This window comes from Streptomyces sp. NPDC102437, assembly GCF_044765565.1.
In the GTDB taxonomy this organism is placed as follows: Bacteria; Actinomycetota; Actinomycetes; order Streptomycetales; family Streptomycetaceae; genus Streptomyces.
In genome coordinates, this window is record NZ_JBIWKI010000003.1 from 113234 (window position 1) to 168296 (window position 55063).

General features: G+C 70.5%; 52 protein-coding genes, 6 pseudogenes and 2 riboswitches (3 of these 60 running past the window's edge). Of the genes and pseudogenes, 25 read left to right on the plus strand and 33 right to left on the minus strand.

Annotation, left to right across the window (positions count from 1 at the left end; all coding sequences use genetic code 11):
• From cbiE to ACIRJP_RS05500, 4 genes are all read right to left on the minus strand, one after another.
• Positions 1-387 carry the start of a precorrin-6y C5,15-methyltransferase (decarboxylating) subunit CbiE gene (gene cbiE, locus ACIRJP_RS05485; RefSeq protein ID WP_404168406.1) on the minus strand. It extends 915 nt beyond the left edge of the window, so only the first 387 of its 1302 coding nucleotides appear in the window; it begins with the start codon at positions 385-387; the stop codon falls past the left edge of the window.
• Positions 388-480: 93 nt separating this feature from the next.
• Positions 481-1503: an ABC transporter substrate-binding protein gene (locus ACIRJP_RS05490; RefSeq protein WP_404168408.1), complete on the minus strand. Its 1023-nt coding sequence runs from the start codon at positions 1501-1503 to the stop codon at positions 481-483.
• Positions 1504-1518: 15 nt separating this feature from the next.
• Positions 1519-2304: an ABC transporter ATP-binding protein gene (locus tag ACIRJP_RS05495; RefSeq protein ID WP_404168410.1), complete on the minus strand. Its 786-nt coding sequence runs from the start codon at positions 2302-2304 to the stop codon at positions 1519-1521.
• Positions 2304-3413 (minus strand): FecCD family ABC transporter permease, encoded by a 1110-nt coding sequence (locus tag ACIRJP_RS05500; protein WP_404168412.1) that lies wholly within the window; start codon positions 3411-3413, stop codon positions 2304-2306. The genes ACIRJP_RS05495 and ACIRJP_RS05500 overlap by 1 nt, the downstream gene beginning before the upstream one ends.
• A 99-nt stretch (positions 3414-3512) precedes the next feature.
• A riboswitch (cobalamin riboswitch) is annotated at positions 3513-3646 on the minus strand.
• Between the two features lie 400 nt (positions 3647-4046).
• On the opposite strand from ACIRJP_RS05500, the gene ACIRJP_RS05505 reads away from it, so the two are divergent.
• On the plus strand, positions 4047-4721 hold the full coding sequence (locus ACIRJP_RS05505; protein ID WP_404168984.1) for a hypothetical protein: 675 nt from the start codon (positions 4047-4049) through the stop codon (positions 4719-4721).
• A 79-nt stretch (positions 4722-4800) separates the two neighbouring features.
• Here ACIRJP_RS05505 and ACIRJP_RS05510 read toward each other — a convergent pair.
• From ACIRJP_RS05510 to cynR, 5 genes and pseudogenes are all read right to left on the minus strand, one after another.
• Positions 4801-5422 (minus strand): annotated as a pseudogene (locus ACIRJP_RS05510) (amidohydrolase); the annotation flags it as partial.
• A 45-nt stretch (positions 5423-5467) separates the two neighbouring features.
• A pseudogene (locus tag ACIRJP_RS05515) lies at positions 5468-6445 on the minus strand (cytosine permease); the annotation flags it as partial.
• Positions 6366-7082 (minus strand): DUF2877 domain-containing protein, encoded by a 717-nt coding sequence (locus tag ACIRJP_RS05520; RefSeq protein WP_404168957.1) that lies wholly within the window; start codon positions 7080-7082, stop codon positions 6366-6368. The pseudogene ACIRJP_RS05515 and the gene ACIRJP_RS05520, both read right to left, overlap by 80 nt.
• Positions 7083-7298: 216 nt before the next feature.
• A complete protein-coding gene (locus ACIRJP_RS05525) occupies positions 7299-7946 on the minus strand; it encodes a GntR family transcriptional regulator (protein ID WP_404168414.1) in 648 nt (215 codons plus the stop codon).
• A 61-nt stretch (positions 7947-8007) separates the two neighbouring features.
• Positions 8008-8916, minus strand: coding sequence for a transcriptional regulator CynR (gene cynR, locus ACIRJP_RS05530; protein WP_404168416.1), 909 nt, complete (start codon positions 8914-8916; stop codon positions 8008-8010).
• A gap of 210 nt (positions 8917-9126) precedes the next feature.
• Here cynR and ACIRJP_RS05535 point away from each other — a divergent pair, with 210 nt between their 5' ends.
• The 3 genes and pseudogenes from ACIRJP_RS05535 to ACIRJP_RS05545 all read left to right on the plus strand — a co-directional run bounded on the left by ACIRJP_RS05535 (position 9127) and on the right by ACIRJP_RS05545 (position 11186).
• Positions 9127-9726, plus strand: coding sequence for a carbonic anhydrase (locus ACIRJP_RS05535; RefSeq protein ID WP_404168418.1), 600 nt, complete (start codon positions 9127-9129; stop codon positions 9724-9726).
• Positions 9727-9854: 128 nt separating this feature from the next.
• Positions 9855-10510: pseudogene (locus ACIRJP_RS05540) on the plus strand (cytosine permease); the annotation flags it as partial.
• A 23-nt stretch (positions 10511-10533) separates the two neighbouring features.
• Positions 10534-11186, plus strand: a pseudogene (locus tag ACIRJP_RS05545) (aspartate/glutamate racemase family protein).
• Positions 11187-11249: 63 nt separating this feature from the next.
• Here the strand turns inward: ACIRJP_RS05545 and ACIRJP_RS05550 are convergent.
• Together ACIRJP_RS05550 and ACIRJP_RS05555 are read right to left on the minus strand one after the other, a co-directional pair.
• Complete coding sequence (locus ACIRJP_RS05550; protein WP_404168420.1) at positions 11250-11810, minus strand: hypothetical protein; 561 nt, start codon at positions 11808-11810, stop codon at positions 11250-11252.
• A gap of 175 nt (positions 11811-11985) precedes the next feature.
• Positions 11986-12403 (minus strand): annotated as a pseudogene (locus ACIRJP_RS05555) (MFS transporter); the annotation flags it as partial.
• An 84-nt stretch (positions 12404-12487) separates the two neighbouring features.
• Between ACIRJP_RS05555 and ACIRJP_RS05560 the strand changes: the two are divergent.
• On the plus strand, positions 12488-13495 hold the full coding sequence (locus ACIRJP_RS05560) for a CehA/McbA family metallohydrolase (protein WP_404168422.1): 1008 nt from the start codon (positions 12488-12490) through the stop codon (positions 13493-13495).
• Between the two features lie 17 nt (positions 13496-13512).
• On the opposite strand, the gene ACIRJP_RS05565 is transcribed toward ACIRJP_RS05560, so the two are convergent.
• The 4 genes from ACIRJP_RS05565 to ACIRJP_RS05580 all read right to left on the minus strand — a co-directional run bounded on the left by ACIRJP_RS05565 (position 13513) and on the right by ACIRJP_RS05580 (position 18269).
• A complete protein-coding gene (locus ACIRJP_RS05565; RefSeq protein ID WP_404168424.1) occupies positions 13513-15555 on the minus strand; it encodes a prolyl oligopeptidase family protein in 2043 nt (680 codons plus the stop codon).
• Between the two features lie 221 nt (positions 15556-15776).
• On the minus strand, positions 15777-16010 hold the full coding sequence (locus ACIRJP_RS05570) for an ATP-binding cassette domain-containing protein (RefSeq protein ID WP_404168426.1): 234 nt from the start codon (positions 16008-16010) through the stop codon (positions 15777-15779).
• 141 nt (positions 16011-16151) lie between these two features.
• Positions 16152-16613, minus strand: a complete 462-nt coding sequence (locus ACIRJP_RS05575; RefSeq protein WP_404168428.1) for a nuclear transport factor 2 family protein — start codon at positions 16611-16613, stop codon at positions 16152-16154.
• Positions 16614-16808: 195 nt separating this feature from the next.
• Positions 16809-18269 (minus strand): serine/threonine-protein kinase, encoded by a 1461-nt coding sequence (locus ACIRJP_RS05580; RefSeq protein WP_404168430.1) that lies wholly within the window; start codon positions 18267-18269, stop codon positions 16809-16811.
• A gap of 284 nt (positions 18270-18553) precedes the next feature.
• Between ACIRJP_RS05580 and ACIRJP_RS05585 the strand changes: the two genes are divergently transcribed.
• Both ACIRJP_RS05585 and ACIRJP_RS05590 read left to right on the plus strand, forming a co-directional pair.
• Positions 18554-18985, plus strand: coding sequence for a hypothetical protein (locus ACIRJP_RS05585; RefSeq protein WP_404168432.1), 432 nt, complete (start codon positions 18554-18556; stop codon positions 18983-18985).
• 164 nt (positions 18986-19149) lie between these two features.
• The gene (locus tag ACIRJP_RS05590; protein WP_404168434.1) at positions 19150-19566 is read left to right on the plus strand and encodes a VOC family protein; all 417 of its coding nucleotides are present in this window, start codon (positions 19150-19152) and stop codon (positions 19564-19566) included.
• Between the two features lie 85 nt (positions 19567-19651).
• On the opposite strand, the gene ACIRJP_RS05595 is transcribed toward ACIRJP_RS05590, so the two are convergent.
• Positions 19652-20824 (minus strand): hypothetical protein, encoded by a 1173-nt coding sequence (locus ACIRJP_RS05595; protein WP_404168436.1) that lies wholly within the window; start codon positions 20822-20824, stop codon positions 19652-19654.
• Positions 20825-20972: 148 nt separating this feature from the next.
• Between ACIRJP_RS05595 and ACIRJP_RS05600 the strand changes: the two genes are divergently transcribed.
• From ACIRJP_RS05600 to ACIRJP_RS05610, 3 genes are all read left to right on the plus strand, one after another.
• Positions 20973-21119, plus strand: coding sequence for a hypothetical protein (locus ACIRJP_RS05600; protein ID WP_404168438.1), 147 nt, complete (start codon positions 20973-20975; stop codon positions 21117-21119).
• A 102-nt stretch (positions 21120-21221) separates the two neighbouring features.
• Positions 21222-21752: a GNAT family N-acetyltransferase gene (locus ACIRJP_RS05605; protein ID WP_404168440.1), complete on the plus strand. Its 531-nt coding sequence runs from the start codon at positions 21222-21224 to the stop codon at positions 21750-21752.
• An 866-nt stretch (positions 21753-22618) separates the two neighbouring features.
• On the plus strand, positions 22619-22963 hold the full coding sequence (locus tag ACIRJP_RS05610) for a hypothetical protein (protein ID WP_404168442.1): 345 nt from the start codon (positions 22619-22621) through the stop codon (positions 22961-22963).
• A 182-nt stretch (positions 22964-23145) separates the two neighbouring features.
• Here the strand turns inward: ACIRJP_RS05610 and ACIRJP_RS05615 are convergent, their stop codons facing one another.
• Positions 23146-24111, minus strand: coding sequence for a pirin family protein (locus tag ACIRJP_RS05615; protein WP_404168444.1), 966 nt, complete (start codon positions 24109-24111; stop codon positions 23146-23148).
• Positions 24112-24289: 178 nt separating this feature from the next.
• On the opposite strand from ACIRJP_RS05615, the gene ACIRJP_RS05620 reads away from it, so the two are divergent.
• Positions 24290-24673 (plus strand): tetratricopeptide repeat protein, encoded by a 384-nt coding sequence (locus ACIRJP_RS05620; RefSeq protein ID WP_404168446.1) that lies wholly within the window; start codon positions 24290-24292, stop codon positions 24671-24673.
• 77 nt (positions 24674-24750) lie between these two features.
• On the plus strand, positions 24751-25257 hold the full coding sequence (locus tag ACIRJP_RS05625) for a GNAT family N-acetyltransferase (RefSeq protein WP_404168448.1): 507 nt from the start codon (positions 24751-24753) through the stop codon (positions 25255-25257).
• Positions 25258-25338: 81 nt separating this feature from the next.
• On the opposite strand, the gene ACIRJP_RS05630 is transcribed toward ACIRJP_RS05625, so the two are convergent.
• Together ACIRJP_RS05630 and ACIRJP_RS05635 are read right to left on the minus strand one after the other, a co-directional pair.
• The gene (locus ACIRJP_RS05630) at positions 25339-26112 is read right to left on the minus strand and encodes a CbtA family protein (protein WP_404168450.1); all 774 of its coding nucleotides are present in this window, start codon (positions 26110-26112) and stop codon (positions 25339-25341) included.
• 26 nt (positions 26113-26138) lie between these two features.
• A complete protein-coding gene (locus tag ACIRJP_RS05635; RefSeq protein ID WP_124720415.1) occupies positions 26139-26354 on the minus strand; it encodes a CbtB-domain containing protein in 216 nt (71 codons plus the stop codon).
• Between the two features lie 3 nt (positions 26355-26357).
• Positions 26358-26506, minus strand: a riboswitch (adenosylcobalamin (AdoCbl) riboswitch).
• A 109-nt stretch (positions 26507-26615) separates the two neighbouring features.
• On the opposite strand from ACIRJP_RS05635, the gene ACIRJP_RS05640 reads away from it, so the two are divergent.
• Positions 26616-27224, plus strand: coding sequence for a histidine phosphatase family protein (locus ACIRJP_RS05640; protein WP_404168452.1), 609 nt, complete (start codon positions 26616-26618; stop codon positions 27222-27224).
• A gap of 751 nt (positions 27225-27975) precedes the next feature.
• Here ACIRJP_RS05640 and ACIRJP_RS05645 read toward each other — a convergent pair.
• On the minus strand, positions 27976-29421 hold the full coding sequence (locus tag ACIRJP_RS05645) for a dihydrolipoyl dehydrogenase family protein (RefSeq protein WP_404168454.1): 1446 nt from the start codon (positions 29419-29421) through the stop codon (positions 27976-27978).
• 117 nt (positions 29422-29538) lie between these two features.
• Between ACIRJP_RS05645 and trxA the strand changes: the two genes are divergently transcribed.
• Entirely contained in the window at positions 29539-29910 is a 372-nt protein-coding gene (gene trxA, locus ACIRJP_RS05650) for a thioredoxin (protein WP_383716239.1), read from the plus strand.
• A 116-nt stretch (positions 29911-30026) separates the two neighbouring features.
• On the opposite strand, the gene ACIRJP_RS05655 is transcribed toward trxA, so the two are convergent.
• Positions 30027-30437, minus strand: a complete 411-nt coding sequence (locus ACIRJP_RS05655) for a hypothetical protein (RefSeq protein WP_404168456.1) — start codon at positions 30435-30437, stop codon at positions 30027-30029.
• 89 nt (positions 30438-30526) lie between these two features.
• Complete coding sequence (locus ACIRJP_RS05660; RefSeq protein WP_404168458.1) at positions 30527-31549, minus strand: LacI family DNA-binding transcriptional regulator; 1023 nt, start codon at positions 31547-31549, stop codon at positions 30527-30529.
• Between the two features lie 49 nt (positions 31550-31598).
• Between ACIRJP_RS05660 and ACIRJP_RS05665 the strand changes: the two genes are divergently transcribed.
• From ACIRJP_RS05665 to ACIRJP_RS05675, 3 genes and pseudogenes are all read left to right on the plus strand, one after another.
• Positions 31599-31817 (plus strand): hypothetical protein, encoded by a 219-nt coding sequence (locus ACIRJP_RS05665; RefSeq protein ID WP_404168460.1) that lies wholly within the window; start codon positions 31599-31601, stop codon positions 31815-31817.
• A 117-nt stretch (positions 31818-31934) separates the two neighbouring features.
• Positions 31935-32878 (plus strand): annotated as a pseudogene (locus ACIRJP_RS05670) (SPFH domain-containing protein).
• Positions 32879-32971: 93 nt separating this feature from the next.
• Positions 32972-33439, plus strand: coding sequence for a type II toxin-antitoxin system PemK/MazF family toxin (locus ACIRJP_RS05675; protein WP_404168462.1), 468 nt, complete (start codon positions 32972-32974; stop codon positions 33437-33439).
• Here the strand turns inward: ACIRJP_RS05675 and ACIRJP_RS05680 are convergent.
• The gene (locus tag ACIRJP_RS05680; RefSeq protein ID WP_404168464.1) at positions 33424-34275 is read right to left on the minus strand and encodes a TIGR02452 family protein; all 852 of its coding nucleotides are present in this window, start codon (positions 34273-34275) and stop codon (positions 33424-33426) included. The two genes, ACIRJP_RS05675 and ACIRJP_RS05680, sit on opposite strands and share 16 nt — an antisense overlap.
• Before the next feature lie 148 nt (positions 34276-34423).
• Here ACIRJP_RS05680 and egtA point away from each other — a divergent pair, with 148 nt between their 5' ends.
• From egtA to egtD, 4 genes are read left to right on the plus strand one after another with little or no spacing between them, the layout of a single operon-like run.
• Complete coding sequence (egtA, locus tag ACIRJP_RS05685; RefSeq protein ID WP_404168466.1) at positions 34424-35746, plus strand: ergothioneine biosynthesis glutamate--cysteine ligase EgtA; 1323 nt, start codon at positions 34424-34426, stop codon at positions 35744-35746.
• On the plus strand, positions 35743-37086 hold the full coding sequence (egtB, locus tag ACIRJP_RS05690) for an ergothioneine biosynthesis protein EgtB (protein WP_404168468.1): 1344 nt from the start codon (positions 35743-35745) through the stop codon (positions 37084-37086). The genes egtA and egtB overlap by 4 nt, the downstream gene beginning before the upstream one ends.
• Positions 37086-37841 (plus strand): ergothioneine biosynthesis protein EgtC, encoded by a 756-nt coding sequence (gene egtC / locus ACIRJP_RS05695; RefSeq protein WP_404168470.1) that lies wholly within the window; start codon positions 37086-37088, stop codon positions 37839-37841. Before egtB ends, egtC begins: the two co-directional genes overlap by 1 nt.
• Positions 37838-38800 (plus strand): L-histidine N(alpha)-methyltransferase, encoded by a 963-nt coding sequence (gene egtD, locus ACIRJP_RS05700; protein WP_404168472.1) that lies wholly within the window; start codon positions 37838-37840, stop codon positions 38798-38800. Before egtC ends, egtD begins: the two co-directional genes overlap by 4 nt.
• On the opposite strand, the gene ACIRJP_RS05705 is transcribed toward egtD, so the two are convergent.
• The 3 genes from ACIRJP_RS05705 to ACIRJP_RS05715 all read right to left on the minus strand — a co-directional run bounded on the left by ACIRJP_RS05705 (position 38743) and on the right by ACIRJP_RS05715 (position 41924).
• Positions 38743-39693, minus strand: coding sequence for a lysophospholipid acyltransferase family protein (locus tag ACIRJP_RS05705; protein ID WP_404168474.1), 951 nt, complete (start codon positions 39691-39693; stop codon positions 38743-38745). The genes egtD and ACIRJP_RS05705 overlap by 58 nt on opposite strands.
• Positions 39690-40499, minus strand: a complete 810-nt coding sequence (locus ACIRJP_RS05710; protein ID WP_404168476.1) for a GNAT family N-acetyltransferase — start codon at positions 40497-40499, stop codon at positions 39690-39692. The genes ACIRJP_RS05705 and ACIRJP_RS05710 overlap by 4 nt, the downstream gene beginning before the upstream one ends.
• Before the next feature lie 168 nt (positions 40500-40667).
• Complete coding sequence (locus tag ACIRJP_RS05715) at positions 40668-41924, minus strand: extracellular solute-binding protein (protein ID WP_404168478.1); 1257 nt, start codon at positions 41922-41924, stop codon at positions 40668-40670.
• Between the two features lie 201 nt (positions 41925-42125).
• Between ACIRJP_RS05715 and ACIRJP_RS05720 the strand changes: the two genes are divergently transcribed.
• Positions 42126-42341, plus strand: a complete 216-nt coding sequence (locus ACIRJP_RS05720; protein ID WP_404168480.1) for a dodecin — start codon at positions 42126-42128, stop codon at positions 42339-42341.
• An 88-nt stretch (positions 42342-42429) separates the two neighbouring features.
• Here ACIRJP_RS05720 and ACIRJP_RS05725 read toward each other — a convergent pair whose 3' ends face one another.
• Positions 42430-42918 carry a hypothetical protein gene (locus ACIRJP_RS05725; protein ID WP_404168482.1) on the minus strand — a complete coding sequence of 163 codons (489 nt, stop codon included), beginning with the start codon at positions 42916-42918 and terminating at the stop codon, positions 42430-42432.
• Positions 42919-42930: 12 nt separating this feature from the next.
• Positions 42931-44010 carry a hypothetical protein gene (locus tag ACIRJP_RS05730; RefSeq protein ID WP_404168484.1) on the minus strand — a complete coding sequence of 360 codons (1080 nt, stop codon included), beginning with the start codon at positions 44008-44010 and terminating at the stop codon, positions 42931-42933.
• 247 nt (positions 44011-44257) lie between these two features.
• On the opposite strand from ACIRJP_RS05730, the gene ACIRJP_RS05735 reads away from it, so the two are divergent.
• Both ACIRJP_RS05735 and uvrA read left to right on the plus strand, forming a co-directional pair.
• The gene (locus tag ACIRJP_RS05735; RefSeq protein WP_404168486.1) at positions 44258-45649 is read left to right on the plus strand and encodes a polysaccharide pyruvyl transferase family protein; all 1392 of its coding nucleotides are present in this window, start codon (positions 44258-44260) and stop codon (positions 45647-45649) included.
• 175 nt (positions 45650-45824) lie between these two features.
• A complete protein-coding gene (gene uvrA, locus ACIRJP_RS05740) occupies positions 45825-48245 on the plus strand; it encodes an excinuclease ABC subunit UvrA (protein WP_404168488.1) in 2421 nt (806 codons plus the stop codon).
• Positions 48246-48455: 210 nt separating this feature from the next.
• Here uvrA and ACIRJP_RS05745 read toward each other — a convergent pair whose 3' ends face one another.
• Genes ACIRJP_RS05745 through ACIRJP_RS05755 form a run of 3 tightly spaced genes read right to left on the minus strand, consistent with a single transcriptional unit; the run spans position 48456 to position 51857 of the window.
• Positions 48456-49202 (minus strand): succinate dehydrogenase/fumarate reductase iron-sulfur subunit, encoded by a 747-nt coding sequence (locus tag ACIRJP_RS05745; RefSeq protein WP_072488934.1) that lies wholly within the window; start codon positions 49200-49202, stop codon positions 48456-48458.
• Positions 49199-51148 (minus strand): fumarate reductase/succinate dehydrogenase flavoprotein subunit, encoded by a 1950-nt coding sequence (locus ACIRJP_RS05750; RefSeq protein ID WP_376635878.1) that lies wholly within the window; start codon positions 51146-51148, stop codon positions 49199-49201. The genes ACIRJP_RS05745 and ACIRJP_RS05750 overlap by 4 nt, the downstream gene beginning before the upstream one ends.
• 1 nt (position 51149) lies before the next feature.
• Complete coding sequence (locus ACIRJP_RS05755; RefSeq protein ID WP_404168491.1) at positions 51150-51857, minus strand: succinate dehydrogenase; 708 nt, start codon at positions 51855-51857, stop codon at positions 51150-51152.
• Positions 51858-51952: 95 nt separating this feature from the next.
• Here ACIRJP_RS05755 and ACIRJP_RS05760 point away from each other — a divergent pair, with 95 nt between their 5' ends.
• Positions 51953-52843, plus strand: a complete 891-nt coding sequence (locus tag ACIRJP_RS05760; RefSeq protein WP_404168493.1) for a LysR family transcriptional regulator — start codon at positions 51953-51955, stop codon at positions 52841-52843.
• 47 nt (positions 52844-52890) lie between these two features.
• Here ACIRJP_RS05760 and ACIRJP_RS05765 read toward each other — a convergent pair whose 3' ends face one another.
• Positions 52891-55063, minus strand: partial view of a putative bifunctional diguanylate cyclase/phosphodiesterase gene (locus tag ACIRJP_RS05765; protein ID WP_404168495.1) — the 3' portion only. It continues 2 nt past the right edge of the window; 2173 of the gene's 2175 nt are visible here — the last part of the coding sequence; its start codon straddles the right edge of the window (only 1 of its three bases is visible, at position 55063); it ends in the stop codon at positions 52891-52893.
• Positions 55062-55063, minus strand: partial view of an SAM-dependent methyltransferase gene (locus ACIRJP_RS05770; protein ID WP_404168497.1) — a 2-nt sliver only. It continues 817 nt past the right edge of the window; only 2 of the gene's 819 nt are visible here; the start codon falls outside the window, past its right edge — the gene reads right to left on this strand; only part of the stop codon is in view: it crosses the right edge, with 2 bases visible at positions 55062-55063. The genes ACIRJP_RS05765 and ACIRJP_RS05770 overlap by 4 nt, the downstream gene beginning before the upstream one ends.

Consider the following 55063-nt stretch of genomic DNA (forward strand, 5'->3'; position numbering starts at 1 on the left):
CTCCACCGGCCAGCCGATCCGGGCACAGGCGTAGGACACCGAGGACGGGTGGGGCAGGATCCTCAGCGCATCGGTGCCGAGCACTTCGGTGAGAGCCCGGCCGATTCCGTAGAACATGGGGTCGCCGCTGGCGAGCACGGCGATCCTGCTCCCGGCGTGCGCGGCGAGCAGGCCGGGGACGGCGGGCCGCAACGGCGAGGGCCACGGCACCCGTTGTCCCCGGCACGACGGCGGGAGCAGGCCGAGCTGCCGCTCGCCGCCGATGAGAACCTGTGCGTCGACGAGCTCCGTGCGCGCCGCGTCGGGCAGTCCCGCCCATCCGTCGGCTCCGATTCCCACGACGGTCACCGCAGGTGGGACGGGTTGTTCGGGGGGTGCGAGAGTCACGGACGGTACCTCGGTGTTCAGTGGATGACGCAGCCGAACTCTACTGTCCGGCCGTGATCGGGCAGCGGCCAGGTGGCCGCCCCGGTGCCTCGCTCAGGAGGTCACTTTCTTCAGATATGCGGCGAGTGAGCGGATGGCCGCCGGATTGCGTGGGCTTTCCACCAGGTCCGCGTAGTCGAGAACGAAGATCCGGTCGTTCTTGACGGCCGACACGTCGGCCAGTGGCGGAAAGGACTTCAGGAACCTCTTCTTCTGTTCCGCGCCGGTGTCACCGTAGTCGTTGATCACGATCACCTCGGGATCGCGGTCGACGACGGTCTCCCAGCCGACGGTGACCCAGCTGTCCTTGAGGTCCTTCATGATGTGATCACCGCCCGCCTTGGTGATGATGTCGTGCGGTCCGGCGTAGGCGCCGGAGGTCAGCGGCTTGTCCCGCCCGTCGTCGTAGAGAAAGACGCGTGGGCGGTCGGCGCCCTTCGGTGCCCCTGCCCGCGCTTGTGTCACCTGCTTCCGGAACGTCGCGACGAGGCTCTCCGCGCGGTCCTCGACATCGAAGATCCTGCCCAGGTTCCGCAGATCGGTGTACAGCGCGTCGAGTGGCGCCATCACCCCGCGGGCCTTCCCCCGGCCGTTGCGGCACGACTCGCTCAGCAGGTACGAGTCGATGCCCACCCGCCGGAGTTCGGCGGGGGTGAATCCGTCCCCTTCACTGAATCCGTAGTTCCATCCGGCGAAGACCAGATCGGCGTGGGCGTCGATGACCAGTTCCTTGCTGATCCGGTCCTTGGAGAGCCACTTGGTCTTCCCGTAGCCGTCCTTCCAGGGAACGGTGGTGAGGTCGCCCTTGTCCTCGGGCATCACATAGCCCGCCATGTGATTCTCGAGTCCGAGCGCGAACATGATCTCGGTGATGCCGACGTCATTGGTGACCACGCGCTGCGGGGCCTTGTCGTAGGTCTTGCTCTCTCCGCAGTTCTCGATGGTCACCGGGTAGTGGCCGTCCCCGTTCCGGGCAGCGGTCTTCTCTTCCTGGCGGGTGGGCACGTCCGCACCGCAGCCGGTGAGGAGCAGGGCGGCCGCGAGTGCGAATGCGGCGGGGCGTGCGAGCTCGGGCATGGTGGGAGCGGCTCCTCAGGAGTCGGATCGTGCGGGGCGGAGGCGGTCGAAGAGCAGCTGTACGGCGCCGGTCTCCGGATGCGGGACGCGGTGTGCCCGTACGCCGAAGACCTCGGCCAACAGCGCGGGGGTGAGCACATCGTGCGGGGCGCCGGACGCGACGATCCGGCCGTTGTCGATGACGTGGAGCAGGTCGCAGTGGAGTGCGGCGAGGTTGAGGTCGTGCAGCGCGGTGAGGACGGTCAGTCCGCTGCGGCGTACCAGGGCCAGCACTTCCAGCTGCTGTGCGATGTCCAGGTGGTTGGTCGGTTCGTCGAGCACCAGCAGCCGGGGCCGCTGGGCCAGTGCGCGGGCGATCAGCACCCGTTGTTTCTCGCCGCCGGAGAGTGTGAGGAAGCCGCGCTCGGCAAGGTGGCGTGCGCCGACGTCCGCCAGGGCGGTCTCGCACACGAGCCGGTCCTCGTCGGTGGTCCGGCCCATCGACCGCTGGTGCGGCATCCGGCCCATCGCCACGACCTCGGCGGCCGTGAAGTCGAATTCGGCGAACGCCTCCTGGGGCAGTGCGGCAAGCAGGCGGGCCCCTTCGCGCGCGCTCATGCCGTACAGGTCCTCGCCGCCGAGCCGCACCGTGCCCGAGGAGGGGCGCAGCGCCCGGTAGACGCAGCGCAACAGGGTTGACTTTCCACTGCCGTTGGGGCCGACCAGACCAACGAGCTGCCCCTCCCCCGCTCCCAGCGTGGCGTCCTCCACCAGCCGTGCCCCGGCGATCTCGACCGTCAGGGCATCGATGTCGATCCGCATCACGCGCCTCCGAACGTATAGGAGCGGCGGCGCATCAGCAGCACGAAGCACGGCACGCCGATGACCGCGGTGACCACGCCCACCGGCAGTTCGGCGGGCGCGAGCAGCACCCGGGAGAGGATGTCCACCCAGATCAGCAGAACGGCGCCCGCCAGTGGGGCGACGGCCAGCAGCCGGCGGTGGTCGGCGCCGACCAGCATCCGTACGGCGTGCGGCACCATCAGGCCGACGAAGCCGATCGCCCCGCTCACCGCGACGACCGCCCCGGTGACGGCCGCGGAGACCAGGAAGAGCTCCTTGCGCAGCCGTCCCGCGTCCACGCCCAGCGCGGCGGCGGTCTCGTCGCCCATGGCCAGGGCGTTCAGCCGGCGCGCCGACCAGGCGAGGTGGGCGAGGCCGCCGAGCACGGCCCCCGCCGCGATCGGCACGGAGGCCCAGGTGGCGCCGCCGAGGCTGCCGAGCATCCACATCATCGCGGAGCGGGCGGCCTCGCCGCGTTCGGCCGCGAACACCATGAAGGTGGTGACGGCCGAGAAGCCGTAGTACATCGCGGTGCCCGTCAGGACGAGCCGCAGCGGGGTCAGGCCGCGGGCGGTGCGTGCGATCGCGTACACCAGCACCATGGCGAGGAGCGCGGAGAGGAACGCCGCCGTGGAGAGCGCCCAGATGCCCAGCGTTCCGAAGGCGCCGAAGATGAGCACGGCATTGGCGCCGACGGCCGCGCCCGAGGAGATACCGAGGACGAACGGGTCGGCGAGGGCGTTGCGGACCATGGCCTGCACGGCGACGCCGATGGCCGCGAGTCCGGCCCCGACGACCGCGGCCAGCACGGCGCGCGGAAAGCGCAGTTCCCAGACGATGGTGTACGCCGGCACCTGCTCGGGGGTTATCCGGCCGCCGGTCAGCCCGGCCCACAGGCAGTGCAGCACTTCGCCCCAGGAGAGCCCCGATGCTCCGATGCCCGCCCCGCAGACGAGCGAGACCAGGAGCACGGCGCACAGGGTGGCCAGCAGCAGTGGCAGCGACACGCGCCGGGGCGGCGCGGGCCCGGCCGCGGCGCGGGAGGTGCGCGGGGGGACGGCGGGTTTGCGGTCGATGGGTGTGGCCACGGGCGGTCGCTTTCGCCTCGGGCCGTGCACCTACGTGATCAAGGAGCAGCCCGGACGCGAAGCGCCCTGCGCAGCACCACTCGCAGTCCACGGCGAATTGACAGGAGCCTTCACCGCCGCGGGTAATCGGGCTTACGGCGCCCGATGTCGGGCTCCGCCTACCGTTGCGGGTCAGCGCCGGATTTCGACCGGACTTCCCCCGCGGGGCATGTGCAGCTTATAGCTCGCGCGGACAGGTGGTGCGGGACACCCCCACAACGAAGCGGGCGCATGCCTCCGTGCGACCGGCCGGCCCGTTCCGGGGCCGATTCGTGGCGCTCCTGCCTGAGCACCCGACGGTCGCGGTACGGTGCTCAGTTCCGTGATGCGTCCGGGTGGTCGATCCGGGTCGGGAACGGGTCTCCGGTGTCCGAGTCGGCCACGAAGAGCGGTGTCGACCGGCCATGCTCAGGTACCCGTTGACACGCTGCGTGAGGCTGAATCCGTACCCGTCGGGGGTACCCGCGTTTCCCGCGAGCGGGCGCGACGTGCTGAAGGTCCGCGTCGGCCGCCGGCTTCGTACGACCGCCGAATAGGATCCCGGTGGCCGAGCGGGATGCCTGGCGATGGCACGGCAGGGTGAGGAGGGGCGTCGTGGGTCCCATACCGGGTGCGCGGGAAGAGCTGGACCGGCTGGGCCGAGCGCTGCGGGCGCAACTGGTCGAGTTGATCGACGACTTGGCTCCCGGCAGTGATCTGCGCCTGCTGTTTCTCGACGAGCCGCGCATCGTCGACTGGCATGAACCGCTCCGCCACCAGTACTCGGCCGGCTGCTTCGTCGGGAAGCGTCGCGCGAACGTCAGTGGCGCCGCCATCGCGTCTCGCGCGGTCGCCCTGCTCGACTCGGCGGGCTGGGAGTGCGCGACGTCTCAGGAGGACGCCGATGGGACGCCCCGAATCGTGGTCACCGGCCGCCACGACGGCTGCAGCATCGAGGTCCGTGCGATCGAGCACGGGCCCAACGTGTCGTTCAGCGGGCAGACGCCGGCGATGGCCCTGTACGAGCCGGAGGAGTTCCGGTGGCCGGAGCCGGTGCGCACGGCCGATACCCTCACGGCCGGATTTGTGCTGTGCTACGAGTGCGACGGTCTGGGTTGGTGTCCCGGGTGCGGGGGACGCGGCTGGGTGCACGACGAAACCCATGGACGGAAGAACTGCCCGGAATGCCGGCGGAGTCGCGCCTGCGTGATCTGCCGGGGTGCGGCACAGCTTCCCATCTCCGATCTGTCGACGTATCAACGCGGCCATTACCCCGAATTGGGCCTGTAGCGAGTCGTCGTACGTCTGCCTCGCCCGGGGGAAGCAGGCCGCAATCCTCATGTGACCGTTCGATCTCTGCCTCCGTCACACGACACGCGTCGAGCGTGGTGAGGCCCGCCGCGTGTATCAGCTCCCCCTCGCGTCCGATCGGCTTGACCGTGCCTCCGGAGGAGTCGGTGCCCGCCACCACCAGGATCCCCATCTGGTGGGCCGTTCGCACCGCTTCCTTCAGGACCGGCAGATACGCACGCCCGCGCTCGGCCAGCACCGGGTTCGACGAGTCGACGGGTCCGGCGATCGCGCTCAGCGTCGGGGTGAAGGCGGTTGCCCTGCGCCTCATGTCGTGCAGAGTGCGCTCACCCACGAAAACGCCGTGCTCCAGGGAGCGCATGCCGGCCCGGACCGCGTCGTCGCAGCCGCGCTCGCTGTAGCTGTGGCACAGCACGCCCTTGCCGCCGCGCCGTGCCGTCGCCACGACCTCGTAGAGCTGCTCGTACGAGTAGACCTGGGCCAGCGGGTCCTGTTCCGGCAGGCCCGCGCGCTCGTTGACGCGCGTCTTGATCACGTCGGCGCCGCGGGCGAGGTTCACCTCGACGACCCGGCGCAGCGCCTCGGCGGAACGGACGCCGCCCTTCGACCGCGCGAGGGGGGTGAGGTCCGGGTCGGCCAGGATTGGGTCACCCAGGGGACTGCGGGACGAACACACTGAGGACGACCAGCCAGTCGAGGAAGTGGTTCCAGACCCCGGCGAGTGCGGCGGCGGTTCCGATGATGCCCAGGACCAGGGTCATCAGACGCATCCGGGTGTTGGTCAGGTGCGACCAGCTCAGGGCGCCGTTGTAGAGGCAGTGGCTGCAGACCGAGCCGAGATTGACGAAGACGAACACCGCGGCGAGGGTGCTCAGGAGGGCTCCGTGGCCGCTGGTGAGGATGGGCAGGAAGTTCCCGCCGACGGTCGGGGCCGAGGCGATCGCTCCGGCCGCCACGACCAGGCCGCCGGTGATCTGGGCGACGAGGCTGGCTATGGGGAACGCGGTCGCGGTGGCGAGGACTGCTTCCCTGCCGTTCCTGGACCATCGGGTGAAGCCGGCGGTCATGGTGCCGGAGTCGGCGAAGGTGGCCATGATGAGCGAGACGGCGGCGCCGAAGGTCAGTGTGCTGTTTCCCGGGGCGCCCTGGTAGTCGAAGACCGCGCCGAGGTCGTGGTCCCTGGCGACGATGACGAGGGCGATCACACCGACGACGATGAACAGGGGTGCGGCCACGGCGCCCAGCCATGACAGGGCGCGGATGCCCAGATACGTGATCGCGATGAAAGCGGCCCCGGCAGTACGGCGACCAGTTGCTCGTGCCGGCCGAAGGCATGGTGGAGGGTGGCGCCGGTGTTGGGCGATCTCCTCCTCGACGGGGACGTTGTCACTGAAGAGCATCACGTGCAGGTTGTTCTCCAGGGCCTCGCGTCCGGCGTAGGCGCCGTTGACCGCGATCACCGCGAGGTTGGCGTCCGGGTTGTGCGCCGCGGCCGCCGCGACAGTCCGGTGGGTGACCGCGTGGGCCCCGCCGGCCGGCTTTTTGTGCACGAGGAGGGCTTCGACCTCGGTCAGCGCCTGCTCGGTGTCGGTGTCCTCACGGGTTACGAGGACGATCACGAGGTCACCGTTGGTGGCGGCCGCGAGCTCGGTCGTGAGGAGACCGAGGTTGTTCAGCACGCCTTTGTTCGTCTCGGTGCCCATGGCCACGAAGGCATGGTCCACCCCGTCCAGGGTGTTGGCCTTGGTGGAGATGGACATCAGCTACACCGAGTCGAAATAGGTGTTCTTCTTGATGACTGCTGTGATGCTCACAGCGAACCTCGCAGTTCCTTTCCAGGTGGAGTCCGGTCAGCAGGCCGGACAGGGTGTCGGTGCCGGAGGTGTGGCCGATGGCCAGCGCGCGGCGGACCGGGTTGCGGAGGGTTTCGGTGACCTGCGCCTCGCTGCGTCCGGCGGTCGCGGCGAGGGCGTGCAGTACCGCCGGCCAGGGGTCGCGTACGCGCCCGGCCAGGGCTTCGCGCAGGGTCGTCAGGCTCAGCAGCGTCGTCCGCCCGGGGCGGTCGCCGAGCACTGCGGCAAGGGTGCGGGCGAAGGGGCGCAGGCGGGTGCCGGTCAGCGCGGACAGCAGGGCAGGTCCGGTGAGGAAGTCGTCGCCGGACATGCTGGTGATGCTGACGGACGGTGACTTCGTCAGCGAGAACTGGGGGACGGCCGAGCAGCGGGACATTCTCACGGCCTCACCGGAGGCGATCTCCCGACTGGCCTTCGCCGAGGGGCCGATGAAGCCGAAGGTCGACGCCGTCGTACGGGTCGCCCAGGCCGGCGGGCGGGCTCTCATCGGTCCCTCGAACGGCTCGACGACCTCCTCGACCGGAACATCGGCACGGAGATCCGCCCGGATGTCCCGGACGGCATCGTCTACGCCTGAGGGCCAGAATCCTTCGTCTGGATCAGGCAAGGGCAGGGACCGGGGCACGCGAGCCCGGCATGATCCGGACGAAAGGCCCTGGGGGCGGCCCACCGACGGGCGCGCCGCCCCGGCCCGCCGCTCCGGTCAGTCCCTGGACCTGCGTCGCGCGGCGGCCGCGTTGCGGCCTGTCACCAGGTGTGCGCCGGCCAGCCGTTCGACGGTCGCGACATCCCGCTCCGCGATCGCCTGGTACAGCCCTTCGTGCTCCTGCGCGACGCCCGTCAGGTCGTCGTGCTGCCCAAGCAGCCAGCGCATCCTGCTTTTAAGGGTGCTCTGGAGCTCGTTCAGGAGTTCGTTGTCGGCGAGCTCGGTCACCGTCTCGTGGAAGTCGGCGGCGGCACGGTGGGCCCGTACGGCGTCGCCCTTCTCCGCCGCCTTCAGCTCGGTGTCGAGATCGGAACGGAGCTTTTCCAGTCCCGCGCGGGTGCGCCGCTGGGCGGCGAGCCGGAAGGTCAGCGTCTCTAGCGCCGCTCGTACCTCGTCCAGGTCCTCGACGTCCGCCGGTGTGAACTCCCGTACAACGGCCCAGGTCCGCGGCCTCGGCGTGACCAGCCCCTCGGTGACCAGTGCCTTCAGGGCCTCTCGGATGGGCAGCCTGCTCACACCGAGCTCCGCGGCGAGCTCACGCTCTACGAGTTTGCTGCCCGGCTCACGCACACCGTCGATGATCTCGTCACGCAGCAGGCGCGTGACCCGCTCCGACTCGGGCTCGAACTCCCCAGACCCTGTCATGTCCTCGATTCTCTCATCACTCGAAGTCGTTGTTCGGTTCGCCGTCCACGGGACGGGTTTCTCAGGCCGGTGCGTAGCCGCGCGCGCGGACCAGATCGTGGGCGATCCGGGTGAAGGCGCGCGCGGCAGCGCTCTCGTAGGCACTCTCCCGGTGCAGCAGGGTGGCCACGCGGGCGGGCAGCGGAGGGTCGATGGGAATCGGCCTGAGATGCGGGTGGTCGTCCGTCACCGCGTCGGGCAGCACGGTGGCCAGCAGGCCGGTGCGCCGGACGATCTCCGTCAGGGCCTGAATGGTGTTGGCCTCCACAGCGATCGGCGGGCTGACACGATGCTGCGCGAAGTAGCCGTCGATGTGGATCCGGGTGGCGAAGTCGGTGCTGAGCAGCGCGAGTTGCTGGTCCACCAGGTCACGTACCGGCAGCGGCCGGTCGCCTCGGTCCTGGGCGCGGTCCGTGGTGACGACGAGGCTGAGGGTCTCGGTGAACAGCGCGGTCGCGGTGATGCCGGGCAGATGGGTTCCGGCGAAGGCGATGCCGAGATCGAGGTCGTCGGCCAGCAGGCTCGCCTCGATGCGGTCCTGGGTCATTTCCCGCAGGTCCAGCGTGATACCGGGATGGTGCGTGTGCAACGCCTCCACCAGCGGGCCGATCAGGTACGCGGTGAACGTCGGCGTCACCGCGAGGCGCAGATGCCCCCGGGAGAGGTCGGCGACATCGAGTACGGCACGGTCGGCGGCGGCCAGCTCGCGCAGCGCCCGCTGCGCGTAGTGCACATAGGCCTCGCCCGCGTCGGTGGGGCGGACGCTGCGGCCACTGCGGTCGAGCAACTGGACACCGACGAGGCGCTCCAGCTGCTTGATCTGCTGCGACAGCGTCGGCTGGGAGATGCGCAGCTCTTCGGCGGCGCGCGTGAAGTTGCCGTGCTCGGCCACCGCGATCAGATAGCGGAGGTGACGTAGTTCCGGACCCATGCTCCAAGTATAGAGAAACCCAATCGATATCCCCACGAGTGCGTCTCGCCGCCTATGACCGCTGCCGGCAGGGGTGCCTGCTCACACCCTTAAGCCATTGATGTGATCTATGAAGATTATGGATAGCAAGACTTGGACACTATAGGTGGAGCTCATGCATGGTGGATCTCGTCAGCCCGCCTGGCCGACATTCACCGAAGGGACTGACCGATGCACGACCTCACGGACGGCCTCGCGCGTTTCCGCCGCGAAGTCTTTCCGGCAAAGGCGGAGCTCTTCGCCGACCTGGCCACCACTCACCGGCCGAAGACACTGTTCATCGGCTGCTCCGACGCCCGAGTGGTCCCCGAACTGATCACACAGAGCGACCCGGGCGAGCTGTTCGTCATCCGCACGGCCGGCAATCTGGTCCCGGCCCACTCCGCCGGCCCGGACGGCATCGCGGCCAGCATCGAGTACGCCGTCACCGTGCTGCGCGTGACCGACATCGTCATCTGCGGCCACTCCTCCTGCGGCGCGATGACCGCCCTTGCGGAGGGCCACGACCTGAGCCCGGCGCCAGGCGTCGCCGGCTGGCTGCGGCACGCGGACGCCGCGATGGCCCGTGCCGCCGCCACACCGGCCGAGTCCGGACCGGCCAAGGTGGCCACCCTGGTGCGGGCCAACGTGGCCGCACAACTGCAGAACCTCACCACGCAGCCCTCCGTGGCCCGCGCCCTGACCCACCGCACACTCACACTGCACGGCTGGGTCTTCGACATCGCCACCGGGACCATCGATCCGGTCGACGCCGCCCTGGTAGCGGCCTGACGACCCCCACAACCACCCGTCGCCCCCCACCCCCACACGCGAACCCGCCCGGCCGCCGCCCGAGGCCGGTGCACCGAACCGAAAAGGAACCCCCTCATGGTGCACGCCCAGTTCGACCCCACCGCCCGCCGGTGAACATGCTGTTCTTCGCCGTGATCGTCGCGGTGCTCAGCGGAGCGCAGTTCGAGCTGGACGGGCACGTCATCACCAGCCCCACGGACATCGTGCGAACGATTCCGAACATGTTCCTGCTGGCCATCGCCTCACTCGCGCTCATCGCCCTGACCGTCGCGGTGAACCTGATGGCCAACTTCGTGGCACCCATCTACGCCCTCGTCAACCTCTTCCCGCAGCGGCTGAACTTCCGCCGGGCCGGCATGGTGAGCGCCGTCGTGGGCCTGGTGATCCTGCCGTGGAACCTCTACAACAGCCCGGTCGTGGTGAACTACTTCCTCGGCGGGCTCGGGGCCCTGCTCGGGCCGCTCTTCGGTGTGATCATGGCCGACTACTGGCTGCTGCGGAAGGCCCGGGTGAACGTGCCCGACCTCTACAGCGACGCCGCGCAGGGCGACTACCACTACCGCCACGGTTTCAACCCTGGGCCTTCGTCCTCAGCGCCGCGATCGCCGTCGTCGTCACGCTGGTGCCGTTCTTCAGCGCCGTGGCCGGATTCTCGTGGTTCGTCGGCGCGATCCTTGCCGCCGTGCTGTACGCGGCGATCGCCGACCGCAGCATGCAGACCCGCGACGTGGACGGCGAGTCCATCGCCGTCGCCGCCGAATAAACCGTCCAGCAGAGAGCCGAACCATGCGCATCCTCGTTGTGAACGTCAACACCACGCAGTCCATCACCGACTCGATCGGTCGGTCGAGGGCAACTACGAGAGCTACCTCGCCGCCGTCGCCGTGATGGAGGCCGTCCGCGCCCATCCGGAGCCGTTCGACGCCGTGATCCAGGCCGGGTACGGCGAACACGGCCGGGAAGGGCTGCAGGAGCTGCTCGACGTACCGGTCGTCGACATCACCGAGGCGGCGGCCAGCACCGCCCAGTTCCTGGGCCGCACCTACTCCGTGGTCACGAGCCTGGACCGTACGGTCCCACTGATCGAGGAGCGCCTCCACGCCGCCGGCCTGAACGCCCGGTGTGCCTCCGTGCGCGCCAGCGGAATGGCCGTACTCGACCTGGAGCGGGACGAGAAGACCGCCGTGGACGCCATCGTCGAGCAGGCCGCCCGTGCGGTGGAGGAGGACCGCGCCGAGGTGATCTGTCTGGGGTGCGGCGGCATGTCCGGTCTCACCGAGCGCGTCATCGAGCGCACCGGGGTTCCCGTCGTCGACGGGGTGACCGCCGCCGTGACGATCGCCGAGTCCCTCGTCCGCCTCGGCCTGAGCACCTCCAAGGTGCGCACGTACGCGACGCCTCGTCCCAAGAAGATCCTCAACTGGCCGCCGCGGGTGTGACGCCGCCGTCCAACGCGCGGCGTGACGACGCGAGCGGAGTCCCGGGCGAGCGGGGCCCGCGCGCTACCCAGGAAACGGGGAGACCGCCTGTCCGTCGGTCAGCGCGTTGAGCCGTGCGGCCGCGTTGTCGTCGAGGAAGAAGAGCGTCATGGCTTGGCCGTTGTGCCGGACATGGAAGCGCCGGTCCCCGTGTTCCAGTTCGTCGATGAGATAGCCGACGACCATCAGGTCGGCCCAGTCGTCCCTGACTTCGATGGACCAGTTGACCCGCCGGCCGTCGGCCGAGTACTCGATCCACGCCTCTTCCGTGCCGAGGTCGACGTGGTCCCGCAGGCCGGACAGGGCATCTGGCAGGCCGGTCATCCGGCACAGCTGGCGGGCGATCGCCACGTACGAACCCGGCCCTCGGACGCACTCGGTGTCGAAGTGCCAAGCCCGGTCGCAGAACCAACGTTCCCACGGCTCGTCCTCGACCGCGCAGCCCAGTGCGAACAGCACCAGGTCGAAGGGCTTGCCTTCATAGGCCTCCCGCGGCCACGAGTACAGCAACTCGTCCACGGTCCGGCCGGCCGCGAGCGGCAGCCCCAGCTCCGCCAGCCTGTCCAGCTGATCTTCAAGACGCATGACCGGGATCGTATCCGCCACTTGGGACAACGCGCTTGAGTGTGATCAATCGGCCTTACGTTCCTCGGACGAGATGGCGGAGCCATTCGTAGGGTCGGATACCGGTGCTGGTTCACGCGGTCCAGGCAGTTTCGCTTGGATCACTACCGCGCGGCCGGTGACACACTCGCCATTTGAAGGTGGTCGCGACGAGTGCGAGGGCGGAGGCGGCGAGCAGTGCGGCAAAAAAAGGCGCGCTGCACGGCACGGGCGGCGAAGAGGGCCTGCGCGGTGGGTGCCGCGCCCGCCGCGGCAGAGGCGACCGCGAACCCGAGCAGGCCGGCGGTGAACACCCTCTTGCGTCCGAGGTGGTCGGCGAGCCTCCCGGCGAGCAGCAGCCCGCCGAACGCGACGGTGTAGGCGGTGACCACCCAGGGGCGGTCGCCGTCGCTCATGTCCAGTTCGCTCTGCAGTGACGGCAGGGCCACGTTCACGATCGTGCTGTCCAGCAGAATCATCAGCTGGGCCAGCCCCAGAACGCCCAGGGCCCACCAGCGCTTGGGGTGCGGGGGCGGCGACGGCGGGGAGCTGTGGGTGGACGCGGAACCAGACATGGCTTTTTTGTATACCAAATGACGGTCCTCGGACAAAGAAGCCCCAGGCACAGACTCGACATGGACGGCGGAGGTCACACACCGATGGACAATGGGATACGAAACCTTCCACCGGAAGCTCCGCCGGAACGGGTGGCCGGCCGGGGGCGCGGTTGGTACCGCGGGGACTGCCATGTGCATTCGGTGCACTCCGACGGGGAGCTGACACCGCAGGAACTCACGGCCGCCGCCCGGTCGGCGGGGCTCGATTTCCTGGCAACCACCGAACACAACACCGCCGAGGCGCACGGCGTCTGGCGCCGGCCCGCCGGTGACGATCTACTGGTGATCCTCGGCGAAGAGGTCACCACCCGGACGGGGCACTGGCTCGCGCTGGGGATCCGCCCCGGACAGGTCGTCGACTGGCGGTACGGGGTGCGGGACGGGCGAATCGACGGGCATCTGGACGAGGTGCACCGGGCCGGTGGGCTGTGCGTGGCCGCCCATCCGCACGCACCGTACGCCCCGGGCACTTTCATGTATCCCTACCAGGGCTTCGACGTGGTCGAGGTCTGGAACGGGGCGTGGAGCTCGGACGTCCCGTGGAACGCCGACAACGAGGCGGCTCTGGCCGAGTGGGGGCGCGGCCTGGCCGCGGACATCCACCGGGGGCGCTGGCGGCCGGCCATGGGCAACAGCGATACGCATCTGGCGGGCCAGATAGGGGTCCCGCACACCGTCGTGCTGGCCGAGGAGCTGAGCGCCGAAGCGGTCCTCGCCGGGATCCGGGCCGGCCGGAGCTGGATCGCCGGATCGGCCGCCGTCGAGCTGTCGTGCATGGCCTCGGCCGGCGGGCGCAGCGCCGGAATCGGTGAGCGACTGATGGCGGGCGACGCACCGGCCGAGGTGCGGGTGGACGTACGGGGTGTGCCCTCGGGCACGGTCGCCTTCCACACCGAGCGGGGCGTGGCGCATCGCGCGTCGTTGCCCGGATCGGGAGCCGGCACCGTGGAGTGGCGCACCCGTACGGCGGACTCCGCGTTCGTCCGTATCGAGGTGCGCCATCCCGACGGGCGGATGGCGGCACTCTGCAACCCGCTCGTCCTGGCCTGAACGAGCCGGGACGCAGGCTATGCCGGTGGCGCCAGGTGCTGCCACAGGAAGGTGTGCGTCAGGGCCTCGTTGTGGGCGGACTGTTCGTTGTCGCTGGCGCCCGCGTGCCCGCCGCCGGTGTTCTCGTGGAACAGGACCGGGTGGCCGAGTTCGCGAAGCCGTGCCGCCGTCTTTCGGGCATGGCCGGGGTGGACCCGGTCGTCACGGGTGGAGGTGGTCAGGAGTACCGGCGGGTAGACCTGGTCCGCGGTGAGCCGGTGGTACGGGGAGAGCTCGCGTAGGTGCGGGAGGTCGGCCTCGTTGTCCGGGTTGCCGTACTCGGCGGTCCAGGAAGCGCCGGCCAGGAGCTTGTGGAAGCGGAGCATGTCCAGCAGCGGTACCTGGGCGACGATCGCGCCGAACAGGTGCGGGTAGCGGGTGAGCATCGCGCCCATGAGCAGGCCGCCGTTGCTTCCTCCCGCGGCACCCAGCATGGCCGGGGTGGTGATGCCGCGTGCGACGAGGTCCGCCGCGACGGCCGCGAAGTCCTCGAAGGCCCGCGGCCGGTCCGCGCCCAGCGCGGCCTGGTGCCAGTCCGGCCCGTACTCGCCGCCGCCCCGGATGTTGGCGATCACGTAGGTGCCACCGCGCTCCAGCCACGCGCGGCCCGTGACCGCGTCGTAGGAGGGGACGAGCGGTACCTCGAAGCCGCCGTAGCCGTAGAGCAGTGTGGGTCCGGGGGTCGCGGGAGAGTGTCCGGGGCCGATCACGAAGTAGGGCACCCGGGTGCCGTCATGGGAGGGCGCGAAGAACTGCTCCACCGTCAGGCCGGCCGTGTCGAAGCGGGCCGGGGCCTGCTTGAGGATCTCGGATTCGGCGCCGATCCTCCCGTGGTGGAGGGCGGACGGCTGGAGGAACCCGGACACGTCCAGGAAGTACTCGTCGGAGACGTCGGGGTCCGTGTCCACGACCGTGACGCGGGAGAGTGCCGGGACGTCCGCGAGGGGCTTGCGCTCCCATCCGCTCCCGGGGGTGGGGGTGAGGACCTCGATGTGGGTGCTGACGTCGTGCATCGTCTCCAGGATCAGATGGTGGCGGGTCCAGGAGTGCCCGGCCAGAGCCGTCCGCTCGTCCGGGGTGAACAGCACCTGTGCGGTGCGGTCACCGGCCAGGAAGGCGTCGAAGTCGAACGCCAGCAGGGAGCCCGCCGGCTGTCCGAGCCAGTCGGACTTCAGGGTGACGATCAGATGGTGGCGGTGGGCGTAGGCGTTGGCGTCGTCGGGGACGTCGATCCTGACGAGCGAGGCGTCGGGAGTCAGGAGGTAGGTCTCGCTGCGGAAGAAGTCCAGCCACCGGGAGACGAAGTCCCGCTCGAAGCCGGGTGTACTGTCGTGCCGTCCCCATGCCGCCACGTCTCCCGTCCCGGCCTCGAAGACCAGCGCGCCATCTTCCAGGGGTGTGCCGCGGCGCCATCTGCGTACCGTGCGCGGATAGCCGGCCTCGGTCAGCGAGTCGGGACCGAGGTCCGCGCCGATGAAGACGGTGTCGGCGTCGATCCATCCGATCCGCGTCTTCGCCTCCCCCACGCGGAACCCGTCCTCGACGAAGGTCCGGGTGGCGAGGTCGAACTCGCGGACCACCACGGCGTCACCGCCGTCGCGCGACAGACACACCAGTGCCCGGTCGTGGTCGGGGCGGCGCACCTGCGCGCCCGCCCAGACCCACTTCTCGCCCTCCGCCGCGGCGAGCGCGTCGACGTCGAGGAGGACCTCCCAGTCAGGCGATTCCTTGCGGTACTGGTCCGGCGTCGTGCGCCGCCACACTCCACGCACCTGCCCGGCGTCCTGCCAGAAGTTGTAGAGGAACGCGCCGCGCCGGACGGTGTAGGGAATCCGGTCCGAGGCGTCCAGCACCTCTCTCAGGCGCTCCTTCAGTGCGGCGAACCCGGCGTCGGCGGACAGTGCCGCCGCCGTCTCGGCGTTCCGCTCGGCCACCCATGCGAGCGCGGCCTCGCCGTCGATGTCTTCCAGCCACAGGTACGGATCGTCATCAGTCCACAGGTACGGATCGTCATCAGTCACGAGTCGAATTGTGCAGGCACGGCCCGCGTACCGGGAACATCCACTCGTCCCGCGCCCGGTCGGCGCCGCTGGGCGCAGCCGACCGGGCAGGGACTTCAGCGGCGGGTCCGCTGCGACTTCCAGCCCGGGCACCGCGGCCAGCAGGGCCTCGGTGCAGTCCGTCTCCGGCGCGCGCAGCAGCTGTGGTGTAGGACCGCGTTCCACCACCCGGCCACCGCGCATCACGATCGCGGTGTCACTGATCTGATGGACGACGGCCAGGTCGTGGGAGATGAAAACATAACTGATCCGCTCCGCTCACGGATGTCGGCGAGGAGGTTGAGGATCTGCGCCTGCATGGACACATCGAGGGCCGCCACCGCCTCGTCCAGGACGAGCACCTGGGGTTCGACGGCGATCGCACGTGCGATGGCGACGCGCTGGCGCTGGCCGCCCGAGAGCTGGCGGGGCAGCATCCCGGTAAGAACGGTTGGCCATGGTCGTGACCTTAGCCTCACCCACTGACAACCCGATTTCGGGCGAAGTCCTACTGTGCCGTCCCTGTACGACGCCATGCCCAGTACGGCAACCGGAGGAATTGGTCCCGAGTCGGAGCCTCAGCCGCGGTCACCGAGGCCGGCGACCACGGCGTCCAGTCGGTCCATGGCGTGAGCCACGCCGAGCCCGTCCATGTAGTCGCGGACATGCACGATCCGACCGCTTCGGACCCGGATCATCAGGAGGCCGGGAATTCTGAAGGACTTGCCGGTCGTGGCCACGGTCCCGGTGACGACCTGCTCGACGGTGATCACCTCGGGGTCGGTGCTCTCGTGCACACCGACTTCGCGGATCTCCTGCGGCTGCACCGGACTTGCGCCCCAGGCCGCTCGATAGCCCGCACGGATCTCTTCGCGCCCCTCGTAACGCGCGGGCATACCGGGAGCGAGGAAGGGGAACTCATGGACGGCATCGACCGCGTACAGATCGGCCAGGTCGTCCGCGGACTTGTCGAGCATCGCCTGCTGGAAGCGGGCCAGGACCTCACGACGGCCGAGGTGGGCGGAGGTTGTGTCCGGCATGACGGTGGGGGCTCCGTTCAGACGACGCATGGCGAGCTCGATCGGGCGATGAGCCCGGACATCGGGTGTGCGGGCCAGACGGAGAAAACAAGTCTCCGTTGTGACAAAGCACTTGGGGACCTTTTTCCCGATCGCACTCTATGTGGAGATCGACGACGGGTTCGCAGGAACGCTGTGGATGGGACGACCGTCCTCCTATCTGGACTCGCCCGTCCAGGAGCCGTCGTGGTTCTCGGTGACGGGTACCTCATGGCGGGTGGCGAAGGAGCGGACCGTTTCGGCAAGGGGCGCCGTGCCGGGGCTCGGAGTCAGCCATGCGGTCCGGATGCGGATGGTTCCGTCCTTGCGCCTGCGTACCCATCGGGGTCTCAGGAATGCCTCGGGCAGCCGGTGGCCCCGGGGCATCCGCACCATCAGCACGGTTTCTCCGGCCTCCTGCCCGAGCTCGACCGCATAGGCGTCGGCCCAGCGCAGCACCGCCAGGCTCATGGCGGAGCCGACTCCGATGCCGAGGTCGTTCACCACGAGTCCGTCGTTCTGGCCCAGCAGGCCGAAGAGCCGCAGCAGCATCAGGAACGCGACGAACCCGGCCAATGCCCTCGCCCCGTCGCCGATGCGGAGCAGATCACCGATCGCCGAGATTCCGACGAAGGCGAGCATCATCAGCGCGTTCCGCAGGATCAGTACCCTCCGGCTCCGCCTGCTGCGAAGGTAGGAGGCGATGGGCTCGGCCCCGGAGCGGGCGGCGGAGCGGCGCCGGAGCGCTGCCTGCCCCGGTGGCCGGAGCGGAGTCGCCGCGCGGGGCCGGGCCGGCGCCGGGGGCGTGGGCCGTGGTGGCGTCGGTGCGGGTTCGCCGGGCGCCACCACGGTCAGGTCGATCCGGTCGGCACACGCGACCACCAACTTCTCTGGCGTGGGCCGCAGTTCGGGCTCCTTCCGCAGACAGGCGGCAACGAGCGGCCGCAGGTCCGCTGGGACGGCGGAGACATCCGCCTCCTCGTGGACCGCGCGGTACAGCAGTCCGAAGACCTGCCCCTCCCCGAACGCACTGCCGCCCGCCGCCGCGACCAGCACAGCCCCCAGCGCGAACATGTCGCAGGCGCCGGTGACTTCGAGCCCCTGGGCCTGCTCGGGGGCGATGAACCCGGGCGTTCCGATGGCCGCCCGGTCGGCGGTCAGCCGGGTGCCCTCCACGGCACGGGCGATGCCGAAGTCCAGTACCCGGGGGCCGTCCGCGGCGAGGACGATGTTGCCAGGCTTGAGATCACGGTGGACCAGACCGCAGGCGTGGATGGCCTGAAGCGCCTCCGCGAGTGCGGCGGCCAGCGCCCAGAGTCTCCGCTCGTCCAGCGGGCCGCGCCGGGCGACCTCCTCGGCCAGCGTCGGGCCTTCGATGTAGGCGCTGGCCATCCACGGCTGCGGAGCGTCCGCGTCGGCGTCGACGACCGCCGCCGTATGGAAGCCGCCCACCTTGGCGGCGGCCTCGACCTCTTTGCGGAAGCGTTTCCTGAACTCCGGGTCCGCCGCGTACTCCGCCCTGACCACCTTGATGGCGACGGCCCGCCCGGCACGCGAGCGGCCCAGGTAGACCGAACCCATGCCCCCGCTGCCCAGCTCGCGCACGATCACGTACGTACCGATGCGTCCCCCGACCACAGTCCCCCACCCCCCTCGGTATCGACGAAGTATGCGGACTCCCCACGCGTCACGTTGGCCGGACGCGCACTCGACGGCCGGTCCGCGCAACCGCAGTATGTCGTGGGCGCGTCACGCTTGTCATGGAGGGAGCCGAGATGGAACCTGATGACCCGAACAGGCCCGGGAACGGGCGGCACGGACAGCGCAGCCGGGCAAGCGGCAATCCCGGTCCGGGCGGCGGTGGCCCTGGGCAGGGACGGCCTAGGGGGCCCGGAAGTCCCCCCGCTCCCTCCGGGGTCCCCATGCCCGACCCGGTACGGAAGTTGCGGGTCCTGATGATGGTCCTCGGCGGCATGCAGGCCGTGCTGGGGCTCGCTCTGGTGAGCAACAGCGTGGCGATCGCCACGTCGATCTGGGGCGAGGGCGAGCCGAATCCGTGGGGCCGGACGCAGGGCGAGGCTCATTCGGGGCAGGTCGTCTTCGCGGGAATCCTCGTGCTGGCCATCGCGGCCTGGGGCATCATCACCGCCCTCAAGTTCCCCACCCGCAACCCCGGCCTGCGGACCTCGGCCTTCGCGTACGGCTGGACCGCTCTGCCTTTCACCGTGGTGTTCTTCCAGGTGATGCCCATCCTCGGGATCGCTTGGCTGGTGCCCGCGATCCTTGCCCTCGTCCGACCCAACCAGCCAGAAACCCGGGCATGGTTCGGCGGACACAACAGCTCGCCACTCTGAACATCCGCACATGCCGGCACGGCCCCGCGGCCCGACCGATGGCCCGTTCTCCCGTGGAATCGATGCCGGCCGGGGTGTCGCCCATCGGAGCGGCTGCCCATCCAGGCGCGGGGCCGAGTGGCCGGCACCGGATACTTCTTTGTGACCGCAGACCGTTTCGCGAAATGGAGCCGATCCCGACCATGCCGGTCCATCGGCTGAACCACACCGTGCTGTTCGTGTCCGATGTGGCGCGCAGTACGGCCGTCTACTGTGACGTCCTCGGCTTCAGGGCGCTGCCCCAGGCGTTCCCCGGGGCCGCCTTCCTGCAGGCGGCGGACTCCGCCAACGACCATGACCTGGGACTGTTCCAGTCCCGGGACACGGCACCCGGCGGCCACGGTGCCGGGGCGGTGGGGCTGTATCACCTGGCCTGGGAGGTCGACACCCTGGCCGAGCTGCGCCGTGTGCAGGCCCGTCTCACGGAGGCGGGTGCGCTGACCGGGCCTGACAGGACCTGCCTGAGCCGGGGAACAGGTACGGCCTGCACGCGGGCAGGAGGAGAGCGTCCCTGCACGCGTGCAGGCCATGAGAGCCCGTGACGCGATCATGTTCTGGCGTTCTCGAGTCGCCGCCGAGGCCGGCCGGGCCGCCCGGCAGCGGGAAGGCGCCCGGCCCGGAGCGGGACTACCGGATGTCGAGGAGGGCGACGGCCTCGGCGAAGTCGGCATGAGCGGGCTCAAAGGTCCGCGCGGCGACGAGGAACATCGAACGGTCCGTCAAGGCCCGGGCGAGGCGTGCAGGATCGTCGGGCAGGCGGCGCGCGAGCTCCACGCTCTGGTCGAAGTACGGCTTGAACCCCTCCTCGAACCGGTAGGGGTGATTGCCTTCGCGGAGGGCCGCGCGGATGCTGATTCTGCGCTGGAGGTCGACCAGTTCGGGCAGTCGGCCGGCCTCGCGCAGTCCCGCCGCCTCCGTTTCGAGGTCTGGCAGAGTACCGAGAAAGGCATCCCGCGTGTCGCTCGACCATCCGAGGTCGGTGCCGAACGGCGGCATCGGGGAATCGGCGCTCGCAGCCGGCTCGTCGCCCCGCCCCGACAGGGCGAACAGGGTGACCCACCACGCGAGGATGCAGCTCCAGTCCTTCGGCTCGCCCGTCGTCGCCAGCTCGTCAAGGACGGTCAGGGCCTCCCGCCGGGTGGCCGCGGCGTCCGCCCTGTCCCCGGCGGCCTCGCGCATCCGGGAGAGGTGGACCAGCTCCCAGGTGAGTACGGCCAGAGCCGTCCGCCGGCCGGCGACCTTGCGCCGGGTCTCGTCAAGGAGCTCGCGGAAGACGGCCGTTGCCGCGTCGTGCAGGCCGGCGCCCTCCAGGTTCGCCGCCCACTCGACCATGTTCCAGAAGGAGGGTTCCGATATGCCGTTACGGACTGCCTTCTCGTTGAGGTCTGCGGCCTCCCGGAAGCGCCCCTCCTCGGCCAGGATTTTCGCCAGCCTCCCGTTCTTTCCGGCCTCGGCCATTTCCTCGCAGACCGCGCGTCCCTCCGCCCGGCGCCCAAGGGCGAACAGGGCCGACTGGTAGACGTTCAGCGCCCTGCACAGCCTTTCTTCCCGGGCCGGCGTCCCGGCCTCGATCCTCCGGCCCGCCTCGACCGCCTCGGCGGCCAGCACCAGGTCCACCTCCGGGTCCCGGCTGCGATAGCTCATCGAGAGGAGCGCATCGACCAGCTTCGGGAGATACGCCTTCGGGCTCACCTCCGCCAGAACCCGGTACGCATGGACCTGTTCGAGCAGGCCCGGTCGGCCGGAACCCAGCAGCAGCACTCGGGCCCGCAGTACCGCGTCGTGATCGATCTTCCCCATGTTCCCCCTGTCTCCGGGTGATGCACGAAGGAGATTCTGGGAGTCAGGGAGCGGACCGGACAAGGCTCGCGAACTGTGCGTTCCGTCCTACGAAATGCGCCGCTGAACTGTCATGATGGACATGCTCTTGCAGTAGTCCACCGGATGCGTGGCCGACAGGGCGGGGAACTCCATCACCGGCGGGTCGAGAATCTCTGAAGCGATCGACAGCCACGACATCCTGATCGTGCACGTCGACCAGCAGGTGCTCTTCGACCGGCGCCGGCAGGAGTCGGCGGTCCGGCCAGGGGGTTGAGAAGTCGAGCGGGCCCCTCGGTGGTCGGGCTTGCCGACCATGAAACAGGCGGCCCTCCCGCGAATCTTGATCCCTGCCGAGCCTGCTGATTGGCTGACCGGCATGACCGAGCTCGGACCCATCGCCTGGCCGCCTGCCCCGATCAAGACCGAGAGACTTGTGCTCCGTGAGCCCGAGGCCCGGGACCGCGCCGCGGTCATCGAGCTGCTGGCCTCGCCGGAGGTGGGCACCTACCTCGGTGGCCCTCGCCCCCGTGACGAGCTCGAGCACGCGATGCCCAGGACACCCAGCCGGCGCCCCGGCCTTTTCATAGTCGATCTCGACGGAGCGATGATCGGCCGGATCACGCTCGCCAAAGACACGGGACATCTCCGTCAGGCTGCCGGGAGAGCGGAACTCGGCTACCTGTTCCTGCCGCAGGCGTGGGGACACGGGTACGCCGCCGAGGCGTGCGCAGCGGTACTCGACTGGTTCACCGAAGCGCTTCCCGGCGAACCGGTGGTGCTCGCCACCCAGACCGCCAACCTCCGCTCGATGCGCCTCGCGGCGAAGCTGGGGTTCATCGAGGTGGAGCGGTACGAGGCCCATGGCGCCGAACAGTGGTTCGGCGTTCGTTGCTCATGTGGTCGGTGAAGGCCCGTTCCTGCGACTCGTTGTTCAGACGAGCGCCGGTGAGGGAGCGGGCAGGTATCGGGTGATGTTGCGCCAGGCGCGCTCCACCTATTCCTTCGAGGACGCCTGCGCTTGAACTCCCCTCGATCGGCCGATTCCTGCCCGCACCGGCGTCAGCGTGCGAAAGATTGTCGGCGCTGGGGGCCAGGGGAAAACCGGTCGGCATGCGACCGGGCCGCGACTGCCCTCGTTGCCCTGCGCAGCCGGTGCCGACGTGTGCAGATGTCGCGGGGCGGTGACAGCGGTTGTCTCCCCCCTTGGCCTGTCGCCCGTGAACGCGCCGACACCGCGGCTCGCCGCCGGCCTCGACCGTGCATACGCCCCGTCGGCACGCCCAGGCCCTGCCCATGGCAATTTCGCTTCGCGACGCCGTCATACCTGAGAGCCAGACGGGAAGACGGCTCCGCAGCGTGAGGAAGACGACCAAGTACGCTCCATAGCCTCGTCTCCAGATGAACGTCTGGAGTGGAAGTGCCGTGAGTATCCGAACCCGAGGTACCCGGCTGCGTCGAGGTGTGATGAAAGCGGTGGTCGTCGCCGCACCATGTGGTCCGGGTTCGGCAGCTGCCAGGCCCCGCACTCCCGCACCTCCCTGAGGCGGGTCAACAACGGCGCACGGATCTCACTGCTGTGCCACCGCTACGGAATCCTTGACCCGGTGGGGCACCGCGGCACGGGTCCGGGACACAGCGACTGCCTCGCACCGCGCTCGGTGTCCCTGAAGAACCTGGCCCGCATTGTTTGTGAAGCTGCCCGGGAGGTGACTGATGTCCGACTTGCCGGCCTGCCCCCGTCCGCCCACAGCAACTTCGGCAGGGAGCCGGCCCATGAACGAACTGGACGATACTGATCGCATGGACAGGGCGGAGAAGGGGACAGTGCGCGGAGCGCTCCATGCCGTACTGAAGGATCTGTTCACGCCGGCTCCGCAGCCGATGCCGCCTATGGGCGGGCCGAGGCCGCTGAGGTGGCTGCCGCATTTCGCGGTCGCCGCGGCGGCAAGCGGGCTGCGGAGATCACCCGTGACTATGAGCGCCTTCTTCGACAAGCAACTGCGCAGCGAGGATGCCCCACTGCTCGACGGCCAGGGCAAGGACAACCCCGAGGTCCCCTTCCAACACTCCGCCACCCGGAACGTCGAGGTCGGCTCGGGCACCTCATCCCGAACCTGACCACAGGTCCGGCCGCACCGGGGCTCCGCCCCGCCCCACCGGCCAAATCGGGTCAGGCCAGGGTCGTCTCGGGGATGCCTGCATGCCACCAGCGGCCAGCACATTCGATGCCGCTCGACGAAATTCCGCGAGCAGCACCAGCTCCCTGACCCGAAAGTCGGCGCAGGCCACAAAAGGCCACGTCAACGTACCCGACCACGCGGTTTGAGCGGTCCGGGCGGGAGTTCGGGGGCGGGCAGGCGGTCGCCGTCGTAGCCCGTCACCTCGCCGAAGCGGGAGCCCTCCGCCCACGCCAGCCTGGCCTCCTCGATCTCCTCGTGGGACCGGCCGATGAAGTTCCACCACATGACGACCTCCTCCTCGAAGGGCTCGCCGCCGAGGAGCATGAGGCCCGCGTCGCTGTCCGCACGCAACGGGAGTTCGGTGCGGCCGCAGCCGAGGTAGAGCATGGAGCCGGCGGGCACTGGCACGCCGTCGACCTCGGCGTGCCCGGACATGGAGAGCACCGCGTACTCGAAGTCGGGGTCGAGCGGCAGTCGGGCCTCGGCACCGGCGGCCAGGGAGACGTCCGCGCCGACGATCGGGGTGTACGTGGTGCCGGGCGAGGTGGTGCCGTCGAGTTCGCCCAGGATCAGGGTGGCGACAAGGCCCGGGGCGGAGACGGTCGGCAGGTCGGTGTGGTGCTGGAAATGGGGCTCGACCTGGCGGTGGGCGGCCGGCAGCGCCACCCAGAGCTGGGCGCCGTGCAGAAACCTCGCGTGGGCCTTCGGGCTCTCCTCGGAGTGGCTGATGGCCCGGCCGGAGGTCATCAGCCCCAGTTCGCGTGGCCGGATCGTGCGCAGGCTGCCGAGACTGTCCCGGTGCAGGACCTCGCCGGCGTGCAGCCAGCTGACCGTCTGCAGGCCCATGTGGGGGTGCGGCGGCACCTGCATCCCGGGTTCGTCCGCGATGTCGTCGGGGCCGTAGTGATCGACGAAGGCCCAGGCACCGACCATCCGGCGGCCCAGGTTGGGCAGCAGCCTGCGGACCTCGGTGGACTCGCCCAGCCGGACGTGGCGGGGGGCGAGGAGTTCCCGTACGGGCTCGGCGACGACGAAGCCCCGTCCTCCGCAGACGGAGAGTGTGGCCTGGCGATCGAGATTGCTCATGGCGCTCAACCTATTCCCGAGCAGCCGCGGGAGCGCCGGTACCCACGCCGAGAATTTAGTGGAATATTCAATCACCAGGTGGGGTTCAGGCAATCACAGGGTGGCCGGGCAGCGGCTCGGCCGGCGGTTGGACGAGACGGGGCACCACCCCTGAACGGTCTGTGACCAAGGAGGTCAAGTGAGCGACACCTACTACGAGTTCGGCACGGCTGCCGACCGCTGGGACCGTGCGCAGATGTTCTTCGAGGCAAAGGAGTACATGACTGCGGCCCGTATTCTGGAGGGGCTCGTCGAGGAGGTCCCGGAGCAGGTGTCGCCGCGACTGCTGCTGGCCCGGACCTACTACCACTCGGCGCGGCTGGGAAAGGCCGAGGCGGAGCTGCGGGCGGTGCTGGAGCTCGACCCGGTGGAGCACTACGCGCGGCTGATGCTGGGCCGCACCCTTGAGCGGCAGGGGCGGGCCGCGGAGGCGGCCGGTCATCTGCGGATGGCTGCGGCGTTCTCCGGTGACTTCGACTCCGGCCCGGGGCGGACCAGCACCGGGGGGCCCGCCGGCATGTGAGCGGGCATCGGCGTCACGGCGGCATCCGGCAAAACAGGGATGCCGCCTGCCCGCCCCGCGTGATAGTTCACTCCCTCATGACCCACATCGAGACTCCGCGCCTCCTGCTCCGCCTGATGAACGGCTCCGACGCCCTGCGCGTGATTTCGGGCACGCCGGGCGAAGGGGACAGCTGGGCACCCGGCTACCCGTCCCCCGGCGAGATGGCCGCGGCCGAGCGCTTCCTCAACACCTGTGCGACGACCGGCGATCCCAGCCCCTTCGGTTCGTACGAGATACGGCGCCGCACCGACGGGCTGGTGATCGGCGGGATGGGATTCCACGGTTCGCCGGACGAGAACGGGGAGGTCACGATCGGCTACGGCCTCGTCCCCTCGGCACGAGGGATGGGATACGCCTCCGAGGCGTTGCGCGCCCTGCTGCTGTTCGCCCGTGAGCAGGGCGTGAGTTGCGTGCACGGTGACAGCGACCTGGACAACACCGCGTCCCAGCGCGTCATGGAAGCCGTCGGCATGCGCCTGGTGAAGCAGGACGAGCGGCTGAAGTACTACCGGATCGACTGTGGCCCGCGGCCCGAGCGGTGAGCCGGTGCGGGGCGGGACGCCGGAACCCCGCCGGGAGGTCCCGGCGGGGTTCCGGTCGTCGGCCCGCGTGGGCGGTGCCGGTCAGTCGGCCGCGGTGGCCACCCGTCCGGCGCCGCCGTTCGCGGTGGTGCCTGCGCCGGTGCCCGGTGCGAGCAGCCGGTCCGTCAGACAGCCGAAGAAAAGCCCGAAGGCCACCCAGAGGGTGGTCTGCACCGCGAGGGTGCTCAGGCGGAACTCCCACAGCAGAGCGGCCGGGAAGTCCTTGCCGACCTCGTTGTACGAGGGCAGGAACGCGTAGGCGAGCCCGATCACCAGGACGTACGCGGCGGATGCCGTGATCGTCGCGTTCCAGTTGTCCAGGCGGGAAGCCAGCCGTTTGCCGAGGATGACCGCGGCGACGGCCAGCAGCACGCTCAGGACGACCATCAGGAAGAACAGGGCGGTACGCCGGCCGATGGTGTCGGGGTTGCCGACGGCCGGCGGGTTGGCCGGGTACTTCAGGAACGGGACGACGTACACCGTCAGCAGGGCCGCACCCGCGATCAGCGCGGCCGTGGCCCGCGGGCCGAATCTGCCGATCCGGCCGAGGGCGTAACAGAAGACGAGGGCGGCGATGCCGCCGATCGCGGCGCCGAAGACCAGTACACCCGTGGCGAGGCCGGCGGTGGACTGCACGGTGCGGCTGACCAGTTCCTCGCCGCCGCCATGGTGGTGGCTGTGCGATTCCTCCAGGGCGATGGCCGCGTCCACACGCGACTCACCGAGGAAGTAGGCGACCAGCAGGGCGAGCGCGCCCGCGGCGAGGCCGGCCAGCATGCCGCGGACGAGCAGGGCTCTGACAGATATGGAGTTCATGAGTTTCCCCGGGATCGGACGGTACGTCAGTGGCAGGGGAAACCGAGGAGGTGGCGGCCGTCGTGGACCCACTCGTGGACACCTTCGCCGGAGATGACCGCGGTGGCGCCCTGTTCGGCGCCGACGAAGTACAGCAGTACGAGCATGAGAATGCCGAAGAAGACCGCCCAAGGGGCGATGGCCTTCAGGGAAATGGGGGTGATCGCCGGTACGGCGGTGGCGGGGGCAGCAGTCTGTGCCATGGCAGAACCTCCTGAGGGAACACGCGTCCCGATCGTGGTGCCTGAGACGTAGGTGCTGGGTCTGACTTCCCGCACGGAGACGGGTTCACAGTGGCGCGACCGTGCCGGATTCTCACCGGACTTCCGTCACACCTACGTCATGCTCGTCGTGACGATACTCCTTGGGGGCAGCCCCCTGCCATGGTGCCGACGGCGGCCGGACCGCCCTGATGCCATGGTGGGCACACCCATGGGGCCAGAGTTCAGGGAGTTGACCGGGTCATGACCGTACAGGTGATGTTGATCTCACCGGCGCTCAACGCCGCGCTGCGGGAGGCCCGTTTCGACGGTGACGCCCCGCTCGACGCGGCCGGGGCCCGCCGGGCGCGGGCCGTCGCCGCGGCAGTGCCCACCGCCGACCGGTATCTGCGTGGGCCGTCCGAGCGGTGCGCCGGGACCGCCGACGCGTTGGGGCTCCGTGCCGAGCCCGAACAGGCGGTCCGTGGCTGGGACATGGGCCGGTGGAGCGGTCGGAGGCTGGCAGCGGTGAGCACGGCCGAGCCGGAGGAGGTGTCGGCCTGGCTGACCGATCCGTCGGCGGTTCCCCACGGCGGCGAGTCCCTGCTGGATCTCTGCCTCCGGGCCGAACACTGGCTGGATACGGTGGGGACGACGGAGTCCACCGAGAGCGCCGGGGCGCGCCGCGTGCTGGGCGTCGTCGAACCCGCGGTGGTGCGGGCGATGATGGTGGCGGCACTCGCTCTGCCGGTGGAGGCGTTCTGGCGGCTGGACGTCGCCCCGCTGACCCTGACCGCGCTCAGCGGGCGTTCCGCCCGGTGGAACCTGCGGTGCGGACAGCCGTTGTCCCCCACGCCCGACCCCGCCCGGTAGTAATCCGTTTGCGTCGCAGTCGGGTGGAAGCACAGGCCTACAGGGTGGTTGTCGAGCCGGCACCCGCTTTCCGACCTGGGACGATGTGGACCCCGCCCGTCACCCCTTCGACAGCGCGTCGGCGCCGCAGGTGGTGCGGTCCCTCGGGCCGGGCCGGTCGGACACCCGGCCGCCCCGGCATTCCCGGCGGGGCCCCGGCGACGAGTGACCGGAGCTGGAGAAAGGGCAGGCTCTGGGCGGATGCCATGGCATCCGCCCTTGCCGAGCACTACGGCCGCTGGTCCGTGGGCCGGCGCTGAGCGCACGACGAAGCCACCCGTCGCCGACGGGGCACCGCCGCCCAGTCGCCGTCGCGCAATCCGAGATCCGCGACCGACAGCAGTCCGTACAGCCATGAACGCCGTCCGCTGGGGCGTCAACCGGCCTCTGCCCGTCCATGCCCTGGCCGGCCACCGTCGCACCATCGAGGCGCTCCCCGTCGCCGACGTGTGGACCGCGAATGCAGCCATGTGCACAGAAGGAACGCAGTCCCGGGTAGGTCTCGGGCCGGGCCCTCGCACGGATCGCGAACAGCACCGCGGTGCTGCGGAACAGTCCGGCCGTGGCGACGGGACCGACGTCCGAACCGCTCACCGCACCCCGACACCCTTACAACCGGGCCGCGTTGGAGGCATCCGCGTCCCGCTCACCGCCCCGCGGTGCACCGAGTCACCGCTGGCCGCCGTCCTCACCGCCGGCCCGCCCCGGGCGGCTACGCGTCCCGGTACGCCTCCAGCAGCCGCAGCCAGACCTCGCTGATCGTCGGGTACGCGGGAACGGCGTGCCAGAGCCGGTCGATGGGGACCTCGCCCGCGACCGCGATCGTCGCCGAGTGCAGCAGCTCGCCGATGCCCGGCCCGACGAACGTGACGCCGAGCAGGATCTCCCGGTCGAGGTCCACGACCATGCGGGCACGGCCCCGGTATCCGTCCGCGTACAGGCCGGAACCGGCCACCGCGGCGAGGTCGTGGTCGACGGCCCGGACCCGGTGGCCGGCCCGCTCGGCCGCGGCGAGGGTGAGGCCGACCGAGGCCGCCTCCGGGTCGGTGAAGACGACCTGGGGGACGGCCGCGTGGTCGGCGGTTGCCGCGTGGGCGCCCCAGTCGGACTCCAGCAGCGGTGCGCCGGCGGCTCGGGCGGCGATCGCGGCGCCCGCGATGCGTGCCTGGTACTTGCCCTGGTGGGTGAGGAGCGCCCGGTGGTTGACGTCGCCGACCGCGTAGAGCCAGGTGGTGCCGTCGACGCGGCAGCTGTCGTCGACGGTGAGCCAGCTGCCGGGCTCCAGGCCCACCGTTTCGAGTCCGAGGTCATCAGTGCGCGGGGACCGGCCGGTGGCGAAGAGGATCTCGTCGGCCTCGATGTGATCACCACCGTCCAGCTCCACGGTGACCGGGCCGTCCGGGACCGCGCGCCGTACGGCGGCGACCGAGACCCCGGTACGGATGCCGGCGCCCGCCTCGGTGAGTGCCTGCCCGACCAGCTCACCGGCGAAGGGCTCCATCTTCGGCAGGAGCCCCTTGCCGCGGATCAGCATCGTCACCCGGGCCCCGAGGGCCTGCCAGACGGTGGCCATCTCCACGCCGACCACTCCGCCGCCGACGATCACGAGGCGGCCGGGCACCTTCTTGGCGCTCGTCGCCTCCCGACTGGTCCAGGGGCGGGCCGCGTCGAGGCCGGGGAGGTCGGGGACGACGGCGCTGCTGCCGGTGCAGACGGCGACGGCGTGGCGGGCGGTGAGCCGGTTTTCGGTGCCGTCGGGCGCGGTGACGCAGACCGTCTTCTCGCCGGTGAGCCTGCCTTGGCCCCGGTAGATGTCCGCGCCGACGCCTTCCAGCCAGGCGACCTGCCCGTCGTCCTTCCAGTTGGATGCGTACGCGTCACGGTGAGCGAGGACCGCCGCGGTGTCCAGCGGCCCCTGCACGGCGTCGCTGAGGCCCGGGACGCGGCGGGCGTCGGCGCGGGCGACCACCGGGCGCAGCAGGGCCTTGCTGGGCATGCACGCCCAGTAGGAGCATTCGCCGCCGATGAGCTCCGCCTCGACGACCGCGGTGCTCAGCCCGGCGGCACGGGCCCGGTCGGCGACGTTCTCGCCCACCGGACCCGCACCGATCACCACGACGTCGTACTCGGCGTTCACGTTCGCTGAAGGATCTGTCATGGGGACAGTCTGGTCGGGGGTGTGCGCGGCGGCCACATGGGCAGGCGGAATAGCGCAGGTACAGACACCGTTGTTGGGACAGGTCCCAGCGGGCAGCACAGGAAGAGGTACCAGAAAATGAGCACCGTTGAGCTCACCAAGGAAAACTTCGATCAGGTCGTCAGTGACAATGACTTCGTCCTGATCGACTTCTGGGCTTCCTGGTGCGGCCCGTGCCGACAGTTCGCGCCGGTCTATGACGCGGCGTCGGAGCGCCACGACGACCTGGTCTTCGCCAAGGTCGACACGGAGGCCCAGCAGGAGCTGGCGGCGGCCTTCGAGATCCGTTCCATTCCCACGCTGATGATCGTCCGGGAGAACGTGGCGGTGTTCGCGCAGCCCGGAGCGCTGCCTGAGGCGACGTTGGAGGATGTGATCGGGCAGGCACGGAAGCTGGACATGGACGAGGTCCGCAAGTCCATCGAGGAGCAGCAGAAGGGCCAGAAGTAGGCTCGCACGATCCTGGCGCTTCGTGCGCGCCCCGCGTTCTGCGCGCGAGTGACGGGCCCGGCCGACCCGGCCGGGCCCTTCGTCATGCCCGGCCGGGTCGGGGCCGGGGCGCGGTCTCAGCGGTCGGCGCCGCTCCCCGCGTCCGTCTCCTTGACCCGGGCCGAGAGGCCGTAGGACAGCTCGGCGCCGTCGACCAGCAGCGCCTCGACCGCGTGTGTCTCGGGGTCGATGTCGGCAACGATACCCTCGCCGGAATACCGGGGGTAACCCGACGCGCCCGTCTCACCGGTCGCCGACACGACCGCCGAGCGGATGGCCCCGCCGGGCTCGGGGACCTCGGCCTCGGACCCTGCGGCGTCGGGCGCGGTGGCGTCGGATTCCGTGGCAGCGGATTCGGCGGCGTCGGGTTCCGCGGCCTCCGATTCGGCGGCCTCTGATTCCGCTGCGCCCGATTTCGCCGCGCCGGTGGTGGTCTCCTCGGCGAATCGCGGGACCAGCAGGATCTCGTAACTCTGCGGATGGCTCATGGTCATGACGCTAGGCATGCGGGGGGTGGTGCGCACGTTGCCGCGCTGGGGCACGGTGCGGTCCGGCCGCCGCGCCCGGCCCCGGCGGCTCAGGCCGACTCGCGCCCCACCGCCCTGACCCGCAACAGGTCGTGGTGCTCGGGTGTCCCGCCGGGGTTTCGTACCAGCCTGTCGACGAGGTCCGCCAGTGGCTGGGCCGTGGCCAGCTCCATCCGTACGGTGCTGAGCCGGGGCCGCAGCAGCCTGCCCAGCATCAGGTCGTCGGCACCGACCACGGCGGCCTCGCGGGGCACGTCGATGCCCGCGTCCTGAAGCGCCCGCATCAGGAGCATCGCGTATTCGTCGTTGTAGGCGAACACGGCGTCGAGGTCCAGGCTGCGCCAGCGGGCGGCGAGCCGGGCGGCCGACTCCTCGTCGTACCGCAGCGGCAGTGGTTCGGCCCGCGCCCCGTGGAGCTGCGCGGCCTGCCGGGCCCCGGTCAGCCGGGGCTCGGCGAACAGGGCGAGGCCGCTCTCCTCGGGCATGACCACGCCGATGCGGCGCCGGCCGCGTTCCAGCAGATGGCCGACCGCGCAGCTGCCCACCTCCCGCTGGTCCATCACCAGTGCGTGGGCGCCGGGCACGGGCCGGGGGCCGAGGGTGATCACGGCCTTGGCCCCGGATCGCCTGAGCACGGATATCCCCTGCTGACCGAGGGGGATCGTGCCGGGGGCGATCACGGCGACGGGGCGGAGTTCGGCCCAGGCACGGGGTGCGTCGTCGGGGTCCAGGCCGGTGCTGCCGTACTGGACGACGGTGTAGTCGAGGCGGCGCAGCCCCGATTCCAGGTCGTGGAAGAACCGTTGGTGCAGCGGACCGGTCGGGAAGGCCACGGTGGGCAGGAGCACCATGCGGGTGTGTCCGGCGCGCAGGCTCCGTGCCGCCGCGTGCGGTACGTAACCCAGTTCGGTGGCCGCTTCCCTGACCCTGCGGCGGGTGGATTCGCTGATCCGTACGGTGGAGCTGTTGTTCAGCACATACGAGACGGTGGCCCGGGAGACCCCGGCGAGCCGTGCGACGTCGGCGCTGGTGGGGACGGGGCGCTGGGTGGGCTGGTTCGGTAACTGGCTCATGGCGTCCGGCAGTCTTCCAGACCCGTTGTGCGTGGGTACGCTCCGGGGCATGGATGATTCCTCGATGGGGGGGCTGCTCGGCCGGGTGACCGGGGCGGTGGGGCCGGAACCGGTCGGCGAGGTGATGGTACAGATCCGGGGCGGCGCCGAGCACTTTCTCGCGCATCCGGCCCCCGGGCAGGAGCGCATCGAGGTGGGCACGGTGGTGACGGTGGTGGATCACCTGCCGCCGCGTACGGGAGTTGAGGCCCGAGCGAGGGGTTCTTGACGGATTTCTTCGACAAGGATTCGGCAAGGATCCGCACGCGTCTTCTGTACCGCCGCGAGCAGGAGAAGACTCCCCCGTGTTCAGCGGTACCGACGGGGTGCCGCGACAAGGGGGCGCATGCCGGTGGTCATCGGCGTCACGGCGGGCCTCGTACTCGCCGCCATCATGGTGTTGTTCGGCCTGTTCAAGCTGATGTGGCGGGTGGCCGAACCGAACGAAGCACTGGTCATCTCGGGTTCCAAGCACAAGACCGAGGGCCTCGTGCGGGGCATGGGGTTCCGGATCGTCACCGGTCACGGCACCCTCGTCCTGCCCGGGGACCATGCCGTGCGGAAGATGTCCCTGGATCTCGACGAGACCGAACTCTCCGTCGATTGCGTCACGCATCAGGGGATTCCGCTGCGGGTGCGGGCGTCGTCATCTTCAAGGTGGGCGACGACTTCGTGTCGATCGCCAACGCGGCCCGGCGCTTCCTCGATCAGCAGAAGCTGATGTCGGAGCGGGTCCACAACGTCTTCGCCGGTCATCTGCGTACCATCGTGGGCGGGTTGACGGTCGAGGACATGATCCGGGACCGGGAGAAACTCACCGGGCAGACCCGGGCCGCGACCAGGGCCACGGGTGAGGCCGAGGCCGCCGCGGCTCAGGCCAAGGGGCTGGCGGAGGCGGAGGCGGAGGCGGCCCGAGCCAAGGGCCTCGCCGAGGCCGAGGCGATCAAGGCCAGGGCCGCCGCCCTGACGGAAAACCAGGAGACGGTCGACTCCCAGCAGTTGGCCGAGAAGTGGCCCGAGATCGTCCAGGCGGGCGCGGGTGCCTTCGGCAGGGTCGACCACATGGTGCTGCTTAACGGGGCCGACGGCATGTCGGACATGTTCGCGAAGGCACTGACGATGGGTGGCACGGGACTGGGGCTTGTCCGACAGTTGCTGGCCACGATGAGCCAGAACGACCCGGCGCGGCCGGCGCCGCGGGCGAACGGGGTGGCCCCGGCCGCCCCGCCCTCGCCGCGGAAGCAGCGGATCGCGGTGACGGATGATCAGGAGGGGGGCTTGCCCTCCTGATCGGTCCGGGCGGCGGTTGCCGGTGCGTTCCCGGTCCGGGCGCGCACCGGCCCCGCTCCACGGAACCGGCCGTACAGGTCCTACGGTGTGGGGATGACCATCCAGCACCGTGACGACAGCATCGACACCTCGGCGGACTTCCCCGGCCGCACCGGCACGACCGCCACCTCTCAGGCCGACCCGCGCGACGTGGGGCCGGTCCGCACCTCGTACGCCCCCGACCGGGACGGCGACCCCGACCCCGGCGAGATCGTCTGGACGTGGGTGCCGTTCGAGGAGATGGACGGGCGCGGCAAGGACCGCCCGGTCCTGGTGGTGGCCCGCGAGGCGGCGGGCACACTGCTCGCCGTACAACTCTCCAGCAAGCAGCACGACCGGGACCGCGAGTGGGTGGCGCTCGGGGCAGGTCCCTGGGACAGCTCCGGCCGCCCGTCGTGGGTCGATCTGGACCGGGTCCTGCGGGTGCACGAGGACGGGATGCGGCGTGAGGCCTGTGCGCTGGACCGGAACAGGTTCGACCTGGTCGCGGGTCGGCTGCGGGAGCTCTACGGCTGGCAGTAGGGCCCCGGAGGGTCCTGGTCGAACGTCCGGCCGAAGGCGGTCCGCGTGGCTGATTCGGGGCTGCGGTCGAGGATGCCGAAGACGACCTGCTCGAAGTGCCCGGCGAATCTGCCGCCGTCCAGGAGCAGCGCCCGGAACGCCCCAGCCACCTGCGCCGGATCGTTGCGGAACACCCCGCAGCCCCAGGCGCCCAGCACCAGTCTGCGGTACCCGCGCACCGCCGCGACCTCCAGCACCCGCTCCGCCCGGGACGCGAGCGCGGCGGGGATGCGGTGGGCCTCCTCGGGGGTGCGGCTGCGGATGACTCCGGCGTTGGGCGCCGGGGAGGTGAGGAAGCCCGCGGTGTACGGGGTGTCGAGCAGCCGTCCGCGGTCGTCGCGGAACACCGGCACGCCCGGTGAGTGAATCACCCGGTCGGTGTAGAAGGCGCTGCTTTCGGCGCGGTGGCGGGCGTAGTACTCCGGGGCGCGCAGCAGGGTGGCGTACAGGGCGGAGCCGCGGCACAGCGCCTCCTCCTGTGCCTGTGCGCCGTTGAGGTATCCGCCGCCGGGATTGCGGGCGGAGGCGTAGTTCAGGACGGCGACCTTGCCGGGGCCTTCGCCGGTCATCCGGCGCGCCGCCCGGAGGCTGCTCTCGTCGGTGACCTCGACGGCCGTGGTGCGGTCGGAGTCGAGTGCCGCGACCGGAACCGGCTCCGGGCCGTACAGCCTGGTTCCCGAGAGTGCGGTGGTCAGGGCCCGTTCGATGCTCACCTCGCGCCCGTCCGGCGTGCGGTAGCGGCCCGCCTCGACGATGGCCTCGGTCTCACGCGCGATGCCGCGCAGTCGTGCGCTCATCAGTACTCCCCCGTGTGGTGCATACGGGGCATGCTCGGCGCTCCGGCGGCATGGACGCAACCGGATTTCCGTTCCGAAGGGGCACCCTTGTGCGATCCATCCACAGGGGTTTGGGTGGTGGGGAGGCACCGACAGAAGGAGGCCCGGCATGTCGTCCGACACCCCCGGGGACCACGGTCCGCCCGGCCAGTCCCCGCCCCTCGGCGAGGGTGAGGCGGAGGATTTACTGCGCTGCATCTGCTTCAAGACGGGACCGCCCCGAAGGGTCGGCGTGGAACTCGAATGGCTCATCCACGACCGGGAAAACCCCCGCGTCCCGGTCCCGCACCACCGCCTCGAGGCGGCCGCCGACGTCCTCCGGGCACTGCCCCTGGGCGCGGCCCTCACCTTCGAGCCCGGCGGCCAGCTGGAGCTCAGCTCGCGCCCCGCCGAATCCCTGATGGCGTGTATCGATGCCACCGCCGCCGATCTCACCGCCGTGCGTGACGCACTGGACCGGATGGACCTCGTGCCGGTGGGTCTCGGCGTCGACCCGTGGCACCCGCCGCGCCGTCTGCTGCACGAGTCCCGCTACGACGCCATGGAGGTCGCGTTCGACCGGTCGGGACCGGCCGGTCGCGCCATGATGTGCACCACCGCGTCCGTCCAGGTGTGTCTGGACGCCGGGGAGGAGGAGCCCGGTCCGCTCGGCTACGGGCGGCGCTGGCAGATGTCCCATCTGCTGGGCGCCGTCCTGGTGGCGGCGTTCGCGAACTCGTCCTTCCGGCTCGGCCGCCCGACGGTATGGCGGTCCGCCCGGCAGTCGCTCTGGACCGACCTCGATCCCTGGCGTTCCCTGGCGCCGCCCGGCCTGCTGCCGCCGCGCGACGCCTGGGCGGCGCATGTGATGGACACCCCGGTGATGTGCATCCGCAGCGACGGGGGCCCCTGGCCCGTGCCCGAGGGGCTGTCGTTCCGCGAATGGATCCGGACGGGCGCGCCGAGACCACCGGTGCGCGCCGATCTCGACTACCACATCAGCACCCTCTTCCCGCCCGTCCGCCCGCGCGGTCACCTGGAGCTGCGCATGATCGACGCACAGCACGGTGCGGACGGGTGGCTGGTGCCGCTCGCCGTCACCACCGCCCTGTTCGACGACCCGGAGGCCGCCGAGACCGTGTACCGCACCGTGAAACCGCTGGCCGAGACGGCCGGGGCGGAGCCGGCGCCGCGCAATCCGCTCTGGGTCGGCGCGGCCCGCGACGGCCTGGCCGATCCCGAACTGCGGGCCGCGGCGGTCACCTGCTTCGGGGCCGCGCTGGAGGCGCTGCCCCGGATGGGGGCCACGAAGGCCGTGCAGGACGCCGTGGCCGGCTTCAACGACCGTTTCGTCGCCCGGGGCCGATGTCCCGCCGACGATCTTCCCGAACTGCTGGCGCCGGGCTCGCCCGGCGGTGGTCCGGGCCGCCCCTGGGAGGGGTCCCGCTCATGAACGATGCCGCCACGCCCACCGGATCCGCACCCCGGTGGGCCGACCCCGAGGCGCTCCGCCAGCGCGCTCTTGCCGCGCTGCTCACCGCCCGCGACCGCACCGCACTGCTCACCGACAGTGTGGACGACCACGAACTGACCGCCCAGCACTCTCCGTTGATGTCGCCGCTGGTCTGGGACCTCGCGCACATCGGCAATCAGGAGGAGCTGTGGCTGCTGCGCGCGGTGGGCGGGCGGGAGGCGATGCGTCCGGAGATCGACGGACTGTACGACGCCTTCGAGCATCCCCGGGCGACCCGCCCCTCGCTGCCGCTGCTGGCCCCGGCCGAGGCGCGCTCGTACGCCGCGGAGGTACGCGGCCGGGCTCTGGACGTCCTGGACGGCACCGCACTGGACGGTGCCCGGCCACTGGTGCGGTCCGGTTTCGCCTTCGGGATGATCGCCCAGCACGAGCAACAGCACGACGAAACGATGCTGATCACCCATCAGCTCCGGTCGGGTCCGGCCGTGCTGACCGCGCCCCTACCCCCCACCCCCACCGACGCGGCTGGCCTTCCGGCCGAAGTCCTGGTCCCCGGAGGCCCGTTCACCATGGGTTCGTCCACCGAACCCTGGGCCCTGGACAACGAACGCCCGGCTCACGTGCGTGACGTACCGGGCTTCTTCATCGACACGACCCCGGTCACCTGCGGTGCGTACCAGGCGTTCATCGAGGACGGCGGCTACGCGGAGCGGCGCTGGTGGGCGCCCGAGGGGTGGGCGATGGTCCGTGAGCACGAACTGGCCGCTCCCCTCTTCTGGCACCGGGACGCCGGTCAGTGGCTGCGCCGTCGTTTCGGGGTCACCGAGGCGGTGCCCGGCAATGAACCGGTACTACATGTCAGCTGGTACGAGGCCGACGCGTATGCCCGCTGGGCCGGGCGCCGGCTGCCCACGGAGGCCGAGTGGGAGAAGGCGGCGCGCCACGACCCGGCGTCCGGGCGTTCGCGGCGCTATCCCTGGGGCGACGAGGACCCGTCCCCGGAGCTGGCGAACCTGGGTCAGCGCCATCTGCGGCCCGCACCGGCCGGGGCATATGCACAGGGACAATCTCCTTGTGGTGCACGGCAGTTGATCGGCGATGTGTGGGAGTGGACGTCGAGCGACTTCCTCCCCTACCCCGGTTTCGCGCCGTTCCCGTACCGCGAGTACTCCGAGGTGTTCTTCGGGCCGGCCCACAAGGTGCTGCGCGGCGGTTCGTTCGCCGTGGACCCGGTGGTGTGCCGGGGGACGTTCCGCAACTGGGACCTGCCGGTGCGCCGGCAGATCTTCTCCGGTTTCCGTACCGCGAGGGATATCTGATGTGTCGTCATATCGCTTACCTGGGACCGCTCGTTCCCCTGGGTGAGCTGCTGACGCGACCGCCGCACTCGCTGGTGCGCCAGTCCTGGGAACCGAGGCACCAGCGGTACGGGACCGTCAACGCGGACGGCTTCGGCGTGGGCTGGTACGCGGACGGCGATCCGGTGCCCGGACGCTACCGGCGCCGGGGCCCGGTCTGGGGCGACGAGACCTTCGCCGATCTGGCCAGGGTGGTGCGCAGCACGGCGCTGCTCGCCGCCGTCCGTGACGCCACCGAGGCGGGCGCCGACGGCGAGGCGGCGGCCGCGCCGTTCGCCGCCGGGCCGCTGCTGTTCAGCCACAACGGTGCGGTGACGGGCTGGCCGCACTCCGTGGCCCCGCTCGCCGCGACGCTGCCACCGGCCGAACTGCTCACCCTCACCGCGCGCTGCGACTCGGCCCTCGTCTGGGCCCTCGTACGGCACCGGTTGGCCGATGGCGACGAACTGCCGCAGGCGGTCTCCGACACCGTGCTCGACGTGGCCGCCGCGGCACCGGAATCCCGGCTGAACCTGCTGCTCACCGACGGCACGAAGATCGTGGCGACGGCCTGGGGCGACACCCTGTCGTATCTCACCGGTCCGGGCCTGCGCACGGTCGTGGCCTCGGAGCCGTACGACGACGATCCGCGCTGGCGCGCGGTCCCCGACCGCACGTTGCTGACGGCCACCCGCGCCGAAGTTCTGCTGACCCCGCTCAAGGAGCCCACCGCGTGAGTCCCTTTCTGCTGACCCGCACCCTGCCGGTGGACGCGACGGACGCGGCGCTGCGCGCCGACGTGCTGCACGGTCTGACCCGGCACCCGAAGACACTGCCGCCCAAGTGGTTCTACGACGCGCACGGCAGTGAACTGTTCGAGGAGATCACCCGACTGCCCGAGTACTATCCGACCCGCGCCGAGCGGGAGATCCTGATCGACCGCGCCGACGAGATCGCGCAGGCCTCCGGGGCACGGACCCTGATCGAGCTGGGGTCCGGATCGTCCGAGAAGACCCGGCACCTGCTGGACGCGCTGCCCGCGCTGCGCAGTTACGTGCCGGTCGATGTGAGCGAGAGCGCGCTGCGGGGGGCCTCCGAGGCGCTGCTCGCGCAGCGGCCCGAGCTGTCCGTGCACGCCCTGATCGCCGATTTCACCGGCGGTCTGGCGCTGCCGGACACCCCGGGGCCCAGGCTGATCGCGTTCCTGGGCGGCACGGTCGGCAACCTGCTGCCCGCCGAGCGCGCCGTGTTCCTGAAGTCCGTACGGTCGCTGCTCTCCCCCGGCGACGCGCTGCTGCTCGGCACGGACCTGGTGAAGGAGGAGAAGGTGCTGGTCGCCGCGTACGACGATGCGGCGGGGGTGACCGCGGAGTTCAACAGGAACGTGTTGCGGGTCGTGAACCGGGAGCTGGGGGCGAACTTCGACCCCGCCGGTTTCGATCACGTGGCGTTCTGGGATCCGGGGCATGAGTGGATCGAAATGCGGCTGCGGGCCCGTCGGGCACACACCGTGAAGATCCCGGAGCTGGATCTGGTGGTGCCCTTCGAGGCCGGCGAGGAGCTGCGTACCGAGGTGTCGGCCAAGTTCCGCGAGGAGGGTGTCCGGGCGGAACTGGACACCTCCGGGCTGCGGCTGGATCAGTGGTGGACGGATTCCGGCGGCCGGTTCGCGCTCTCGCTGGCGACGGCGGTCTGAGCGCGGCGGGCCAGTTCACGGCGGTCCGGCCGGCCGGCCGCCGAGATCTGCGGCAGTACGCGGATCTCGGCGGTCAGGCCTGCCGCCGTCACCACCCGCCACAGCGAGGCAACGAGCGGATCGTCGCCGACGAACGCGGCCGCACCGGCCGGTACGTTGCGTTCCGCCTGGGCGTTGTGTTCCGCCTGGGCGTTGTGTCCCACCGGGGCGTTGTGTCCCACCGGGGCGTTGTGCCCCGTCCGGCCGGTCCCGGTGCGCCGGGGCGGCGTGGTGCGGTAGGCGATGCGTACCGGCCGGACCTCGGCGTCCGCGTCGATCGCGGCCTGGAAGGCGGCGGGTGCGAACCGGCCTCCGGGGCCGCGCCCGCACCAGGTGGTGCCTTCCGGGAAGACGACCACCCGTGAACCGCCGCGCAGCGCCGCCCCGATGGTACGCACGGTCGTGGGCAGTGCGCGCAGTCGGTCGCGCTCGACGAAGAGCGTGCCGCCGCGTGCGGCGAGCGGGCCGAGCAGCGGCCAGCCGCGGATCTCGCTCTTGGCGAGCATCCGGCCGGGGAGAACGGCGGCGACGAGCGGGATGTCCAGCCATGAGATGTGGTTCGCGACGACGAGCATGCCCGTCGTGCCGAGGGCCCCGGCGGGTTCGACAGGAGCACCGACGATTCTTACCCGCACCCCGAAGGCACGCACGACGCCGTATGCCCAGCGCCGGATCAGCCGTTCCCGTCGTGCCGCGCCGAGCAGCGCCACGAACGGGGCGCCCAGCGCCCCGGCCATGATGCACAGGCATCCGGCGAGCAGCAGGGCCACGGCGGCCGGGCGGCACCGCACGCGGCCGTCATGAGCGGCGCAGGCGCCCGGGGTACAGGGAGCGGTGGGCAGCCAGGGGTTCATCGCAGCGGGGCGAGGGCGAGGAAGTGGCGCAGGTAGCGGGGGTCGGTGCGGCGCAGCGACAGCAGTATGTACAGGTCGGCGACGTTGAAGTCGGGATCGTGGGCGGGCGCCCCGCACACCCAGGCACCGAGGCGCAGATAGCCCCGGAGCAGCGGGGGCAACGTCGCGAGCCCGGTGGGCGGGGCCGTCTGGGCGGCCGTGGTGGGCTGCCAGAGGCGGTGCGGGGTGACCCAGTGGTCCTCGGGGGCCAGGTGCTTCGTCCGTACGGTCTCCCACGCACCGGCCGCCGCGGTGCCTCCGTCGGCGAGGGGAATGGAGCAGCAGCCGGCCAGCCAGTTGTGGCCGGTGCGTTCCATGTAGCGGGCGAGTCCGGCCCAGATCAGCGCTATGACGGCGCCGTCGCGGTGGGCCGGGTGGACGCAGGAGCGTCCGACCTCGACCAGATCGTCGCGGATCGGGCCGAGCCGGCCGAGGTCGAACTCGCCCTCCGCGTAGAGGCGTCCGGCGATCCGGGCCCGGTCGGGCGGCAGCACGCGGTAGGTGGCGACGACGTCGCCTGTGGTCTCCTCCCGGACCAGCAGATGGTCGCAGTACGCGTCGAACGCATCGCTGTCCAGGCCGGGTTCGGGTCCGTCGAGCCTGGCGCCCAGCTCACCGGCGAAGACCAGGTGGCGCAGCCGTTGGGCGGCGCGGACCTCGTCCTGGTCGGCGGCGAGGGACACCCGGTAGCGCGGCGGGGCGGGGGCGACGGGCTGCGCGGGAACGACGGGCGCGGTGGGAAGAGCGGTGACGGGCAGCGCGTTCATGACGGTCTCCGGGGACGGATCGGCAAGGTCGGCCGCCGGGCCGCCGCACTGGGTGCGAAGGCCCGGCCCCTTACTTCTTCCGTGATCGGCTGGATTCGACATGACCGCTCGGGAGAGCCGAAATGTGCGAAGGCTGAATCCCGGGGGCGGCCGGGTGTGGGGTGCGGGTCAGCTCGCGGTGAGCTTGGAGGTGATCTTCGCCGAGGCGGTCCTCGCCGCACGCTGCGGGTCGCTGCCCTCCAGCACCGCCGTCATGTACGGCTTGATCGGGTTGTCGGCCTCCACGTCCGCCCACTGCGGCGAGTTGGGGGTCGCGCGGCCCTTCGTGGCGCCGCGGGCCATCGCCGCGGTGCCTTCCTGGCCCAGGATGACGCGGGCGAGGTCGGGCTTGTTGGGCACGTAGCTCATCGTTCTGGCGAGTTCCTCCTGCCACTTCCGGCCCGCCAGCGCCTTGACCACTTCGATGCCTTCGGCGCGCTGGTCCGCCTTGTCCGGGACGATCAGGTCGGACCCGCCGGTGAAGACGGAGCCGGGCTCCTTCGCTGTCTTGCCCGGGATCGGGAAGTAGCCGAGTTTTCCCTTGAGTTCGGGATTCTTCTTCTCGATCTGCGCGACGGTGCCGGGCACCGAGATGATCTGTGCGACATTCCCTTCGGCGAACACATCGGCCTGCGGCGGCTTTTCCTCGTCGGCGTCCTTCGGACCGTCACCGAGCGCCTGTAGTTCCTTGTAGAAGCTCATGCCCCGCAGCGCGGCGGGAGTGTCCAGGGCGCCTTCCCACTGGCCGCCCTTCTCCTCGGCGAGTTCGCCGCCCTCGTCCCAGATGAATCCGGCGAGGACATACCAGTTCTGGCCCGCGAGGTAGATCCCCTGATTTCCGTTCCGGTTCAGCCGCTGACTGGCCGCGATCCACTCGTCCCGGGTCTTCGGCGGGTTCTTTATGCCTGCCTGCTCGAAGAGTTCCTTGTTGTAGATCACCACTCGGTTGGCCGCGTACCACGGAATGCCGTACTGCATGCCGCCGATGCTGCCGGGGTCGGCGAGGCCGGGCAGCCAGTCCTCGCTGCCGAGGTCACGTACGGACTCCAGGGTGAGATCGCGCAGGCCGCCGCTCTCCGCGTACTGGGCGACCTGGGTGTTCCCGACCTCGATGACGTCGGGTGTGTCCTCGCCCTTGAGTGCGCCGGTGACCTTCGGTCCGATTCCGCTCCAGCTCTGGAACTTGAACTCCAGCTCGACGGACGGGTGCTCGTCCTTGTACGCCTTGGTGAACCGCTTCAGGAAATCGGCGGAGACGCTGTCCTTCATCAGCCAGATCGTGACCTTCTTGCTGCCGGACGCCTCCGATCCGGAGAGCAGGCCACATCCCCCCAGGGCAAAAGTGGAGACGAGCGCGACGGCTCCGACGAGTATGCGGTTCTTCACCAGGTTCACCTTCTGCGAAACGGCACGGCTCAATTCAGGACCCGGTGTGGGGGACTGCGGGCGGCGCTCGCACGGGCGTGGCTGGATTTTGGTATGGACCATTGATTTGGTCAAGCGCCGTTCACAGCACATTCGCCGCTTCGACCTCTCGCGGACTCGGGCCGGTTGGGGCACCGTAGTAGGGACGAGAGGAGACATAAGATGTCAAATCACACCTACCGGGTCACCGAAATCGTCGGGACCTCGCACGAGGGCGTGGACGACGCCATCCGCAGAGGCGTCGCGAGAGCTTCTGAAACGTTGCACAATCTCGACTGGTTCGAGATCACTCAGGTGCGTGGCGAGATCAAGGAGGGCCGGGTGGAGCACTACCAGGTTGGCTTGAAAGTGGGCTTCCGGCTCGACGAGACGAGCTGATAGCCGCCGCCTGGTACCCACCAGCCCGCACCGCCGCCGCGGCGCGACCGGACCGCGGCCCTGTCCGGCCGGTCGCACGCCGCCGGGTTCAGGTACGGCCCTCCCGCTCCTGCGCGTCCTGGAGAGCCGCCGACGCCTTCGCCCAGCGGGCCCGTACCACGGTGAAACCGGCCTGCTCGGCCGCGTCACAGACGAGTTCGTCGTCATCGACCAGCATCCGGATCTCACGCTCCCGGCCCAGCCGCTTCAGGATCTCCAGCTTGGTGTGCCGGGCCGGCCTGCGGTCGCCGTCGCGGCGCATGTACACGCGCCCCTCGGGCAGTCCCTGTTCCGCCAGCCAGGCAACGGTGTCCCGGCGGCACCTCTCGGGCCGACCGGTGAGGTACCTGACCTCACAGCTCCCGGCGCTGTCGAGTGCCAGCCGTACGCCTTCGGCGAGCGGCGGGTCGTCGACGGCCGCGGCGAAGAAGCCGTCCCAGTCGCGCCGGCGCCCCTCCAGGTAGTGCTGCCGGTGGCCGCTGTCCGCGAGCGTGCCGTCCAAGTCGAATACGGCCAGGGGCCGGTGGTCGCTTCTCACACCCCCAGCAAATCAGACCAGCACGGCCACCAGCAGCAGTACGACGACGACCCCGGCCACCACCGCGGCCACCCGCAGGGACCTGCGTCTCGACCAGACCGGAAGCACCTGGGGACCGTCGGGTCCGGGAAAGACATGGAAGACGCGGTCTGGATGGTCCGGGATCGTGACCGCCACCAGCTGCAGCCACCTGATCTCGGCCCGTCTGGCCACCTCGTCCGGCCGGGGCGCGAGTGCCGATTCGACGGCCTCGACATGGGCGGGGTCCAGCGTCTCGGGCATCGACTCGCCGGCCGAGGTCAGTGTGGCGCGCTGCCACGCACCGGTGCGTCCGGTCTGCCGGCGGACCCGCAGCGGCGGCGCCGGGTCCGGCAGTTTCACCGTGCTCCACTGCGGCGCGTGCCCGACCGAGGCGCCCGTCCACAGGGTGATCAGGCCCGTGCCGTCGCACGGGGTGTGTTCCGTCGACCTCTCACCCTCGCAGACCGGGCAGTCCCGGAATCCGGTGTCGTCGCACTTCGGGCACTTCCTGGTGCCCCACCCCTGACATTGCGGGCAGGCGGTGCGGGGCTTGCGGCACTTCACGCAGGTGGTCCGTCCGGCCGCGCCCCGTTCCCGCGACGATCCGGCCGGCGCCCGGTCCTTGCGGCGTTCGCCCGTGCCGTCGCACCAGGTGCACGGCTCCACACCCTTGCAGGCCGGGCACAACGGTCCGGTCTCGCAGCGCAGTTTCCCCTTGGCCCGGCAGCGCGAACAGGGCTGCCGCCCTTCGTCGCAGCCGCAGGCCACCGTCCGCACGGAACCGTGGAGCACGAGCTCCACCTTCCGCGACCGGGCCGGATCCTTCGGCGGTTCGACCGGATGGTCGCGGAGCTCTCCTTCGTACGTCCCCAGTCCTGATATGTCGTACTTGCCGGGTCTGGACTCCGACTGCGTGCTGCGGGTCTCCACGGAGCGGACGATGCTCAGGTCGAGCATCGGAAGCCGGGTGATGTCGGCGCCGGTCCGCCGCAACTGCGGCCCCTGCCCCGGGCGGCCGATGTGCCGGGCGACCGCTTCCAGAATGTCGTCCTCGGACAGCGAGTCGGCCATGACGCCGCTTCCCCCTCCTCGCCGGCAGGCGCGCCTGCGCGCACGACGCAGCGTACGGTCGGCGCTGCCGGGGGCTCAAGAGGGCCGCAGGAGCAAGCCCATGAACGCCGCGGCACCCGTTGCTCACCGCGCGCACCCGCTCGCGCGCACGGATGGGTGATCACGCCCTCACGTTCCGCACGGATCGCAAAAGGTTGTACAGGATCCGCATGGATGCACCAGCGTTTGTAAAGCTATATTCAGGTTTGTGGCATCCAACGTTAACGATGTGAAGCGAATACTCCTGCGATCAGGGAAGAGCCCCTACGACGTCGTACCCGTCGAGCGCGCTCTGCACGAGGACGTGTTCGCCACCAACTCGGGCAACCTGATCTTCAGCGATGCCGCACACAAGATCCTTGAGACACCGCGTTCGCAGGTGGTGTCGAACGGGATCACCACCCGGGTCGCCGACGCCGACCGGATCAACAGCGAGTACGACGTCTTCGTCATCCCGCTCGCCAACGCCTTCCGACCCTCCTTCGAACCGCAGCTGGAGCGGCTGACCCAGCTCATCTCGAAGCTGAAGATCCCCGTCGTGGTCCCCGGTGTCGGAGCCCAGACCGGCGTCAACTACTCCGCGGACCGGCTGAAGCCGATGCAGTCCACGGTCTACGCGTTCGTCTCCGCCGTACTCGACCACAGCGCCTCCATCGGCGTGCGCGGCGAGTTCACCGAGCGATATCTGCGGGACATGGGATTCCGCGACGTCGATGTCATCGGCTGCCCCTCGATGTTCCTCAACGGCAACAGGCTCACCATCCGGGAGGACGGCCGGGCGCTCGGGCCCGAGTCCCGCGTCGCCGTCAACGGATCGCACGACGCGGTGCGCAAGCACAAGCTCGGGCAGATCATCGACCGCACCCACGCGCGCTACCCGCACCTGCGGTTCATCGGCCAGAACCTCTCCGACGCCCGTCAGCTGCACTGGCGCGACCTGTCCCACCCGAACGCCGCGGTGACCGCCATCCCCACCCACCCCGACCACCCCATGTTCGAGGAGGGCAAGGTCCGGGTCTACATCGACCCGGTCACCTGGATGGACGACCTGAGGGGCTTCGATTTCTCCTTCGGGTCCCGGATCCACGGCAACATCGCGGCGCTGCTGGCCGGAACGCCGGCCACGGTGCTCTGCGGCGACTCCCGGACGCTGGAGCTGTGCCGCTACTTCGACATCCCGCACCGGATGCTCTCCAAGGTCCCGGCCGACCTCGACCCCGCCGACCTCCACGCCGCGGCGGACTTCGGGCCGCTGATGCGCGGTCACCAGGAGCGGTTCGACCGGTTCATGAACTTCCTCGACAAGAACGGTCTGGAGAACACCTTCACCCACGGCGACGGCGGTGCGGCCTTCGAGAAGCGGATGAGCGGGCTGTCCTTCCCGCCGGGCGTCCGCCCCTGGGTCGGCTCCGACCCCGCCACGATGGCGGCACGGCTGAACTGGCTGCAGACCCAGCTGACCGAACTCACCGCCGAGAACACCCGGCTCAAGCGCAAGGTCCAGAAGAACGCCTCGCTGCCCGCCCAGCGGTCCACGTACCAGCGCGCCCGCAGCGTCGTGGGAAGGCCCATCAAGCGCGCACTGCGTCCCTCCCGGTAGGGCCAGGGGCTTCCGCACCGATCCGCAGGGCCGGCCCCGCAGGGGCACCGGAGTCACGGACCGCCTCGCGATGTCTAGAATCAGACTGTTTGTCCCTAGGGTCTGTCCGACCGTGATCCGCCGGACAGGCCCAGGCCGTCGGCCCTGCCCCGATCTGTACGGAGTGCCCGCGCACATGTCCACCCCCCACGATCCGTACGTCCGGGTGCGCGGCGCCCGTGAGCACAACCTCCAGGACGTCTCGGTCGACATCCCGCGCGACACCCTCACCGTCTTCACCGGTGTCTCCGGCTCCGGGAAGTCCTCCCTCGCGTTCGGGACGATCTACGCCGAGGCCCAGCGCCGCTACTTCGAGTCGGTCGCCCCGTACGCGCGCCGGCTGATCCATCAGGTCGGCGCGCCCGCGGTCGGCGAGGTCACCGGACTGCCGCCCGCGGTCTCCCTGGAGCAGCGCCGCTCGGCGCCCGGCGCCCGTTCGTCCGTCGGTACGGTCACCACGCTCTCCAACTTCCTGCGCATGCTGTTCTCCCGGGCCGGGGACTACCCGGCCGGTGCCGAGCGGCTCGACTCCGACGCCTTCTCGCCCAACACCGCCGCCGGGGCGTGCCCGCAGTGCCACGGGCTCGGCCTGATCCACCGCACCACCGAGGAGCTGCTGGTACCCGACCCCTCGCTGTCGATCCGGGACGGTGCGATCGCCGCCTGGCCCGGGGCGTGGCAGGGCAAGAACCTGCGCGATGTACTGGACGCGCTGGGGTACGACATCGACCGGCCGTGGGGCGAGCTGGGCGCCGAGGAGCGGGAGTGGATCCTGTTCACCCACGAGCAGCCGGTGGTGACGGTCCATCCGGTACGGGAGGCGGGGCGCATCCAACGCCCCTACCAGGGCACGTACATGAGTGCCCGGCGCTATGTGATGCACACCTTCGCGGAGTCCAAGAGCCGCACGTTGCGGGCGAAGGCGGAGCGGTTCCTGGCCAGTGCCCCGTGTCCGGCCTGCGGCGGCAGCCGGCTGCGCCCCCAGGCGATGGCCGTCACCTTCGCCGGCCGTACGATCGCGGAGCTGGCCGCCTTGCCGCTGACCTCGCTCGCCGAGCTGCTGCGCGCGGCGGGCGGCAGCGAGACGGCCCGGGTGCTGACGGCGGATCTGCTCGCCCGGATCGAGACGGTCACCGAGCTAGGCCTCGGCTATCTCAGCCTCGACCGCACCGCCCCGACCCTGTCCTCCGGCGAGCTGCAACGGCTGCGCCTGGCCACCCAGTTGCGCTCGGGGCTCTTCGGGGTCGTCTACGTGCTGGACGAGCCGTCGGCCGGCCTCCATCCGGCGGACACCGAGTCGCTGCTCGGGGTGCTGGGCCGGCTGAAGGAGGCCGGGAACTCGGTCTTCGTCGTGGAGCACCAGATGGATGTGGTGCGCCGGGCCGACTGGCTGGTCGACGTGGGGCCGCTGGCCGGTGAGCACGGGGGCCGGGTGCTGCACAGCGGGCCACCGGCCGAGCTCGCGGAGGTGACGGAGTCGGCCACCCGGCGCTTCCTCTTCGACGACGGGCCCGCACCGCAGCGGAAGGTTCGTACGCCGTCGGGCCTGCTGAGGCTGAACGGGGTCGACCGGCACAATGTCCGGGGCGTGGACGCCGAGTTCCCGCTCGGCGTCTTCACGGCCGTCACCGGGGTATCGGGATCGGGTAAGTCGACGCTGGTCGGCCAGGTCCTGGCCGGTGCGTTCGCCGACCGGCAGGCCGACGCCGCGGAACCGGCCGGGGAGCGCCCCGCCCCCTGGTGCGCCTCGGCGCAGGGGCTGGAGGCGGTGGACCGTCTCGTACAGGTCGACCAGCGGCCGATCGGCCGTACCCCCCGGTCCAATCTGGCCACGTACACCGGGCTCTTCGACGTCGTACGAAAGCTGTTCGCCGCGACGGAGACGGCGCGGGAGCGCGGCTACCGGGCCGGGCGGTTCTCCTTCAACGTGGCGGGCGGGCGGTGCGAGACCTGTCAGGGTGAGGGCTTCGTCTCCGTGGAGCTGCTCTTCCTGCCCAGTACGTACGCGCCCTGCCCGGACTGCCACGGTGCGCGGTACAACCCGCAGACCCTGGAGGTCACCCTGCGCGGTCTGGACATCGCTCAGGTTCTGGACCTGACGGTGGAGTCGGCGGCCGGGTTCTTCGCGGATACGCCGGCCGCCGAGCGCAGTCTGCGGACCCTGCTCGACGTCGGGCTCGGCTATCTGCGGCTCGGTCAGCCCGCGACGGAGCTGTCCGGCGGCGAGGCCCAGCGCATCAAGCTCGCCACCGAGCTCCAGCGGACCCGCCGGGGCCACACCCTGTATCTGCTGGACGAGCCGACGACGGGACTGCACCCCGCCGATGTCGAGGTGCTGATGCGGCAGTTGCACGGTCTCGTCGACGCGGGCGACACGGTGGTGGTCGTGGAGCACGACATGACGGTGGTCGCGGCTGCCGACCGGGTGATCGATCTGGGCCCCGGCGGCGGCGACCGGGGCGGCCGGATCGTGGCGGCGGGGACGCCGATGGACGTGGCCCGGTCCCCGGAGAGCCGTACGGCTCCTTACCTCCGGACCGCACTCCGTCTCGACTGACACCTGGGGTTCGTCGAGCGGCTACGCGAAGCAGTCGGTGACGTTCACCACCGGTTCGTCCGGCGCGGTGAGCGTCTATCTGCACGGCTGGTACGGACAGGGCACGGTCTACGGCGACGACATCTCCGTGACGTCCTGATCCGCCGGAGCGGCTGAGACTTCCCGGCCCCGGAGGCGGGCGGCCTCCGGGGCCGGGAACTCGCGCTCCGCTCAGCGGCGGACCTTGCGGGTCGCCCGCAGCCACTCCTTGTTCATGGCCGAGATCGACGGCAGCGGGATGCCCTTGGGGCAGGCGGTGGCGCACTCGCCGGTGAGGGTGCAGCCGCCGAAGCCCTCGCTGTCCATCTGGCCGACCATGTCCAGGACCCGGGTCTCGCGCTCCGGGGCACCCTGCGGCAGCACGTTGAGGTGGTTGATCTTCGCCGAGGTGAAGAGCATCGCCGAGCCGTTGGGGCAGGCCGCGACGCAGGCGCCGCAGCCGATGCACTCGGCGTGCTCGAAGGCGAAGTCCGCGTCCGGCTTGGGCACCGGGGTGGCATGCGCCTCGGGGGCGGTGCCGGTCGGGGCGGAGATGTAGCCGCCCGCCTGGATGATCCGGTCGAAAGCCGAGCGGTCCACGACCAGGTCCTTGACGACGGGGAAGGCGGAGGCACGCCACGGTTCGATGTCGATCGTGTCGCCGTCCTCGAAGGACCGCATGTGGAGCTGGCAGGTGGTGGTGCGCTCGGGGCCGTGGGCATCGCCGTTGATGACGAGGCTGCACGCGCCGCAGATGCCCTCGCGGCAGTCGTGGTCGAAGGCGACGGGGTCGTCGCCGGCGAGGATCAGTTCCTCGTTGAGGGTGTCGAGCATCTCCAGGAACGACATGTCCTGCGAGATGCCGTCCACCTCGTAGGTGGACATGGCGCCGGGTGCGTCGGCGTTCTTCTGGCGCCAGACGCGCAGGGTGAGCTTCATGCGTAGCTCCGCTGAGTGGGGTGGACGTACTCGAAGACGAGGTCTTCCTTGTGCAGGACGGGGGCCTCGCCGGTGCCGGAGAACTCCCAGGCGGCGGCGTAGGAGAACTCCTCGTCCCGGCGGGCGGCTTCGCCGTCCGGGGTCTGCGACTCCTCGCGGAAGTGGCCTCCGCAGGATTCGGCGCGGTGCAGTGCGTCGAGGCACATGAGCTCGGCGAGCTCCAGGTAGTCGACGATACGGTTGGCCTTCTCCAGCGACTGGTTGAACTCCTCACCGGTGCCGGGCACCTTGATGCGGCGCCAGAATTCCTCGCGGATCTGCGGGATGCGTTCGAGCGCGGTCCGCAGCCCGTCCTCGGTGCGGGCCATTCCGCAGTACTCCCACATGAGTTCACCGATCTCCCGGTGGAAGGAGTCGGGGGTGCGGTCGCCGTCGACGGAGAGCAGCAGATTGAGCCGGTCCTCGGTGTCGGCGACGGCCTCCTCCACCGCGGGGTGCGAGGCGTCGACCGCCTCGTGGTGCGGATTGCGGGCCAGGTAGTCGTTGATCGTCGACGGGAGGACGAAGTAGCCGTCGGCGAGGCCCTGCATCAGCGCGGACGCGCCGAGCCGGTTGGCGCCGTGGTCGGAGAAGTTGGCCTCACCGATGGCGAAGAGGCCGGGGATGGTGGTCTGGAGGTCGTAGTCGACCCAGAGGCCGCCCATCGTGTAGTGCACGGCGGGGTAGATCCGCATCGGGGTCTCGTACGGGTTCTCCGCCGTGATCCGGGCGTACATGTCGAAGAGGTTGCCGTACTTCTCCTCGACCTTGTCCCGGCCCATCCGCTGGATGGCCTCGGCGAAGTCCAGGTAGACGCCCTGGCCGCCGGGGCCGACGCCGCGCCCCTCGTCGCAGACGTTCTTCGCGGCGCGGGAGGCGATGTCCCTGGGGACGAGGTTGCCGAAGGCGGGGTAGATGCGCTCCAGGTAGTAGTCGCGCTCGTCCTCGGGGATCTCATTGGCGGGACGGTCGTCGCCCTTGGCCTTCGGGACCCAGATCCGGCCGTCGTTGCGCAGCGACTCGCTCATCAGCGTCAGCTTGGACTGGTGGTCGCCGGTGCGCGGGATGCAGGTGGGGTGGATCTGGGTGAAGCAGGGGTTGGCGAAGTAGGCGCCGCGGCGGTGGGCGCGCCAGACGGCGGTGGCGTTGGAGTTCATGGCGTTCGTCGACAGGTAGAAGACGTTGCCGTAGCCGCCGCTGGCCAGGACGACCGCGTCGGCGAAGTAGGTGTCGATCTTCCCGGTGACGAGGTCGCGGGCGACGATCCCACGGGCCTTGCCGTCGACGACGACCAGGTCGAGCATCTCGGTACGGGCATGCAGTTCGACGTTGCCCGCGGCGATCTGCCGGGACAGCGCCTGGTAGGCGCCGAGCAGGAGCTGCTGTCCGGTCTGGCCCCGGGCGTAGAAGGTGCGGGAGACCTGGACGCCGCCGAAGGAGCGGTTGTCGAGGAGGCCGCCGTACTCGCGGGCGAAGGGTACGCCCTGGGCGACGCACTGGTCGATGATCTCGACGGAGATCTGGGCGAGCCGGTGGACATTGGACTCGCGGGCCCGGAAGTCGCCGCCCTTGACGGTGTCGTAGAAGAGGCGGTGGATCGAGTCGCCGTCGTTGCGATAGTTCTTCGCGGCGTTGATTCCGCCCTGGGCGGCGACGGAGTGGGCACGGCGGGGCGAGTCCTGGAAGCAGAACTGGACGACGTGGTAGCCCTGTTCGGCCAGCGTCGCGCCGGCCGAGCCGCCGGCCAGGCCGGTGCCGACGACGATGACGGTGTGCTTGCGGCGGTTGGCCGGGTTGACCAGCTTGGCCTGGAAGCGGCGGGTGTCCCAGCGTTCGGCGACGGGGCCCTCGGGGGCCTTCGTGTCGACGACGGGCGCGCCGGTCTCGTAGTGCGAGTAGTCGGTCATGTCAGCTCACGACTCCGGTCATGACGGCGACGGGTACGGAGATGAAGCCCAGCGTCAGCACCGCGGCGAGGGCGTTGGCGATGGTCTTGAGGACGCGGTCACGGGTCGCGTTCCCCGCGCCGAGGGTCTGGGCGGCGCTCCAGAAGCCGTGCTGGACGTGGAGTCCGAGGGCGAGCATGGCGACGATGTAGATCGTGTTGCCGTACCAGGTGGAGAAGGTGTCGATGACGTTCTGGTACGGGTGGCCTGACTGGAATCCGCCGGAGTGCACGGTGCCCGTCGTCAGGTCGAGGATGTGCCAGACGATGAACAGGGCGAGGATGATCCCGCCCCAGCGCATGGTGCGGGTGGCATAGGTGGCACGCGGCTTCCGGTGCACGTACTTGGCGGGGCGCGCCTTGATGTCGCGGCGGCTGAGCTGGTACGCGGAAACGGCGTGCAGCACCACCGCCGCGACGAGCACGACGCGGACGATCCACAGGGCCCACTCGTAGTGCAGGAAGGGCTCGCCCATGGTCCGCAGCCAGTGCGCGTAGTGGTTGAACTCGCCGGACCCGAAGAAGATCTTCAGGTTGCCGATCATGTGGACGACCAAGTAGAGGAGCATGATCAGGCCACTCACGGCCATGACCGTCTTCTTGCCGAGGGACGAGTCCCAGAGCGTACGCGTCATGGACGGCCGTCGGTCCGTCCGGGTTGCCAATGCCATGGACACGACGCTAGAACCGATCCACCTCATCAGTCCAAGACATGGAACAGCTCATGTTCATAGGCTGAGGCTATCGACCTCGGTAGGGTGGGTGTATGCAGTTCCAGCAGCTGATGTATTTCGTGGCCGTGGCCGAGACCCGGCACTTCACCCGGGCCGCCGAGGAGGTCCATGTTTCGCAGCCCTCGCTCTCCCAGCAGATCCGGGCGCTGGAGAGCGAGCTGGGGGCGGAGCTGTTCAGCCGGGCGCGCGGAAACATCACGCTGACCGACGCGGGCGAGGCCCTGCTGCCGCTGGCCCGCCGGATCCTCGCGGACGCGGACACCGCACGCCACGAGGTGCAGGAGCTGGCGCAGCTGCGCCGGGGCCGGGTCCGGCTGGGCGCCACGCCCAGCCTCTGCACCGGCCTGCTCCCCGACGTGCTGCGCGCCTTCCACGACCGGCACCCGGGGATCCAGCTGCTGCTGGAGGAGGGCGGCTCGCTCGACCTGGTGCGGGAGCTGGCGCGGGGCGCGCTCGATCTCGCGCTGGTGGTGCTGCCACTGCCCGCCGCGTCGCCCGCGCTGACCACGGTGGAGCTGCTCCGCGAGGACCTGGTCGTGGTGTCCTCGGCGCGGGAGCCGAGGCCCGGCCGGGGCGGGAGCGTACGGATCGCCGACCTCCAGGGCGAGCCCCTGGTGATGTTCCGGCACGGCTACGACCTGCGGGAGCTGACGGTGGCCGCCTGCCGGGCGGAGGGTTTCGAGCCGTCGTTCACGGTGGAGGGCGGCGAGATGGACGCCGTGCTCGGCTTCGTACGGGCGGGGCTCGGGGTCGCCGTGGTGCCGAGCATGGTCGCCGTCCGCTCCGGCCACGACCTGCGGACCACACCGCTGGCCCGCCCCGGGCTGCGGCGCACGATCGCGCTCGCGCACCGCAGCGACGTGGCTCCACCGCGCGCGGCACGCGAGCTCCAGGAGGTGCTGCTCGCCGCCGGACGTGCCTGAGCGCCAAGGCGGGTACGGGGCCGGCCGGTGGCCTCGTACCCGCCACCTCACACGGCGTCGGCCAGCAGCAGGGAGTGGATCCGGTCGGGCGCACCCGGCCGGGCGTAGTACCAGCCCTGTGCCGTGTCGCAGCCCAGCTTGCGCAGCTGCTCCGCCTGGGCGCCGGTCTCCACGCCCTCCACCGTGACCGCGAGATCCAGGCTGTGCGCCAGCGAGACGATCCCCTCGACGATCTTCAGATCGACCGGGTCCGCCGGGTGTTGCTGCATGCCCATGGTGAAGGAACGGTCCAGCTTGAGCACGCTCACCGGCAGCCGGCGCAGATTCGCCAGGTTCGAGTACCCGGTGCCGAAGTCGTCGAGCGCTATGTCCACACCCATTTCGGCCAGTTGCCGCAGCGGCTTGAGCAGGTCGTCGTCCGCGCCGATGAGCGCGGACTCGGTGACCTCCAGGCAGAGCGCCCCGGGTTCGAGCCCCGAGCGTTCCAGCACGTCGACCGTCTCGGCGACCAGCCGCGGATGGTGCAGCTGGGTCGGTGAGAGGTTGACGTTGATCCGCAGCGGACCGCCGTCGGTGTGCCGCTCCTGCCAGAAGTTGGCCTGTCGTACGGACTCCTCCAGCACCCAGCGGCCCAGTGGCACGATCAGCCCGGTGTGCTCGGCGAGCGGGATGAAGCGGTCCGGGCCGAGCACCCCGTGCTGCGGGTGGCACCAGCGCACCAGCGCTTCCGCCCCGTGCACCGTGCCGTCGTCGAGGTGCACCAGCGGCTGGTACTCGATGAAGAACTCGCCACGTTCCAGGGCGGCGGGCAGCGCGGTGGTCAGCCCGTGACGGGTGATGGCACGGGCGTCCGCCTCGTCGTCGGCGAGCTCGAAGCGGTTGCCGCCCGCCGACTTGGCCCGGTACATCGTGATGTCGGCGCTGCGCAGCACCTCGGCGGCGTTGCGCTCGCGGGCCGGTCCTTCGACGACCCCGATGGATCCGCGTACGGTCAGCTCGCGGCCCTCCAGGCGGATCGGGGTCCCGAGCACACCGAGGATGCGGCAGGCGAGTTCGGCGACCTCCGTCTCGGTGTCGGGTCCGGTGGTCAGGGCCACGAACTCGTCGCCGCCGAGCCGGGCGACCATCTCGCCGGGCGCGGTCGCACAGCTCTGCAGCCGGTCGGCCACCTCGACCAGCAGCCGGTCCCCCGACGCGTGGCCGAGGCTGTCGTTGATCGCCTTGAAGCCGTCCAGGTCGAGGTAGCACAGGCCGAACCGGCTGCTGTCGGCGGCGGACAGCGCCTTCTCCAGCCGTTCGAAGAACAGGGTCCGGTTGGGCAGGCCGGTGAGCGCGTCATGGGTGGCCTCGTACCTCAGCCGGAGGTTGAGCAGCCGGCGCTCGGTGGTGTCCTCCATCAGCGCGAGCTGGTACTGCGGCTTGCCGTCGGCGTCGCGCAGCAGCGAGACCGTCAGGTTGGTCCACAGCACGGTCCCGTCGTTGCGGTAGTACGGCTTCTCGACCCGGTAGTGCTCGCGTTCGCCGCGCACCAGCTCGTCGTAGTACTTCCACACGTGCGGCGAGTCCTCCGGGTGGACCCACTCGTTGAGCCTGTGGCTGCGCACATGGTGATCGAGCCCGCCGAACATCCGGGTGAGGGTGTCGTTGACCTCCAGCACCTTGCCGTCCAGGTCGGCGATGCCGATGCCGATGGCCGCGTCCTTGAAGACGGCGCGGAAGCGCGCCTCGGTCGCGTGCAGCGCGTGTTCGGCGTCGGAGCGGGCGGTCAGCGCCGACCTGGCGATGGCTTCCTGCTCGGCGAGGGTGCGCTCGCGCAGCGCCTGGGTGAAGCCGCCCGCGAGGGTGTGCTGGATCCGCGCGCAACGGGCCCTGCTGTCCTCGGTCGACAACGCCGTGGCGCCGTTGTTCCCGCAGTAGAGCACCAGGTACGAGTCGATGACGCCGAGCGTGCTGCTCAGCGCGTCCGGATCTGTGCAGTGCGCGGTGACCAGGGCGGCCCCCACCTCGACCGCGGGCGCCGCGTCGAAGGGCCGGGCGTGCAGGATGTCGCTGAGCTCGCGGGCCAGCGGCAGCAGATGCTGTTCGAACTCGGTGCGTGTCAAGGAGGTGGCCGTCGAGGGGAAGATGGCCCGGCTCCAGATCGTGGCGAATCGCCGGAGCCGATCCTCGGGGCCGTCGGGATCCGTGTCCGGCGCACCGGACGACTGGGCGGGGATGCTC

Bases quoted from the DNA above. Each gene is read 5' to 3' on its own strand.
- ACIRJP_RS05490 (WP_404168408.1), bottom strand. From the start codon at position 1,503: ATGCCCGAGCTCGCACGCCCCGCCGCATTCGCACTCGCGGCCGCCCTG.
- ACIRJP_RS05495 (WP_404168410.1), bottom strand. From the start codon at position 2,304: ATGCGGATCGACATCGATGCCCTGACGGTCGAGATCGCCGGGGCACGG.
- ACIRJP_RS05520 (WP_404168957.1), bottom strand. From the start codon at position 7,082: ATGAGAGCCCGCCCGCCGGCCTGGGCGACCCGTACGACGGCGTCGACC.
- ACIRJP_RS05525 (WP_404168414.1), bottom strand. From the start codon at position 7,946: ATGACAGGGTCTGGGGAGTTCGAGCCCGAGTCGGAGCGGGTCACGCGC.
- cynR (WP_404168416.1), bottom strand. From the start codon at position 8,916: ATGGGTCCGGAACTACGTCACCTCCGCTATCTGATCGCGGTGGCCGAG.
- ACIRJP_RS05535 (WP_404168418.1), top strand. From the start codon at position 9,127: ATGCACGACCTCACGGACGGCCTCGCGCGTTTCCGCCGCGAAGTCTTT.
- ACIRJP_RS05550 (WP_404168420.1), bottom strand. From the start codon at position 11,810: ATGCGTCTTGAAGATCAGCTGGACAGGCTGGCGGAGCTGGGGCTGCCG.
- ACIRJP_RS05560 (WP_404168422.1), top strand. From the start codon at position 12,488: ATGGACAATGGGATACGAAACCTTCCACCGGAAGCTCCGCCGGAACGG.
- ACIRJP_RS05570 (WP_404168426.1), bottom strand. From the start codon at position 16,010: ATGCTGCCCCGCCAGCTCTCGGGCGGCCAGCGCCAGCGCGTCGCCATC.
- ACIRJP_RS05575 (WP_404168428.1), bottom strand. From the start codon at position 16,613: ATGCCGGACACAACCTCCGCCCACCTCGGCCGTCGTGAGGTCCTGGCC.
- ACIRJP_RS05585 (WP_404168432.1), top strand. From the start codon at position 18,554: ATGCCCGACCCGGTACGGAAGTTGCGGGTCCTGATGATGGTCCTCGGC.
- ACIRJP_RS05590 (WP_404168434.1), top strand. From the start codon at position 19,150: ATGGAGCCGATCCCGACCATGCCGGTCCATCGGCTGAACCACACCGTG.
- ACIRJP_RS05595 (WP_404168436.1), bottom strand. From the start codon at position 20,824: ATGGGGAAGATCGATCACGACGCGGTACTGCGGGCCCGAGTGCTGCTG.
- ACIRJP_RS05605 (WP_404168440.1), top strand. From the start codon at position 21,222: ATGACCGAGCTCGGACCCATCGCCTGGCCGCCTGCCCCGATCAAGACC.
- ACIRJP_RS05610 (WP_404168442.1), top strand. From the start codon at position 22,619: ATGAACGAACTGGACGATACTGATCGCATGGACAGGGCGGAGAAGGGG.
- ACIRJP_RS05615 (WP_404168444.1), bottom strand. From the start codon at position 24,111: ATGAGCAATCTCGATCGCCAGGCCACACTCTCCGTCTGCGGAGGACGG.
- ACIRJP_RS05625 (WP_404168448.1), top strand. From the start codon at position 24,751: ATGACCCACATCGAGACTCCGCGCCTCCTGCTCCGCCTGATGAACGGC.
- ACIRJP_RS05630 (WP_404168450.1), bottom strand. From the start codon at position 26,112: ATGAACTCCATATCTGTCAGAGCCCTGCTCGTCCGCGGCATGCTGGCC.
- ACIRJP_RS05635 (WP_124720415.1), bottom strand. From the start codon at position 26,354: ATGGCACAGACTGCTGCCCCCGCCACCGCCGTACCGGCGATCACCCCC.
- ACIRJP_RS05640 (WP_404168452.1), top strand. From the start codon at position 26,616: ATGACCGTACAGGTGATGTTGATCTCACCGGCGCTCAACGCCGCGCTG.
- ACIRJP_RS05645 (WP_404168454.1), bottom strand. From the start codon at position 29,421: ATGACAGATCCTTCAGCGAACGTGAACGCCGAGTACGACGTCGTGGTG.
- trxA (WP_383716239.1), top strand. From the start codon at position 29,539: ATGAGCACCGTTGAGCTCACCAAGGAAAACTTCGATCAGGTCGTCAGT.
- ACIRJP_RS05655 (WP_404168456.1), bottom strand. From the start codon at position 30,437: ATGAGCCATCCGCAGAGTTACGAGATCCTGCTGGTCCCGCGATTCGCC.
- ACIRJP_RS05660 (WP_404168458.1), bottom strand. From the start codon at position 31,549: ATGAGCCAGTTACCGAACCAGCCCACCCAGCGCCCCGTCCCCACCAGC.
- ACIRJP_RS05665 (WP_404168460.1), top strand. From the start codon at position 31,599: ATGGATGATTCCTCGATGGGGGGGCTGCTCGGCCGGGTGACCGGGGCG.
- ACIRJP_RS05675 (WP_404168462.1), top strand. From the start codon at position 32,972: ATGACCATCCAGCACCGTGACGACAGCATCGACACCTCGGCGGACTTC.
- ACIRJP_RS05680 (WP_404168464.1), bottom strand. From the start codon at position 34,275: ATGAGCGCACGACTGCGCGGCATCGCGCGTGAGACCGAGGCCATCGTC.
- egtA (WP_404168466.1), top strand. From the start codon at position 34,424: ATGTCGTCCGACACCCCCGGGGACCACGGTCCGCCCGGCCAGTCCCCG.
- egtB (WP_404168468.1), top strand. From the start codon at position 35,743: ATGAACGATGCCGCCACGCCCACCGGATCCGCACCCCGGTGGGCCGAC.
- egtC (WP_404168470.1), top strand. From the start codon at position 37,086: ATGTGTCGTCATATCGCTTACCTGGGACCGCTCGTTCCCCTGGGTGAG.
- ACIRJP_RS05705 (WP_404168474.1), bottom strand. From the start codon at position 39,693: ATGAACCCCTGGCTGCCCACCGCTCCCTGTACCCCGGGCGCCTGCGCC.
- ACIRJP_RS05710 (WP_404168476.1), bottom strand. From the start codon at position 40,499: ATGAACGCGCTGCCCGTCACCGCTCTTCCCACCGCGCCCGTCGTTCCC.
- ACIRJP_RS05720 (WP_404168480.1), top strand. From the start codon at position 42,126: ATGTCAAATCACACCTACCGGGTCACCGAAATCGTCGGGACCTCGCAC.
- ACIRJP_RS05730 (WP_404168484.1), bottom strand. From the start codon at position 44,010: ATGGCCGACTCGCTGTCCGAGGACGACATTCTGGAAGCGGTCGCCCGG.
- uvrA (WP_404168488.1), top strand. From the start codon at position 45,825: ATGTCCACCCCCCACGATCCGTACGTCCGGGTGCGCGGCGCCCGTGAG.
- ACIRJP_RS05745 (WP_072488934.1), bottom strand. From the start codon at position 49,202: ATGAAGCTCACCCTGCGCGTCTGGCGCCAGAAGAACGCCGACGCACCC.
- ACIRJP_RS05750 (WP_376635878.1), bottom strand. From the start codon at position 51,148: ATGACCGACTACTCGCACTACGAGACCGGCGCGCCCGTCGTCGACACG.
- ACIRJP_RS05755 (WP_404168491.1), bottom strand. From the start codon at position 51,857: ATGGCATTGGCAACCCGGACGGACCGACGGCCGTCCATGACGCGTACG.
- ACIRJP_RS05760 (WP_404168493.1), top strand. From the start codon at position 51,953: ATGCAGTTCCAGCAGCTGATGTATTTCGTGGCCGTGGCCGAGACCCGG.